General features: G+C 71.2%; 50 protein-coding genes and 3 tRNA genes. 25 read left to right on the top strand and 28 right to left on the bottom strand.

The window, feature by feature from the left end:
• Positions 1-251 precede the first annotated feature (251 nt).
• Together CGQ25_RS00725 and CGQ25_RS00720 are read left to right on the top strand one after the other, a co-directional pair.
• A complete protein-coding gene (locus CGQ25_RS00725) occupies positions 252-2,267 on the top strand; it encodes a CHAT domain-containing protein (protein ID WP_208711357.1) in 2,016 nt (671 codons plus the stop codon).
• Between the two features lie 73 nt (positions 2,268-2,340).
• Complete coding sequence (locus CGQ25_RS00720; RefSeq protein ID WP_208711356.1) at positions 2,341-4,641, top strand: caspase family protein; 2,301 nt, start codon at positions 2,341-2,343, stop codon at positions 4,639-4,641.
• A 23-nt stretch (positions 4,642-4,664) separates the two neighbouring features.
• On the opposite strand, the gene CGQ25_RS00715 is transcribed toward CGQ25_RS00720, so the two are convergent.
• Positions 4,665-6,542, bottom strand: coding sequence for an alpha-amylase family glycosyl hydrolase (locus tag CGQ25_RS00715; protein ID WP_208711355.1), 1,878 nt, complete (start codon positions 6,540-6,542; stop codon positions 4,665-4,667).
• A gap of 99 nt (positions 6,543-6,641) precedes the next feature.
• On the opposite strand from CGQ25_RS00715, the gene CGQ25_RS00710 reads away from it, so the two are divergent.
• The 3 genes from CGQ25_RS00710 to CGQ25_RS00700 all read left to right on the top strand — a co-directional run bounded on the left by CGQ25_RS00710 (position 6,642) and on the right by CGQ25_RS00700 (position 10,073).
• Positions 6,642-7,457 carry a 2-oxo acid dehydrogenase subunit E2 gene (locus tag CGQ25_RS00710; protein ID WP_208711354.1) on the top strand — a complete coding sequence of 272 codons (816 nt, stop codon included), beginning with the start codon at positions 6,642-6,644 and terminating at the stop codon, positions 7,455-7,457.
• Positions 7,458-8,637: 1,180 nt separating this feature from the next.
• Positions 8,638-9,717, top strand: a complete 1,080-nt coding sequence (locus CGQ25_RS00705) for a M4 family metallopeptidase (protein WP_222703685.1) — start codon at positions 8,638-8,640, stop codon at positions 9,715-9,717.
• Positions 9,714-10,073: a protealysin inhibitor emfourin gene (locus CGQ25_RS00700; protein ID WP_208711353.1), complete on the top strand. Its 360-nt coding sequence runs from the start codon at positions 9,714-9,716 to the stop codon at positions 10,071-10,073. The genes CGQ25_RS00705 and CGQ25_RS00700 overlap by 4 nt, the downstream gene beginning before the upstream one ends.
• 71 nt (positions 10,074-10,144) lie before the next feature.
• Here CGQ25_RS00700 and CGQ25_RS00695 read toward each other — a convergent pair.
• The 3 genes from CGQ25_RS00695 to CGQ25_RS00685 form a co-directional block, all read right to left on the bottom strand.
• Positions 10,145-10,220, bottom strand: a tRNA-Phe gene (locus tag CGQ25_RS00695).
• Positions 10,221-10,270: 50 nt separating this feature from the next.
• Positions 10,271-10,344: transfer RNA gene (locus CGQ25_RS00690), tRNA-Asp, on the bottom strand.
• 77 nt (positions 10,345-10,421) lie between these two features.
• Positions 10,422-10,497, bottom strand: a tRNA-Glu gene (locus CGQ25_RS00685).
• 63 nt (positions 10,498-10,560) lie between these two features.
• On the opposite strand from CGQ25_RS00685, the gene CGQ25_RS00680 reads away from it, so the two are divergent.
• Together CGQ25_RS00680 and CGQ25_RS00675 are read left to right on the top strand one after the other, a co-directional pair.
• Positions 10,561-10,935: a metallopeptidase family protein gene (locus tag CGQ25_RS00680; RefSeq protein WP_255405478.1), complete on the top strand. Its 375-nt coding sequence runs from the start codon at positions 10,561-10,563 to the stop codon at positions 10,933-10,935.
• A 1-nt stretch (position 10,936) separates the two neighbouring features.
• The gene (locus CGQ25_RS00675) at positions 10,937-11,860 is read left to right on the top strand and encodes a cation diffusion facilitator family transporter (RefSeq protein WP_208711352.1); all 924 of its coding nucleotides are present in this window, start codon (positions 10,937-10,939) and stop codon (positions 11,858-11,860) included.
• Here CGQ25_RS00675 and CGQ25_RS00670 read toward each other — a convergent pair whose 3' ends face one another.
• The 5 genes from CGQ25_RS00670 to CGQ25_RS00650 all read right to left on the bottom strand — a co-directional run bounded on the left by CGQ25_RS00670 (position 11,861) and on the right by CGQ25_RS00650 (position 15,863).
• Positions 11,861-13,249, bottom strand: coding sequence for an FAD-dependent oxidoreductase (locus CGQ25_RS00670; protein ID WP_255405477.1), 1,389 nt, complete (start codon positions 13,247-13,249; stop codon positions 11,861-11,863).
• Complete coding sequence (locus CGQ25_RS00665; RefSeq protein WP_208711351.1) at positions 13,249-13,659, bottom strand: arsenate reductase ArsC; 411 nt, start codon at positions 13,657-13,659, stop codon at positions 13,249-13,251. The genes CGQ25_RS00670 and CGQ25_RS00665 overlap by 1 nt, the downstream gene beginning before the upstream one ends.
• Positions 13,656-14,357: an MIP/aquaporin family protein gene (locus CGQ25_RS00660; RefSeq protein WP_208711350.1), complete on the bottom strand. Its 702-nt coding sequence runs from the start codon at positions 14,355-14,357 to the stop codon at positions 13,656-13,658. Before CGQ25_RS00660 ends, CGQ25_RS00665 begins: the two co-directional genes overlap by 4 nt.
• The gene (locus CGQ25_RS00655; protein WP_255405474.1) at positions 14,354-14,719 is read right to left on the bottom strand and encodes a metalloregulator ArsR/SmtB family transcription factor; all 366 of its coding nucleotides are present in this window, start codon (positions 14,717-14,719) and stop codon (positions 14,354-14,356) included. Before CGQ25_RS00655 ends, CGQ25_RS00660 begins: the two co-directional genes overlap by 4 nt.
• A 103-nt stretch (positions 14,720-14,822) precedes the next feature.
• Positions 14,823-15,863, bottom strand: coding sequence for a universal stress protein (locus CGQ25_RS00650; RefSeq protein WP_208711349.1), 1,041 nt, complete (start codon positions 15,861-15,863; stop codon positions 14,823-14,825).
• Between the two features lie 300 nt (positions 15,864-16,163).
• Here CGQ25_RS00650 and CGQ25_RS00645 point away from each other — a divergent pair, with 300 nt between their 5' ends.
• Positions 16,164-16,805 carry an FAD-dependent monooxygenase gene (locus tag CGQ25_RS00645; protein WP_255405473.1) on the top strand — a complete coding sequence of 214 codons (642 nt, stop codon included), beginning with the start codon at positions 16,164-16,166 and terminating at the stop codon, positions 16,803-16,805.
• Positions 16,806-16,826: 21 nt separating this feature from the next.
• On the opposite strand, the gene CGQ25_RS00640 is transcribed toward CGQ25_RS00645, so the two are convergent.
• Entirely contained in the window at positions 16,827-17,495 is a 669-nt protein-coding gene (locus CGQ25_RS00640) for a copper resistance CopC family protein (RefSeq protein WP_208711348.1), read from the bottom strand.
• 124 nt (positions 17,496-17,619) lie between these two features.
• Between CGQ25_RS00640 and CGQ25_RS00635 the strand changes: the two genes are divergently transcribed.
• From CGQ25_RS00635 to CGQ25_RS00615, 5 genes are all read left to right on the top strand, one after another.
• Positions 17,620-19,071 carry an NCS2 family permease gene (locus CGQ25_RS00635; protein ID WP_208711347.1) on the top strand — a complete coding sequence of 484 codons (1,452 nt, stop codon included), beginning with the start codon at positions 17,620-17,622 and terminating at the stop codon, positions 19,069-19,071.
• Between the two features lie 132 nt (positions 19,072-19,203).
• Complete coding sequence (locus CGQ25_RS00630; protein WP_208711346.1) at positions 19,204-19,773, top strand: NADPH-dependent FMN reductase; 570 nt, start codon at positions 19,204-19,206, stop codon at positions 19,771-19,773.
• Positions 19,774-20,062: 289 nt separating this feature from the next.
• Complete coding sequence (locus tag CGQ25_RS00625) at positions 20,063-22,186, top strand: elongation factor G-like protein EF-G2 (protein WP_208711345.1); 2,124 nt, start codon at positions 20,063-20,065, stop codon at positions 22,184-22,186.
• 84 nt (positions 22,187-22,270) lie between these two features.
• Positions 22,271-23,284: a formimidoylglutamase gene (hutG, locus tag CGQ25_RS00620; protein WP_208711344.1), complete on the top strand. Its 1,014-nt coding sequence runs from the start codon at positions 22,271-22,273 to the stop codon at positions 23,282-23,284.
• A 29-nt stretch (positions 23,285-23,313) separates the two neighbouring features.
• Positions 23,314-23,703, top strand: a complete 390-nt coding sequence (locus tag CGQ25_RS00615; protein WP_208711343.1) for a DUF4190 domain-containing protein — start codon at positions 23,314-23,316, stop codon at positions 23,701-23,703.
• 72 nt (positions 23,704-23,775) lie between these two features.
• On the opposite strand, the gene CGQ25_RS00610 is transcribed toward CGQ25_RS00615, so the two are convergent.
• From CGQ25_RS00610 to CGQ25_RS00600, 3 genes are all read right to left on the bottom strand, one after another.
• Positions 23,776-24,012, bottom strand: a complete 237-nt coding sequence (locus CGQ25_RS00610) for a hypothetical protein (protein WP_208711342.1) — start codon at positions 24,010-24,012, stop codon at positions 23,776-23,778.
• A 178-nt stretch (positions 24,013-24,190) separates the two neighbouring features.
• Positions 24,191-25,792 (bottom strand): histidine ammonia-lyase, encoded by a 1,602-nt coding sequence (hutH, locus tag CGQ25_RS00605; RefSeq protein WP_208711341.1) that lies wholly within the window; start codon positions 25,790-25,792, stop codon positions 24,191-24,193.
• Positions 25,793-25,804: 12 nt separating this feature from the next.
• On the bottom strand, positions 25,805-27,547 hold the full coding sequence (locus CGQ25_RS00600; RefSeq protein WP_208711340.1) for a urocanate hydratase: 1,743 nt from the start codon (positions 27,545-27,547) through the stop codon (positions 25,805-25,807).
• A 182-nt stretch (positions 27,548-27,729) separates the two neighbouring features.
• On the opposite strand from CGQ25_RS00600, the gene CGQ25_RS00595 reads away from it, so the two are divergent.
• Complete coding sequence (locus tag CGQ25_RS00595) at positions 27,730-28,170, top strand: hypothetical protein (RefSeq protein ID WP_208711339.1); 441 nt, start codon at positions 27,730-27,732, stop codon at positions 28,168-28,170.
• On the opposite strand, the gene CGQ25_RS00590 is transcribed toward CGQ25_RS00595, so the two are convergent.
• Together CGQ25_RS00590 and CGQ25_RS00585 are read right to left on the bottom strand one after the other, a co-directional pair.
• Entirely contained in the window at positions 28,171-29,517 is a 1,347-nt protein-coding gene (locus CGQ25_RS00590) for an LCP family protein (protein ID WP_208711338.1), read from the bottom strand.
• A gap of 110 nt (positions 29,518-29,627) precedes the next feature.
• Positions 29,628-30,413, bottom strand: coding sequence for an IclR family transcriptional regulator (locus CGQ25_RS00585; protein WP_255405472.1), 786 nt, complete (start codon positions 30,411-30,413; stop codon positions 29,628-29,630).
• 210 nt (positions 30,414-30,623) lie between these two features.
• Between CGQ25_RS00585 and CGQ25_RS00580 the strand changes: the two genes are divergently transcribed.
• Positions 30,624-32,090: an amino acid permease gene (locus CGQ25_RS00580; protein ID WP_208711336.1), complete on the top strand. Its 1,467-nt coding sequence runs from the start codon at positions 30,624-30,626 to the stop codon at positions 32,088-32,090.
• Between the two features lie 104 nt (positions 32,091-32,194).
• On the opposite strand, the gene CGQ25_RS00575 is transcribed toward CGQ25_RS00580, so the two are convergent.
• Both CGQ25_RS00575 and CGQ25_RS00570 read right to left on the bottom strand, forming a co-directional pair.
• A complete protein-coding gene (locus CGQ25_RS00575; protein ID WP_208711335.1) occupies positions 32,195-32,938 on the bottom strand; it encodes a 3-hydroxybutyrate dehydrogenase in 744 nt (247 codons plus the stop codon).
• Positions 32,935-34,311: an MFS transporter gene (locus CGQ25_RS00570; protein WP_208711333.1), complete on the bottom strand. Its 1,377-nt coding sequence runs from the start codon at positions 34,309-34,311 to the stop codon at positions 32,935-32,937. Before CGQ25_RS00570 ends, CGQ25_RS00575 begins: the two co-directional genes overlap by 4 nt.
• A 190-nt stretch (positions 34,312-34,501) precedes the next feature.
• On the opposite strand from CGQ25_RS00570, the gene CGQ25_RS00565 reads away from it, so the two are divergent.
• Positions 34,502-35,422: a LysR family transcriptional regulator gene (locus CGQ25_RS00565; protein ID WP_208711331.1), complete on the top strand. Its 921-nt coding sequence runs from the start codon at positions 34,502-34,504 to the stop codon at positions 35,420-35,422.
• Here CGQ25_RS00565 and CGQ25_RS00560 read toward each other — a convergent pair.
• From CGQ25_RS00560 to CGQ25_RS00535, 6 genes are all read right to left on the bottom strand, one after another.
• Positions 35,419-35,985 (bottom strand): hypothetical protein, encoded by a 567-nt coding sequence (locus CGQ25_RS00560; protein ID WP_208711330.1) that lies wholly within the window; start codon positions 35,983-35,985, stop codon positions 35,419-35,421. The genes CGQ25_RS00565 and CGQ25_RS00560 overlap by 4 nt on opposite strands.
• Before the next feature lie 111 nt (positions 35,986-36,096).
• Positions 36,097-37,002, bottom strand: a complete 906-nt coding sequence (locus CGQ25_RS00555; protein WP_208711328.1) for a spermidine synthase — start codon at positions 37,000-37,002, stop codon at positions 36,097-36,099.
• Positions 37,003-37,050: 48 nt separating this feature from the next.
• Positions 37,051-38,109, bottom strand: a complete 1,059-nt coding sequence (locus CGQ25_RS00550; RefSeq protein WP_208712781.1) for a zinc-dependent alcohol dehydrogenase family protein — start codon at positions 38,107-38,109, stop codon at positions 37,051-37,053.
• A gap of 95 nt (positions 38,110-38,204) precedes the next feature.
• The gene (locus CGQ25_RS00545) at positions 38,205-38,738 is read right to left on the bottom strand and encodes a GNAT family N-acetyltransferase (RefSeq protein ID WP_208711327.1); all 534 of its coding nucleotides are present in this window, start codon (positions 38,736-38,738) and stop codon (positions 38,205-38,207) included.
• A complete protein-coding gene (locus CGQ25_RS00540) occupies positions 38,731-39,408 on the bottom strand; it encodes an O-methyltransferase (protein WP_208711326.1) in 678 nt (225 codons plus the stop codon). Before CGQ25_RS00540 ends, CGQ25_RS00545 begins: the two co-directional genes overlap by 8 nt.
• Before the next feature lie 85 nt (positions 39,409-39,493).
• On the bottom strand, positions 39,494-39,862 hold the full coding sequence (locus CGQ25_RS00535) for a thiamine-binding protein (RefSeq protein WP_208711325.1): 369 nt from the start codon (positions 39,860-39,862) through the stop codon (positions 39,494-39,496).
• Between the two features lie 122 nt (positions 39,863-39,984).
• Here CGQ25_RS00535 and CGQ25_RS00530 point away from each other — a divergent pair, with 122 nt between their 5' ends.
• Both CGQ25_RS00530 and CGQ25_RS18620 read left to right on the top strand, forming a co-directional pair.
• Positions 39,985-40,611: a TetR/AcrR family transcriptional regulator gene (locus CGQ25_RS00530; RefSeq protein ID WP_208711324.1), complete on the top strand. Its 627-nt coding sequence runs from the start codon at positions 39,985-39,987 to the stop codon at positions 40,609-40,611.
• An 89-nt stretch (positions 40,612-40,700) separates the two neighbouring features.
• Positions 40,701-41,420, top strand: coding sequence for a DUF5684 domain-containing protein (locus tag CGQ25_RS18620; protein ID WP_208711323.1), 720 nt, complete (start codon positions 40,701-40,703; stop codon positions 41,418-41,420).
• 121 nt (positions 41,421-41,541) lie between these two features.
• Here CGQ25_RS18620 and CGQ25_RS00520 read toward each other — a convergent pair whose 3' ends face one another.
• The 3 genes from CGQ25_RS00520 to CGQ25_RS00510 form a co-directional block, all read right to left on the bottom strand.
• Positions 41,542-41,853 carry an AzlD domain-containing protein gene (locus CGQ25_RS00520; RefSeq protein WP_208711322.1) on the bottom strand — a complete coding sequence of 104 codons (312 nt, stop codon included), beginning with the start codon at positions 41,851-41,853 and terminating at the stop codon, positions 41,542-41,544.
• A complete protein-coding gene (locus CGQ25_RS00515) occupies positions 41,850-42,701 on the bottom strand; it encodes an AzlC family ABC transporter permease (RefSeq protein WP_369802312.1) in 852 nt (283 codons plus the stop codon). The genes CGQ25_RS00520 and CGQ25_RS00515 overlap by 4 nt, the downstream gene beginning before the upstream one ends.
• A 64-nt stretch (positions 42,702-42,765) precedes the next feature.
• The gene (locus CGQ25_RS00510; RefSeq protein WP_208711321.1) at positions 42,766-43,644 is read right to left on the bottom strand and encodes a glycerophosphodiester phosphodiesterase family protein; all 879 of its coding nucleotides are present in this window, start codon (positions 43,642-43,644) and stop codon (positions 42,766-42,768) included.
• Positions 43,645-43,798: 154 nt separating this feature from the next.
• Between CGQ25_RS00510 and CGQ25_RS00505 the strand changes: the two genes are divergently transcribed.
• The 3 genes from CGQ25_RS00505 (at position 43,799) to CGQ25_RS00495 (ending at position 47,266) form a co-directional block, all read left to right on the top strand.
• Complete coding sequence (locus tag CGQ25_RS00505; protein WP_208711320.1) at positions 43,799-45,208, top strand: rhodanese-like domain-containing protein; 1,410 nt, start codon at positions 43,799-43,801, stop codon at positions 45,206-45,208.
• 39 nt (positions 45,209-45,247) lie between these two features.
• On the top strand, positions 45,248-45,838 hold the full coding sequence (locus CGQ25_RS00500; protein WP_208711319.1) for a rhodanese-like domain-containing protein: 591 nt from the start codon (positions 45,248-45,250) through the stop codon (positions 45,836-45,838).
• Positions 45,839-45,964: 126 nt separating this feature from the next.
• Complete coding sequence (locus CGQ25_RS00495) at positions 45,965-47,266, top strand: DUF445 domain-containing protein (RefSeq protein ID WP_208711318.1); 1,302 nt, start codon at positions 45,965-45,967, stop codon at positions 47,264-47,266.
• Between the two features lie 22 nt (positions 47,267-47,288).
• Here CGQ25_RS00495 and CGQ25_RS00490 read toward each other — a convergent pair whose 3' ends face one another.
• Together CGQ25_RS00490 and CGQ25_RS00485 are read right to left on the bottom strand one after the other, a co-directional pair.
• Positions 47,289-48,389 carry a hypothetical protein gene (locus CGQ25_RS00490; RefSeq protein WP_208711317.1) on the bottom strand — a complete coding sequence of 367 codons (1,101 nt, stop codon included), beginning with the start codon at positions 48,387-48,389 and terminating at the stop codon, positions 47,289-47,291.
• Between the two features lie 186 nt (positions 48,390-48,575).
• Positions 48,576-49,472, bottom strand: coding sequence for a hypothetical protein (locus CGQ25_RS00485; RefSeq protein ID WP_255405469.1), 897 nt, complete (start codon positions 49,470-49,472; stop codon positions 48,576-48,578).
• 173 nt (positions 49,473-49,645) lie between these two features.
• Here CGQ25_RS00485 and CGQ25_RS00480 point away from each other — a divergent pair, with 173 nt between their 5' ends.
• The 4 genes from CGQ25_RS00480 (at position 49,646) to CGQ25_RS00465 (ending at position 53,980) form a co-directional block, all read left to right on the top strand.
• Positions 49,646-49,897: a DUF6458 family protein gene (locus CGQ25_RS00480; protein ID WP_208711316.1), complete on the top strand. Its 252-nt coding sequence runs from the start codon at positions 49,646-49,648 to the stop codon at positions 49,895-49,897.
• 224 nt (positions 49,898-50,121) lie between these two features.
• Positions 50,122-50,910 (top strand): DeoR/GlpR family DNA-binding transcription regulator, encoded by a 789-nt coding sequence (locus tag CGQ25_RS00475; protein WP_208711315.1) that lies wholly within the window; start codon positions 50,122-50,124, stop codon positions 50,908-50,910.
• Complete coding sequence (locus tag CGQ25_RS00470) at positions 50,910-51,890, top strand: 1-phosphofructokinase family hexose kinase (RefSeq protein ID WP_208711314.1); 981 nt, start codon at positions 50,910-50,912, stop codon at positions 51,888-51,890. Before CGQ25_RS00475 ends, CGQ25_RS00470 begins: the two co-directional genes overlap by 1 nt.
• A gap of 2 nt (positions 51,891-51,892) precedes the next feature.
• The gene (locus CGQ25_RS00465) at positions 51,893-53,980 is read left to right on the top strand and encodes a fructose-specific PTS transporter subunit EIIC (RefSeq protein ID WP_208711313.1); all 2,088 of its coding nucleotides are present in this window, start codon (positions 51,893-51,895) and stop codon (positions 53,978-53,980) included.
• The last annotated feature ends 202 nt before the right edge of the window (positions 53,981-54,182 follow it).

Raw genomic sequence — 54,182 nt, 5'->3', positions numbered from 1 at the left:
CTCCCTCGCTCGCCGGGCGGCAGCAGCCGTCGCGGCAGTGAATGGCAGCCGTCCCGTGTGAGGACGCTTACGGCTCTACCTTAGTACGGCAGGTGCGCGGAAATCGGCGGCAGCAGGGGCGAGGCGCGCGCATCGTGCACCGCGGGCGTTCCGCCCCTTTCCGGGTGGCCTCCGCCTGTGTCAGCATGGCGCTGCCGATACTTTTCGGCAGCCTGCTGGGGGCTGATCGAGCAGTGCGAGGAGGAACTGCCGTGGTTACCGGCCCAGCTGAGCCTCTGGCGGATGCGTCGGCGTCCGGCGGGTGGCGCGTGGAGCGCATCCCGCCGGAACCCCTCCCGCCCGAGGTGCTCGACCTCTTCCCGGACGTCCCCGTCCGTCTCGCCGAGGCCTTCGTCCTCCTCTCCCCCGCGGCCCCCGGTCCCGGCAGCGCCACGGTTGCCGCGCCGTTCCCCGACAGCTCGCTCGTGCTCGTGGTGCTGCGGCCCGGCGGAACGCCGGAGCTCGTCAGTGCCCAGATCGACCATGGCTTCGGGGAGCCGGCCGTGGGCGTGTTCCGGATCCGCCTCGGGAAGCACGACGGCGGCACGCGGCTCCTGCTGCTGGCCATCCGGCCCGAGGTGCTCGCCGAGGCCCCTGCGCCTGAACGGATGGCCCCTCTCCCCGCCGCCCCCGCGCCGCTCCCCGACGGCGCCGCGGTGATCCCTCCCCCGAACGGCGCCACCCGCCCGTCGCCGGAGGTGGCGACGCTCCCACGCACCCGTTCCGCCTCGCCGCCGCACGTGCCGGCGTGGGTCGCAGCCGACATGCCGTCGGTGCTCCGGCCAGAGGCGCGGGCGACGGTCACGGTGCGGATCTCCCGCACCGAGCTCACGGCGCTTTCGGACAGCGCCCATGCCGTGCGGCCGCTGCTCGCGGCCGTTCCGGGCGAGCCGCTGCGGCTCAAGCTGCACCGGCGGAACCTCCAGGTGGTCCCCGGCACGCCGGACCGGTTCGACGACGTCCCCTTCCCCGAGGAGGCCGAGGTCGTCGAACGCGCCTTCGAGGTCATCGCCGGTGGGCCCGGGCCAGCCGAGGCGACGGTGGTGGTCAAGCAGGGGACCTCGGTGTACTCGCTCGCCGAGGTGACCCTCGTCGTCGAGGTGACCGCTGCGCCTCCCGCCGACCCGCCGCCCGCGGAGGCCGATGCCTGGACCACCGCTCCCGACCCGAGGATGGCGGGAACGCCGGTGCTGCGGATCGACGAGGACGTCTTCGGCGACTCATGGAGGTTCGAGTTCGACCTCGAGCTGGGCGACGGGCTCCCGAGGCACTACGAGAGCGCACCCGCGATGTCCAAGGCCGCCTTCCTCGACGCGCTCTTCGCGCGCATCGACGAGTCCTGGAGGGATGCCGGTAGCGCCGACGGCTTCGCGTCCCGGCTCGCCCAGCTCGGAACCGAGCTCGCCGACGCGCTGCTTCCGGCGGACCTGGTCGCAGACCTGACGGGGGCCTGGGAGCAGATCGACGGGCTGGCGCTGCTGAGCACCGAGGCCTCGGTGCCCTGGGAGCTCGCACAGCTCGGGGAGCCCTCGGCACCGCGCTACCTCGGGGAGACGGGCCTCGGCCGGTGGGCGTACAGCGTGGTCCACCCGCACCGCCTCCGCGCCCGCGCAGGCCGCTGCCGCTACCTGTGCCCCTCCTACACGGGCGAGCTCGCCCTCACCCAGACGGCCAGGGAGGCGGAGTTCCTCTCCACGCTCGGTGCCAGCGCCATCGAGCCCGGCGACGCTGCCTCCCTCTCGTCGCTCCTGCGCGCCGGCGGGTTCGACCTCCTCCACTTCGGCGGGCACGGGGCGTCCGACGCCGAGGGGCAGCGGCTGCTCCTCGCCGCGGTCGCGGAGGCGGGGGCGGCCGCGCTTCCGGCCTATTCCGCGTCCTCGCTCACAGCGGACTTCCCCCGGCGCCGGCCGGACCCGACGGCCGAGCCGGGGCCCGTCGTGGTGCTCAACGCGTGCGGGCTCGCGCAGGGCGCCCGCACGGGTGCGGACGCGTTCGCGTCGGCGTTCCTCGCCGGGGGCGCAGGGGCGTTCGTGGGGTGCATGTGGAGCGTCGGCGACCGGCCCGCCCTCGCGTTCGCCGAGACGTTCTACTCCGCACTGCGCAGCGGGAAGACGGTCTGCGAGGCGGTCAAGGCCGCCCGGCAGAAGGCCCGCGCCGAGGGGGACGCCTCGTGGCTCGCCTACACCGCCTATGCCCACCCCCTCGCCACGGTGGAATTCTCGCCCTAGCCGCCGGGCGCCGTCGTGCGCCCCACCGCCGTCCCACCCCTCCCGAGGCTCCACCCAGCAGAAGGACAACGCGATGACGATCCCAGCCACCCCCAGCGCACCCCGCGGCTCCGGGCTCAGCGACGAGGAGCTCGCCGCGCTCAAGCCGCACGTCATCAACCTCCGGCGGGGCCAGCTGGCCGACCGCCCGGCAGGAGAGGGCGAGTACTTCTCGACGGCGGCGGACGTGGAGGCGATCTTCGCGACCCATCTGCCGGCCTTCCTCGCCGGACGCAGCGGACCGGTGCCGCTCATGGTCAACGCCCACGGCGGACTCGTCACGGAGGCCGCCGGGCTGCGGGCCGCAGCGTCGCGCATCCCGTGGTGGAAGGAGAACGGCGTCTACCCCATCTACTTCGTGTGGGAGACCGGGCTTGTGACGTCCCTCGCCGACGCCCTCGCCGGATGGCTCGGCGGCAGCCGCGGACCCGGCGACTTCAAGGACCGCATCGTCGAGCTCGCCGCACGGTTCGGGCAGGGCGAACGCGTCTGGGGGGAGATGAAGGAGTACGCCGAAGCCGCGAGCGCCGGCGGCGGGGCCTCGGTCTTCGCCGACGCGCTCGGGTCCTTCATGAACGAGCACCGCGGCGCGCTCACGGTCCACGCCGTGGGACACAGCGCGGGCTCGATCTTCCACTCGTACTTCATCCCCGCCGCGGTGAAGGCCGGCGTGGACCGCTTCGAGACGGTGAGCTTCCTGGCGCCCGCCGTCCGGACGGACCTCTTCAAGGAGAAGCTCAAGGACGAGGTGGACCAGTCGATCGGCAGGCTCTCGATGTTCACCATGACCGACGACCGCGAACGCGCCGACAACTGCGTCCGCGTCTATGGCAAGAGCCTCCTGTACCTGGTCCGGGCCGCGTTCGAGCCGAGGATCGGCGACCCGATCCTCGGCCTGCAGGACTCGGTGCGGAGCGACCCGGACCTGCGCGACTGGTTCGGCGAACCGGACTCGCCCTCGTCCGCCCAGGTCGTGTGGTCGGTCGAGGACAGGGGCCCGTTCAGCAGCAGCGACGCCACGAGCCATGGCGCCTTCGACGACGACCCTGCCACCATGGAGAGCGTCCTGCGGCGCATCGTGGACCGCAAGGACGTCACCCCCTTCCCGCTGCCGCGCGCCGTGGAGCCGCTCTGGCCGACCCAGCCTCGCGACGTCCCCGCCCCCACCTGGCCGCACTCGGCGACGCGGAAGGCACTGTGCGTCGGTATCAACGCCTACCCCGACGCGGCCGACCAGCTCTCGGGCTGCGTCGCGGACGCCGGGGCCTGGGCCACCGAACTCGAGAAGGCCGGATTCGCCGTGCACCTCCTCGCCGACGCGCAGGCGACCCGGTCGGAGGTCCTGCTGAGGATGCTCGAGCTCGTGTCGACCAGCGCCCCCGGGGACACCCTCGTGGTCCAGTACGCGGGCCACGGCACGACGGCGCCGGACCTCGACGGCGACGAGGCGGCGAGCGGGCAGGGCGGCAACATGGAGGACGAGGCGCTCTGCCCCGTGGACTTCCGCACCGGCGAACTCATCATCGACGACGACCTCGGGCTCATCTGGGACCAGCTCCCCGACGGGGTGGCCCTGACCCTGTTCTTCGACTCGTGCCATTCGGGCGACGGGCAGCGCCGCATCCTCTCCCAGGCCGAGCTCGAGCAGGAGACGACGCTGCGGCGCCTGCCGCGGAGGGTCGTCCTGTCCGAGGCCGACCGCGAGGCGTTCCGGGCGCGCCGCGGCTATACGTCGGCGACCGGCTCCCGCGACGCAGGCCCCGGGCGGGCTGCGGACGGGCGGGCTGCGGACGCGGCGTCGCCCGGCGCTCCTGTGGACGGGCAGCAGAAGCCGCACCGGGAACTCCTGTTCAGCGCCTGCCAGCCCACCGAGCTCGCGTACGAGACGGCCGGGCACGGTGACTTCACCTCGAAGGCCTCGCCCCTGCTCGCCGACGCGATCGGGAAGCTCACCAACGAGCAGTTCCTGGGGCGGGTCGTCGACGGATTCGGGGACCGGCAGCACCCCAAGATCAACGGCGAGAAGGCACTCTTCGGCCGCACCTTCCTCGCGGCGGAGGAGGGTTCGGCGCCCACCGCACCCATCGGCGTCGCCAGCGCCTCCTCGGGCGCGGCGGCATCGGGCGGCGTGCCCGCGAGCGGCGAGGCGGTCCAGGCGGCTGCGGCGCACAACGGGGGCGGCGCGGGGACGCTGACCGCGGTCGGGAAGCGCGCGGACGACGCCGAGGTGGCGGCCCTCGAGGCGACGCTCGCCGCGGCGGCGGGAGCCGCGGAGCATCGCGCGACCAGGGTGGCACGGCTCCTGCGGGCCATCGCGGATGTCATCGAGGAGTAAGAGGAGTAACCGAGGGGTAGCAGTCAGAGCCGGCGGAACACGAGCCCGTAGTTCGGCGGGATGGTCACGAGGGCTTCGTCGCCGTCGTGCAGCGGGCTCAGGAGCATCGCGCCGTCGATCTGCTCGCGCCAGTCGCCGGCGGCCTGCAGCGGGAGCCAGACCGTGGCGGGCGCGTCGCCGAAGTTGAGGGCGACGGCGAAGTCCTCCGGTGGGGCGGCGCCGTCGGCCGGTGCATGGCGGCGGAAGGCGAGCACCTTCGCGCTGAGGTGGTCCGGGCGCGAGTAGTAGTAGAAGTCCCCGCGGGCGCGGAGGGCGCGGCTCGTGTTCCGCAGCGAGCCCAGGATGCGGTAGAGGCGCACAAGCGCCTTGCCCGGCGGATCGTAGAAGTAGTCCCAGTGCAGTGGGCGCTCGAAGAGGTTCCGCCCGATCCCGTCCTCGGGCAGGCCCCAGTTCTCGCCGAACTCCTGCCCCTGGAAGAGGAAGGGGATGCCTTTCCCCGTGAACAGGGCGATGGCGTAGGGCTGCGTCCTGTAGAACCTGGTGCGGTCGCCGTAGGGCTGCTCGAGGAGATCCGGGGCGATGGCCCTGCCGAACTCGTTCAGGAAACGCTGGTGGTCATGGGTCTCGATGTACTGGAACGGGGCGACCGGGAACGTCTCGCCGGAGGCAGGATTGGTGTAGCGGTCCGGGTAGCCCACAAACCCAGGATCGAGGAGGTGTGCGAAGTCCTCGCTGACGTAGCCGCCGCGGGCCATCCCGCGCGCGGCGTCCATGAGCCGGTTCTGCCAGCACGTGTTCGTGTAGGTCCGCGAGAGCATCCCGATCGGATCGTCGAGGTTCTCGGAGCACTGGATGATCGAGCTGGCGCCGGAGGCGGTCTGGAACCGGGGAAGGGTCCGCGAGTACTCGTAGGTCTCGTACACGAGCGCGGGGTAGCCGGGACCGGCAGGGTTCCCGTCGTAGTAGCCGGGAACGTAGTCGTAGCGGAAGCCGTCCACGTGGTACTCGTCGAGCCAATACCTGTTGAGCGCCGTGAAGTACTGCGCGGTGAATGCCTTCGTGAAGTCGCTGCCGGGGCGGTGCGGGAAGAACTCTCCCGCGAAGGGGCCCATCATCGGGTTGGGCTCCCCTGTGGAGTCGTAGACCGTGTTGTACGCGAAGTCCGGGTGCGAGTGGGCATACACGGCGTCGAGGATGACCGCCATCCCCTTCGCGTGGCACGCGTCCACGAGCCGCTTGAGCCCGGCCGACCCGCCGAAGCGGTCGTCTGGGCAGAAGTAGCCCAAGGGGGTGTAGCCCCATTCGACGTCCTCGCCGACATTCGTCACGGGCATGAGCTCGAGGACGTTCACCCCGAGCCCGCGCAGGTAGTCGAGCTGGGTCACGACGCCGTCGAAGTCCTGGTTGAACTCGCGGACGTTCAGCTCGTAGACCACCATCTCGTCCACGGGCGGCGGGGTGTGGGCGTCGTCGGTCCAGGCGAAGGGCGGAGCCGCCGGCGCCGTGAAGGAGGAGAGCGTGCCGAGGCCTGCGTCCCTGCCGAACGGGTCGGCGAACCGCACGGCGCCCAGTCCCGGAATCCCTCCCGGCTCGCGGAGCAGCTCGTACCTGTAGAGGTACCGCCCGGGCGAACCGAAGTGGGTCCCGGGCTGCTGGTCGGCCGCGGCGGAGAGGGAGAGCCCTCCCGCCCAGAGGTCGTGGTCTGAGCCCTTCAGCCAGCTGAGCCACACGGCCACCGCTTCGATCCCGCGGACGAACTGGTCCGACTCGTGGATCACCTTCACCCGCACCCGGTACCCCTTGTCGAAGGTGATGCCGGGCAGGTACACCCCGAAGTCGGCCCTCCCAGGTGTCCCGGCCTCGGGGGAGATGCGGGCGCCGACCTCGGACAGCGTGATCATCCCGCCATCCTAGGGGTGCTGTGCGTTACGGGGCTGTTATCGCGCAGCTCAATCGGCGTAGCGTGGAAGGGTCCCGAACCGGCGTACCGGAAGGCGGCCATGCCAGACTCCCCCGGCTACCGGATGCAGCGCCTCACACGGGCGCGGAGGGCGCTCGTGGCTGGTCAGGCTCTTGCCCACAGGCGCCACCTGATGTACGGGCTCGTCGAGGCGGACCTGACGGTCCCGCGGTCCCTCCTCCGGGAGCATGCCGCTGCCATGGGCGAGCAGCTCTCGTTCACCGCCTATGTGGTGGCCTGTACGGCTCGCGCCATCGCCGAGGTCCCTGAGGTGAACGCCTTCAGGCGCGGACATTCGATGGTGTTCCTCGATGAGATCATCGTCGAGGTCATCGTGGAGCGCCGGGTCGGGGGCCAGTCTGCGGTGAGTTACCTGCCGATCCGTCGCGCCGATACCAAGACGCTCCGGGAGATGCATGAGGAGATCCGTGCCGCCCAGCGCGGCAGCGCGGAACCGATCGCGGGCCAACGGTGGCTCGAGGCGATCCCGCCAGTGGCTGTCCCGTGGATCATGCGATGGGGCAGCCGGAGCATTCCGTGGGCGAAGCGGTTCGGAGTCGTGGGCGTCAACAATGTGGGCATGGGAACCGACGCCGCGGGGTGGGCGCTGAGCCCCGGAGCAGGGACACTCGCGGTCACGATCGGCGGGATCAGCCTGGAGCCGAAGCTCGACGGCGGCCGCGTCGTCGAGCGCGAGATCGGCCGCATCACGCTCACGCTGGATCATGACGTGATCGACGGCGCGCCAGCCGCCCGCTTCACCTCCCGGCTGCTGAGGCACTTGGCCTCGGGCGAGGCGGTGCGGGAGGCGCTGGGCACAGCGGGGCAGATGGGCACAGCGGGGCATGTGACCTGAGGGGCGGGTCGGTCAGCGTCCCGCGCATGGCGGCGGAGCCGGGACGGGCGGACGGCCCGACGCTGCCCGGTCATCGCAAGGTGGAGCGCTGCAGGCAGGCGGCCGGGCGAAGGCGGGAGGAGCCCAGGGCGACACACCGCCGGCGCAGTTCTGGCCCGGTCCCTTCCCGGGTGAGGCGGCGGGAGAGGGCTGGGGTGGCGGGGATGCGGGAGCCGCGGGACCTGGTGCCGGAGCCGGGGCGGGGACGAGGGCTGGCGCTGCCGGAACAGGGGCTGGAGCTTGAACCCGTGCGGGAGCTGCAGCCGGCGCGGGTGCCAGAGCGGGCGCTGGAGCCCGGAGCGCGAGCGGCGGGGAGGAAACGAGCGGAAGGGGGATGAGCGGAACCTGCGGCGGGGATGCCGCGGGGGCGGCGGCCACAGCGGACGGGAGGGCGGGCGCAGCGGGACCCTCGGCGGGCACCCCGGCAGCTCCAGCGGCCGGGGAGCTCTGTGCTCCGCCCGCCGTCGGGAGGGCGGATGGACTGGGACTTGGGCTCGGGCTGGCCGCTGAGGCCGTGGGCGCAGGTGTCGGACCCGTGGTCGGGCTCCCTGCCGTCCCCGACGGCGAGGACGAGGATTCCCCGCCCTGGCGCGCGCTCGGGCCCGGACCGGTGCCGCTGGAGAGGAAGGACTGGACGGCCAGCGAGCCGACACCGAGCACCACCACGGCGGCAGCACCCCAGACCGCGGCGAGGGGCATCAGGAGGACGCCGTGCGACCGGCGGGCAGGCGACCTCCAGGAGGCGGCCGCGATGAGGACCACGGCCGCGAGGACCAGCGCAGCCAACGGCGCCAGGACGACGAGCGCCAGGGCCGCGACCGCGATGATCACGACCAGTCCGATGAACAGAACCCTGGCAGCCGCCCACCGGGCGCCGGAATGGGGCTCGGCGCGAGCCCGGACGGGGGGCAGGGAGGACGCTCCGCGTCGCACCATGCGCCCCATTTTCTCAGGGATGGGCAGGCTGCGCGACCCCCATCGCCACGCCGGCCGGTCGAAGCACTGTCGGCCCTGCGCTCACGGGCCTACCCTTATGGCGTCGAAGGAGTCCACATCCCGGGTGATAACGCCCCAGTAACGCCACCGGCGCTACGCTTCTCGCCGCCCAACCCACCTCGAGTCGAACCGTCAGAGGCCTACCGTGTTGAAGACAACCAGACGAGCCCTGTGCTCGATCGCGCCGCCAGACCTGCTGGCGTACCTCGCGGTCCATGGCAAGCTTGCCGAGCGCGAGGCTGCGGTCCGCGCGCTGGCAGCCACGGCCGCCATCCATTCCCAGCGCAGCGTCGTGAGCCATCTGACGCGGCAGCTGGACCTCAAGATCGGGCCGATGATCGGATTCGGGGTCACGGCCGGGGGCCGGCTGACGGTCTACGACGCCAAGAACAAGGGCAGGTCCTTCCTGCCCGGGGTGAGGATGCGCGGCACGGGCGAGCCGGCCGTCGCCGACGTCGCCGTCAACCAGGCGTACGACGGCAGCAACAGCACCTATGAGTTCTACCGGAACGTGTACGGGCGCAACTCCGTGGACGACCAAGGACTCGAGCTGGTCTCCAGCGTCCACTTCAGCACCGGCTACGACAACGCCATGTGGGACGGCACCCAGATGGTCTACGGCGACGGGAGCGGGCGGATCTTCCAGACGGGCGCCCTCACCCGCGCGCTCGATGTCATCGGGCACGAGCTCACCCACGGGGTCACCCAGTTCACGGCCGGGCTCGTCTACAGCAAGCAGTCCGGGGCGCTGAACGAGTCGTTCTCGGACGTCTTCGGCTCGCTCGTCAAGCAGTACAGCCTCAAGCAGACAGCGGACAAGGCCGACTGGCTGATCGGCGAGGGGACGCTCGTTGCCACGCTCGGCACGGCACTCCGGTCGATGAGCAAGCCCGGCACCGCCTGGTCCGGCGACCGGCAGCCCGCGCACATGAAGGACTACGTGGACCTCCCGGACGATGAGGACCCGCGCAACGACAGCGGCGGCGTCCATATCAACTCGGGGATCCCCAACCACGCCTTCTACTTGGCGGCGACGACGATCGGCGGGAACGCCTGGGAGGTCACGGGGAAGATCTGGTACGAGACTCTGACCAAGCGTCTGCACCAGACCGCGCAGTTCGAGGACGCCGCAAACGCCACGGTCGAGGTCGCGGGGCAGCTCTTCGGGCAGCCCGAGCAGAGGGCCGTCAGCGATGCATGGAAGGGGGTCGGCGTCCTCACGTGAAGCTCACGGTTCGCCGCGGCGGGGGAATCTCCGGGATCGTCACCCGCACTGAACTGGACACCGCGGCCCTGCCCGATCCCGTGGCCGAAGACCTCGTCGGCGAGGTGCAGCGCGCGGGGCTGCAGGACCTCACCGCGCCGCACCACGAGGTCCTGGCCGCGGAAGGGCAGCACGAGTCCTCTGCCCCGACGGCGGCGCGGCAGCCGGATTCGCAGCTGTACGAGATCTCCGTCGAGGGGCTCGGCGCCGCGCCGTTCAGCGCGCGGTACACCGACGAGTCCCTTCCCGAGCAGGTGCGGCACCTCATGGAACTGATCGACGCCAGGCCCGAGCGGACGGACTCGGTGGAGATGTAGGCGCCGGGTGCGCCATCCGGCCACGCCCCGGATACGCGAAAGGCCCCCGCATTACGCGGGGGCCTTCTTCGTGGTGGCTCCGACCGGCGTCGATCCGGTGACCTTTCGATTTTCAGTCGAACGCTCTACCAACTGAGCTACAGAGCCTCGATGATTGCTCATCGAAAGACAACCTGACAGGAGTCATGTCGCCGAAGCGACCCTGACGGGACTTGAACCCGCGACCTCCGCCGTGACAGGGCGGCGCGCTAACCAACTGCGCTACAGGGCCTTGTTGTTTGCGGTGCGAACCCCGCTCACAAGACTTAGATCCTAGCAGACCCTTTCGGGCCACTCAAAATCCGCTCGTGGTACCCCCAACGGGATTCGAACCCGTGTCGCCGCCGTGAAAGGGCGGTGTCCTAGGCCACTAGACGATGGGGGCCAGCCAGACCATCAAACTATAGGGCCGGGCTGTCATACGGCACAAATCGCTAGAGTGGGCGGCATGGGCACGGCGTGGATGAGCGAGGACGAGTTCGAGGCCGCCGTGGACGCGGCGCTCGACCGCATCCCGCGGCGGATCGCCGAGCACATGGACAACGTCGCCGTCTTCATCGAGGACCGGTACATCCCGCGGGCGCACGACGACCCGGACACCGTCCTGCTGGGCCTCTACGAGGGCACACCCCTGACTGAGCGAGGCGAGTGGTACGCCGCCGGGTCGCTGCCCGACCGCATCACGGTGTTCCGCGAGTCTATCCTGGAGGCGTGCTCCTCCCGCGAGGAGGTCATCGAGGAGATCCTGGTGACGGTCGTCCACGAGCTCGCGCACCACTTCGGGGTCGACGACGACCGCCTCCACGAGCTGGGCTGGGGCTGACATGGGCCACACGCACGCCCACGACCACGGTGGGGCGACAGCGACGGGGAGGCACCGCCGTCGTCTGCTGCTGGTCCTGGCCATCACGCTGTCCGTCGTCGTCGTCCAGCTGTTCGCGGGCTTCCTCTCGGGATCGCTCGCGCTCCTCGCGGACGCCGGCCACATGTTCTCCGACGCCGCCGGGCTGGGCATAGCACTCACGGCCGCCTGGGTCGCGACCCTGCCCCCGACCGACCAGCGGACCTTCGGCTACCAGCGCGCCGAGGTGCTCGCCGCACTGGCCAACGCGCTCGCGCTCATGGTCGTCGCGGTCGTCATCTGCCTCGAGGCCCTCCAGCGGTTCGGCGGCGGCCACGAGGTGCAGACGACGACGATGCTCACCGGCGCGGCCCTCGGCGCCGTCGCGAATCTGGCCGGGCTCCTGATCCTGCACGGCGCCCACCGGGAGAGCCTCAACGTGCGTGGCGCCTATCTGGAGGTGCTCGGGGACCTGCTGGGGTCGCTCGCGGTCATCGCGGCAGCCGTCGTCATCATCACCACGGGCTGGGTCCAGGCCGACGCAGTGGCGTCGCTGCTCATCGCGGTGCTCATCGTGCCGCGGGCCTGGGGGCTCCTGCGGGACGTCGTGGACGTGCTGCTCGAGGCCAGCCCGAAGGGCGTGAGCGTGCAGAGCATCCGCGAGCACATCCTCTCCGCGACGGGGGTAGTCGACGTGCACGACATCCACGCCTGGACGATCACCTCGGGTGTGCCGGTGTTCTCAGCACACGTGGTGGTCGAGGACGAGGTGCTCGACGCCGATGGAGTCGACCGGGTGCTCGACCGCCTCGCCCAATGCCTCGGAGAGCACTTCGACACGGAGCACTGCACGTTCCAACTCGAGCCCGCCTCGCACCGCGAGCACGAGCCGGAGCAGCACGCCTAGCTAGGACGAGCGACCGTGCGCGAGCCCGGTCGGGAAGCCGATCACGACGGGCGTCTTCTCGGGGCCGCTGCAGCAGGAGGCACCGAGCAGCGACTCCTCGGCGGCGCCGTCCGGGCCGACGCCGGAGCACACGCCCGTGGCGGGCAGCTCCAGCTGGACGGCGCCGGCGGCGACATGGTCCCCGGCAAGCGCGGCAGCGATGGAGCGCACCTGCTCGTAGCCCGTCGCCATGAGGAACGTCGGCGCACGCCCGTAGGACTTCATGCCCACGATGTAGAAGTCATCATCCGGGTGGGCGAGAACCCGGGCTCCGTGTGGTTCGACGGTCCCGCAGCTGTGGAAGTCCGGGTCGATCAGCGGACCGAGCTGCCGGGGCGCGTCCACGGCGGGGTCGAGGTCGAGGCGCACCTCGGACAGGATCGACAGGTCGGGCCGGAACCCCGTGGCGGGAATGAGCCGGTCAGCGTCGAGGGTCCGGCCGTCGGCCGCGTGGACGCGCAGTCGTTCCCCCTCGAGGATCTCGATCCGCTCGGTCCGGAAGCCGGTGACAAGGTGCACGACCCCGGACTCGACCATGGTGCGGAGCCGGGCACCGAGCTGGCCACGTGCGGGAAGGCCGTCCCCAGATCCACCGCCGTAGGCCCTGCCGGGGGTCTCGGCGCGGATGGCCCACAGGACCTCGGTGCCCGGATGCGTCTGGGCGAGCCGTGAGAGCGCGAGGACGCTGTTCGCCGCGGAATGGCCACCGCCCACGACGAGCACGCGCCGTCGCGCGAAGCCGCCCGCGGAGACGTCGGGAAGCGGGGCCGTGATGAGCCGGGCCTCGACGGCCTCCTCCTCGCCGAGGGCGGGGAGGCCAGAGGCGCCCAGCGGGGCCGGCGTTTCCCACGTCCCGGACGCGTCGATCACAGCGCGCGCCAGAAGGTCGACGATGGAGCCGTCCGGCCTCTGCACCCGCAGGAGGAAGGGCGCCTGGTCGCGTCCGATGCCCGCACCCTTGTCCCTGTCCTGACGGGTGACCGCGAGGACACGGTGCCGGGTGCGGATCCGGCTGGACAGTTCGGGCGTCGCTGCGAGGGGCTCGAGGTAGTCGGCGACGATCTGGGAGCCATAGGGCAGCGCGGTAGGCCGGGGGGACTGCCAGCCGTGCTTCTCGAGCAGGCGCACCGAGGCCGGGTCGAGGTTGTAGCGCCAGGTGGAGAAGAGCCTCACGTGCCCCCAGGCTCGGATCGAGGAGCCGACGCTGGGACCAGCCTCGAGCACGAGCGCTTCGAGCCCCCGCTCGAGGAGGTGGGCGGCTGCGGCGAGGCCGACAGGACCGGCCCCGATGACGACGACGGGATGGTCGGCGCGGGTCATCCCGGCCTGTCCCTCAACGACGGCGACCATCACGCCCCCGCAGGCAGGAGCTCGGCGATGAGGGCCTCGACGCGCCCCCGGATGTCGTCGCGGATGGGGCGCACGGAGTCGACGCCCTTGCCGGCGGGGTCCTCGAGCTCCCAGTCCTCGTAGCGCTTGCCGGGGAAGATGGGGCAGGTGTCTCCGCAGCCCATGGTGATCACGACGTCCGAGGCCTTGACCGCCTCAGTGGTGAGGACCTTGGGCTGCTCGTCGCGGATGTCGATGCCCTCCTCCAGCATCGCCTCCACCGCGGCGGGGTTGACCTGGTCCGCAGGTTCGGAACCGGCGGAGCGCACCTCGACCCGGCCCGCCGAAAGGCGGTTGAGGTAGGCCGCGGCCATCTGGGAGCGGCCGGCATTGTGGACGCACACGAAGAGGACGGAGGGCTTGTCGCTCATGAGAGGACCTTTCGATTGGCTGAATCGGCGGCACCGGTCAGGGAGGGGTAGAGGAGCCGGACGAGCAGGAACCCGACGACGCCGCCAACCAGCTGCGCGACGACGAAGCCGGGCACCGAGGCAGGAGTGATCCCGGCGAACGTGTCCGTGATGGACCGTGCGATGGTGACGGCAGGGTTGGCGAAGCTGGTCGAACTCGTGAACCAGTACGCCGCTGCGATATAGCCGCCGACGGCGAACGCCACCCGGTCGGCGCGTCCCGAGCGGACAGTGCCGAAGACGATGAGCAGCAGGCCGATGGTTGCCACCGCCTCGCCCAGCCACAGCCCCGGGCCCGAGCGCTCGTGGCCGGACAGGGACACGGCGTCGAGGCCGAACATGAGGTTGGCCAGAACCGTGCCCGCGAGTCCTCCCGCGATCTGGGAGGCGATGAGGACCAGCGTGGTCCGGGTGTCGATCAGGCCGAGAGCGCGTTCGACAAGGCTCACGACGGGGTTGAACGATGCCGACACCGGCTGGAGCGCAATGATCAGGGCCACGAGCGCCGCGCCGGTGGCGATGCTGTTCTCCAGCAGCGCCAGCCCGGTGTCCGCTGGGGACAGCCTCGACGCCATGATCCCCGAACCGACCACAGCAAGTACCAGGAAGGCGGTGCCGACACACTCGGCGGCCGCGCGCCGCACCGTCTCACGGGTCACGCGGCGGAACCCGAGATGAGGGCCGCCAGGCCGCCGAGCGCTTCAGTGCGGGCACGGTAGTAGACCCACACTCCGCGCTTCTCGCGCTCGAGGAGGCCGGCGTCGTGGAGGATCTTCAGGTGGCGGCTGATGGTCGGCTGCGAGAGCTCGAAGGCCTCGTTGAGGTCGCACACGCAGGCTTCGCCGTCCTCGTGGGCGGCGATGAGGGACATGAGCCTGAGCCTGACGGGGTCGCCGAGCGCCTTGAGCGCCGGGGCCGCCTTCTCCGCCTCGGCTTCGGAGAGCGGCTCCCCGGACAGCGGCGAGCAGCAGGCCGCGCCGGGCTGGACGGGGGCCTGGGCCGCACTCAATGATATAGACACATGCACATGTTTGCATGTCTGATCCCGCGCTGCAACCAAGACGGCGGTGGGCAGGCTCCGTGCGCCAGCCCACCGCCGTCGTGGGTCCTGCAGAAGGGTTGCGTCAGGGGGCGAGCATCGGGCCGAAGCTGGCCCGGTCGGCGAGACGCTCGTCGGCATGGTCGGGGACCACCATGACGGGGCCCTTCGCGTGGTGCAGCACACCGTCCGAGGTCGAGCCGAGCAGCATGCCGGTGAAGCCGCCGCGGCCGCGGGTTCCCAGGACGAGCAGCTCGACGGTGCGGGAGACCTCGACCAGGACGTCCACCGGAGCCCCGTCGAGAAGGCTCGTCTGCACCTCGAGGTCGGGGAAGTGGCTCTGGAGCCACGCGACGCCGGCCTTGAGCTGGGCGCGGATGTCCTCGAACAGCTGCTCCCGGTCCACGGGCGCCGGGACCCACGCCAGGCTGCCGCTGAACTGCGGGACGGCGCACACCACCCGCAGGGGCACGCCCATCATCATGGCCTCCTCCGCGGCGACCAGGACGGCGACCCGGGCCTGGTCCGAGCCGTCGACGCCGACAGCGACCACGTGCTCGAGGGACGCGTGGCCCTCCTTGGCCTGCTCGGCCTTGAGGTGCCTGTCCTCGATCTCCTCGCCGATCCTCTCGGCGAAGCGCAGCGGGACGGTCACCGTCGGGCAGGCGGCGTGGGCCGGGAGTGCGCTGGAGACAGACCCGAGGAGCCTGCCCACGAAGCCTCCGCGGCCCCGGGTTCCGAACACGAGGAGCTCGGCGGCCTTGGAGAACTCGAGGAGGACGCCGGACGCGTCGCCGGATTCGACGGAGGAGGTGACCTCGACGCCGTCGACCTCGCCGAGCTTCTCGACGGCCTCCTTCAGGACTGCCTCGGCTCCGTCGCGGATCACGGTGTCGTCGAAGCTCGCGTAGCCTCCGTCGAGGCCCGATGCGGCGAAGAGGGGGACGCTGTAGGCGGTCACGACGTGCAGGGGGCGCCGACGGCGCTTCGCCTCTGCGGCGGCCCACATGAGTGCACAGTGCCCGTGTTCGGAGCCGTCCACGCCCACGACGATCCCGGTGGGGAGATCCGACTCGGCGGAGTCCCTTCCGGCCGCGCCATCCTGCGGGTGGAGCTGGTCTGCCATGGCTTCCTCCTCGACTCGCTGCGAGCCTAACACGCCCCTCTCACACTCAATCTCCGCCGGTTTTCAGGGGTGGTCAACCCTCCACGCCGGCATCCCGGCGGCCCCTCCGAGAGCCCCTCCCGGGGGCCCTCGAACCTGCCTGACATCTGTCTACCCATCGACGCGGATCTTCTGTAAGGTTCAACTCGTTGTCGCCGGCCGGGGCCCTCACGGGTGCCCCGACGGCACGCGTCTGCGAGCAGTCTGGGGGGAGGGGCGCGCAGCTTCCATTCCAGTCTGTCCTGCCCGGGGAGGATGTCCGTGTCGGTTTCGCCGCGTCCAGGTGTTCAGCCGTTCTACCCCGACGGCCAACCGGGCGGAGGGGTCGCTGACGGGCATCCCGAGCACACCAGCGCCGTTGTGATCGGCACGGGCCTGTCGGGCCTCGCGGTCGCCGCCGAGCTCAGCCGCCTCGGGATCGAGACGGTCACCGTGGACGGCCTCGAGTCCTCCTCCCCCAGCACGGCCACCTCGGCCCTGCGCGTCGCAGACCTCTCGAGCGCCGAGTCCGCCGAGTACCTCGAGGTGCTGCGGCACCTCCGCAAGTACGCCGCAAGCCACCGGCTCGACGTGCGCCATCACGTCCCCGCCCGGCACCTCGCGCTGGTCGAGTCCCCCGAGCCGGGCGCACCCGTCCAGTGGGCGGTGCGCACGGACGACGGCGTGCTGCTCGCCGACGCGGTGATCCTCACCCGGTGCGCCCACAACCAGCTGCGCCGGTTCCTCGCCGACCTCGGCTACTCCCTCGGCGAGCACCTCATGGCCGGGCTCGCCGAGATCGGGCTGTACCTCATCGGCGTCACCGACCTCGAGGCGCTCAGCGCCCGCGAGGTGCTGCGCCAGGCCAAGTCGGTCGGCGCGGACGCAGCCGCCCGGCTCGGCGCCGGCCTGCAGCACGCCTGAGGACGCCCGGAGGCGCGGGGCTCAGGCCTCGCGGTCCTCGCTGACCTCGTCGTTCTCCCCGTCGCCCGGGGCGAGGCGGCGCCGGGCCCCGACGCCCAGCGCGGCCAGCAGGCCCACGGCCACGACGGCGAACACGACGATCATCCACGGGAAGTCGTTCTGCGCCGTCGGCACCGCCGCGGGGGTCTCGATGGTGCCCGGCTGCGAGGCCTGGATCCCCGGCCCCGCGGCGGACGGCGAGGAGGACGCCCCGGACGCCCCGGCCGGCGTCGTGCTTCCCTGCGCCACCGTGTAGGCGAACGTTCCCTCGATGGGGTGCGAATCGGAGCTCACGACGCGCCACACCACGGTGTACTGCCCTGCCGGCGCGCCGGCGCGCAGCTTCTGGTGGAGGCTGCGGTCGACGACCTCCGGGGAGCCCTCGGACCAGGACGTGCCGGACGGGTCGGTGACCCTGACCTCGGCGCCGACGCCCAGAGGCCTCTCGGAAAAGTCGAGGCGGATCTCACCCGGGGCGGTGGCCGCAGTGGCACCGGAGGCCGGGGAGGAACCCTCGAGAGCGTCGTGCGCGAGGGCCGGTGCCGGAGTGGCCACGAGGACGAGTGCCGCGAGCGCGAACGCAGCGAGCACGGGCGCGACCGCCGCCCGCGCGGCAGCACGCAGCCGGGGGAAGGAGGGGATGATCTGCATCTCACCAGCCTAGGTTTCGACGTTGTGTAGAACAACCGGGCCGCAACTGACGAGTAGGATTGTCCCCGGCCGGCTGCGTCGCCGCCTCCGAATCACCCCCATCACCGCCCCCACAGGAGTGCCCATGGCAACGGCTACGGCAACGACATCCGCAGTGGACCGTTACTTCAAGATCAGCGAGCGCGGCTCGTCGGTTGCGCGCGAGATCCGCGGCGGCCTCGCCACGTTCTTCGCGATGAGCTACATCGTGGTCCTCAACCCCCTCATCCTCTCCGGCGCGGACTCGGCCGGGAACACGCTGGGCATCCCGCGTGTGGCCGCCGCGACAGCGCTCGTCGCAGGCCTCCTCACGATCGCCATGGGCGTGTGGGCCAAGCACCCGTTCGCGCTCGCGACGGGGCTGGGCGTCAACGCCTTCGTCGCGGTGACCGTCGCGACCAACCCGGGGGTGACCTGGCCGGACGTCATGGGCCTCGTCGTCGTTGCCGGTGTGGTGATGTTCATCCTCGTGCTGACCGGGTTCCGGACCGCCGTGTTCCGCGCCGTCCCGGAGGGCCTCAAGACCGCCATCGTCGTGGGCATCGGCGTCTTCATCGCCCTGATCGGCCTCGTCAACGCGGGCTTCGTCCGCCGCATCCCGGACGCGGCGGGGACCACCGTTCCCCTCGGGCTGGGGGCGGGCGGCAAGCTGCTGGGCTGGCCCACGCTGGTGTTCGTCGTCGGGCTCGTCCTGACCATCGCGCTCATGGTCCGCAAGGTCCGCGGGGCCCTGCTCATCGGCATCCTCGCCGCCACCCTGCTCGCGAACATCCTCGAGCAGGTGTTCCACATCGGCCCATCGGTGGCGCCGGGCAAGGCGCCGAATCCGGCCGGATGGTCCCTCGTCGTGCCGGGCCTCGGCGACGTCTCACCGGTCGACCTGAGCCTCATCGGACAGGCGAATCCCTTCGGCGCCTTCGCGCACCTCGGCACCCTGGGCGCCCTGCTCATGGCCTTCGTGATCCTCCTGAGCATCTTCTTCGACGCGATGGGCACCATGGTCGGGCTGGCCCGTGAGGCCGGGACGATGGGCAAGGACGGACAGATTCCCAACGTCGACCGTGTCCTCCTCGTCGACGCTTTCGGTGCGATCGCCGGTGGCGGCTCCTCGATCTCGTCGAACCAGATCTTCGTCGAGTCCGGCGCGGGCATCGGCGAGGGTGCCCGCACGGGCCTCGCCTCGGTCGTCACGGGCGCGCTCCTGATCCTGGCGATGTTCCTGACCCCGCTCATCAACCTCGTGCCGTTCGAGGCGGTGGCGCCGGCGCTCGTCGTCGTGGGCTTCCTCATGTTCCAGCAGGTCGCCAAGATCGACTGGCACGACATCGGGATCGCGATCCCCGCGTTCCTCACGATCGGCCTCATGCCCTTCACGTACTCCATCGCCAACGGCCTCGGCGCGGGCTTCATCTCCTACGTCCTCGTGCGCGCCTTCCAGGGCCGTGCCAAGGAGATCCACCCGCTCATGTGGGCCGTCGCGGCGGCGTTCCTGCTCTTCTTCGGCATCGGCCCGGTCGAGCAGCTGCTCGGCATGTAGCCGCTCGGCAGGTAGCTGCTCGGCGCAGCCCTTCACCGCGCCGCGCCGTCGTCATAGGCTGACGGCGGCGCCGCGCCGGGTCCGCTGCCCGGCACCCCTGCGGTGCCGCACCGGCAACGGAAGGAAACCCCGATGGCCTACACCGTCGGCTACTTCATCGGCAGCCTGTCCCAGAAGTCCATCAACCGCACGCTCTCCAAGGCGCTCATCCGCCTCGCCCCGGACTCCCTGGAGTTCGAGGAGATCCCGATCAAGGACCTCCCCCTCTACAACCACGACCTCGATGCGGACTTCCCCGCCGAGGGCCGTGCGCTCAAGGAGGCGATCGAGCGAGTCGATGCCGTCCTGTTCGTCACCCCCGAGTACAACCGCGACATTCCCGGATCCCTCAAGAATGCGATCGACTGGGCCTCCCGGCCGTGGGGCACGAACTCGTTCAACCGCAAGCCGAGCGCCGTGATCGGCGCCTCCCCGGGCAAGATCGGGACCGCCGTGGCGCAGCAGAACCTCCGCAGCATCCTTTCGTTCTGCAACTCCCCGCAGATGAACGCCCCTGAGGCGTACATCCAGTACGTCCCTGGCGTGTTCAGCGACGACGGTGAGGTCAGCGACGCGAGCACCGAGGAATTCCTGCGCCACTTCATGGAGGAGTTCGGGCTGTTCGTGGAGCGCGTGCTGACGGTCCTGCCGCGCGAGCGCTGAAGGCCCGCCGCCTCGGACCTGGCCGCTCGGGCACCCGGCCACTCGGGCCCTCGGGCACTCGGCCACCAACCAGCATGATCGGTGCGCGCCCGCACGATCGGCGGCGACCAGCACCGATCATGCGGGTGAGCACCGATCGTCGGACCGGCATCGCTCGCCACCCGGGCGCCCTCGCCGCCTCCTCACGGAATAGCTCGGCGGCAATCCTCGCCCCCGCGGAGGATGGGGGGCAGGATAGGACAACGATTCCATCCGCCCCCTGCGGGCACGTGGCGCTCAGGAGGACCTGATGTCTGGGAAAGGGACCAGCGGACCCGTGAAGGGGCCCGGCTCCGCCGCCGCGGTGAGCCGCCCCGAGCTCATCCGCAACGTGGCCCTCGTGGGCCATTCCGGATCGGGCAAGACCACTCTGCTCGAAGCCGTCCTCGCCTCGACCGGGGCGATCCCGCGCATGGGATCGATCGTGGAGGGGACCACGATCGGCGACTCGGACCCGACCGCTGTCCACCAGCAGCGCTCGGTGGGGCTCTCGGCCGTGCCGGTCATGGTGGGCGACACCAAGGTGAACTTCCTCGACACCCCGGGGTACGCGGACTTCATCGGGGAGCTGCGGGCGGGACTGCGGGCGGCGGACGCGGCGCTGTTCGTCGTCTCCGCGTCCGACGGGATCGACGCCGCGACCCGCGCCCTCTGGGAGGAATGCGAGCGGGTCGGGATGCCGCGCGCCGTCGTCATCAGCCGGCTGGACCACCCGCGCGCGGACTACGACGCTGCCCTGGACCTCTGCCGCGGCGCCTTCGGCGAGTCCGTGCTGCCCCTGTACCTCCCGCTGCGCGGGGGTGACGCCCCGAGCCGGCTCGTGGGCCTCCTCTCCGGAACCCTGTCGGACTACTCGGGCGATGAGCTCGAGCCCGAGACCAGGCCGGCCACGGCCGAGGAGCTCTCCGGGTGGGAGGGCGCGCGCGGGGAGCTCATCGAGGGGATCATCGCCGAGAGCGAGGACGAGACCCTCATGGACCGGTATCTCGGCGGTGAGGAGATCGGCTTCGACGTCCTCGTCGACGACCTCGAGAAGGCCGTGGCGCGAGGCGCCTTCTTCCCTGTGATTCCGGCGTCCGCCACGACCGGGCTCGGCACCGCCGAGCTGCTCGAGATCCTCCGGCGCGGGTTCCCCTCCCCCGCCGAGCGGCCCGTCCCGGCGGTCACGGACCTGGACGGCAAGCCGGTCAAGCACCTCGTCTGCGATCCGGACGGACCGCTCGTGGGCGAGGTCGTGCGCACCACCGTGGACGCGTTCCTGGGGCGCGTCTGCCTCGTCCGCCTGTTCTCGGGGACCCTGCGCGACGACACCGCGGTCCACATTTCCGGCCACGGCCTCGCCGACCGCGGGCATCCCGACCACGACAGCGACGAGCGGCTCGGCCATGTGTACCTGCCGTTCGGGTCCACGCTCCACGCCGTGCCGCAGGCCGTGGCGGGCGACGTTTGCGCCGTCGCACGCATCACCGCCGAGACCGGGGACACGATCTCGGCGCGGGAACTGCCGCTCCTGATGGCGCCGTGGGACATGCCGGAGCCGCTGCTGCCGGTCGCGGTGGAGGCGGCGTCGCACGGGGACGAGGACGCGCTCGCGAAGAGCCTCGCGAAAGTCGCCGCGGGTGATCCGACGCTCCGCGTCGAGCGGAACGCCGAGACCCACCAGCTGGTCCTGTGGTGCATGGGCGAGTCCCACGCGGAGGCCGTCCTCGACCGGCTGCGGGAGCAGGGCGTCAAGCTCTCGACGGTCGACGTCGTGACCCCCCTCCGCGAGACGTTCGCCAGTGCGGCGGCGGGCCACGGGCGGCACGTCAAGCAGTCCGGTGGCCACGGGCAGTACGCGATCTGCGACATCGAGGTCGAGCCACTGCCCCGCGGCGCCGGGTTCGAGTTCCAGGACCGGGTGGTGGGCGGAGCCATCCCCAAGACGTTCATCGAGTCGGTCGAGAAGGGCGTGCGAGCCCAGATGGTCAAGGGCGTCGCCGAGGGGTTCCCGGTGGTGGACATCCGCGTCACCCTCGTGGGCGGGAAGACGCACAGCGTGGACTCCTCCGACGCCGCGTTCCAGGCTGCCGGCGCCCTGGCCCTGCGGGAGGCGGCGGCTGCAGCGAAGATCAAGCTCCTCGAGCCCGTCTCGACGGTGACAATCAGCGTTCCCGAAGAGCACGTCGGCACGGTGATCAGCGACCTCTCCTCGCGACGCGGGCGCGTCACCGGGACCACGGCAACGGGCGACGGCGCCGCCGACGTGAGCGCCGAGGTGCCTGACTCCGAGCTCGTGCGGTATGCCGTGGAGCTTCGCGGCCTCACCGGCGGGACCGGGACCTTCCGGAGGGAGTACCTGCGCCATGAGCCCGTTGCCGACAAGACCCACTGACGACGGCGGGTGCAGTCCGGTTCCCCGGACTGGACCCGAGCTGCGCTCTGGCGCGTCGGGCCCGGCATGCGGTGTGCTGGGGTGATGAGTGACTCGACCCTTTCCACGGTGGCCCCCAGCACGGTTTCCCGCGACACGGCCCGCCAGGTGGCGTTCACACCTTGGTCCGGGCGCCATGACGGCGACGCGCCCGGACACCGCCGCTGGTGGCAGGCCGTGCGCCCATTCACCCCCGAGGCCGCCGCAGCGGCGTACGACGGCGCCCAGCGCCCGGCCGTGCTCCTCGGCTTCGCCTCCGACGAGGGCGTGCGGCGGAACAAGGGCCGCATCGGCGCGGCCCACGGTCCCGCCGCGATCCGGGGCGCCCTGTCCCCGCTCGCGTTCCACCTCGACAGGCACGTGTTCGACGCCGGCGATGTCGCCGTGCCGCTCGGCACCCCGGACGGCCACGGGCCGCTCGAGGAGGGCCAGGAGCGCTTCGGGGCGGTCCTCGCCTCGGCGCTCGACGCCGGTGCCCTCACGGTGGGCCTGGGCGGTGGGCATGAGACGGCGTACGCGAGCTACCTCGGCGTCATCAGCTCCGAGCGCGCCGGTGGCTCGCGCCTCGGTGTGCTCAACCTCGACGCCCACTTCGACCTGCGGGACGAGCCGCGCGCAACATCCGGGACGCCGTTCCTGCAGATGGCCAGGGCCGAGGCTGCGGAGGGCCGGGCGCTCCAGTATGCGGCCCTCGGAATATCCCGTCCCGGGAATACGCGAGCGCTGTTCGACCGCGCGGACGAGCTCGGCGCGCGCTACCTGCTCGACGAGTACACCACCAGGGCGACCGCCGAGTCGTTCGTGGAGGACTTCCTCGCTGACCTCGACGCCGTCTACCTCACGATCGACCTCGACGTCCTGCCGGCGGACACCGCTCCCGGCGTCTCCGCCCCCGCCTCGCTGGGGGTCCCGCTCGAGGTGATCGTCGCCGTCGTCCGCAGGGTGGCGGCGAGCGGGAAGCTGCTCCACGCCGACATCGCCGAACTCAACCCGTCGCTCGACGTGGACGGGCGCACGGCCCGCGTTGCGGCGCGGCTTGTCGACACGATCCTGGGCTAGCGCCAGGGGCCGCACGAGGAAGGGGCATCATGTCACACCAGCCGGAACCGCAGGGCCAGGACGAGCACCGGTGGCAGCCGACTCCCGCACAGGGCCCTGCCGGCCAGACGCCGCCCGGCTACTACTTCCCGCCAGAGCCGCCGGGCAAGACCCTCGGGATCGTGGCCGCGGTCCTGCCGTTCGTCGGCCTAGGCCTCATCGGGCTGGTCCTCGGCATCGTGGCACGCTCCCAGTCCGCGAAGGTCGGGTACCGGAACGTCCCCGCCCTGGTCGGCATCATCGCCGGGGCGGTCACCGTGGTCATCGGCCTCATCGTGGGGATTGCTGTGGCAGTGGTCCTCGCCGGCGTGTTCGGGCAGTGCGCGCAGCTCGGTCCGGGCGTGCACCACGTGAACGGCATCACCATCACGTGCGGGTAGCAGGGCCGGCAGATGGCGAAAGGGCCCGCACCAGTCGGTGCGGGCCCTTTCCCGGTGTGTGGCCGAAGCCGTTCAGCCGCGGCGGACGATCACGCCGTCCGACTTGAGGCACAGGTGGCGGCCGGCAGGGCCTGGCGGAACGATCCACATGACGTTGCCGCTCAGCGAGACCTCCTCCACGGTGCCCCGCGTGACGACCTTCGCGTGCCGCATGACCTCGACCATCTCGCCCACCGCGAGCTCAGTCCAGTTCTCGATCGGCGCCTGGTATGCCCCGCGTCGGTTCAGAACCGCTCCCCGTGCCTTCATCGATCTCTCCCACTCCTTTGTGCAGAAACATCCGTGACTGATTCGGTATCCGTGAGGCCACGGCTGATGGCCCCAGTGTCGCCCCGTGTGGGGGCGCTCACCTCTTTCTATCGGCTTCCCGGGCGCGTCGCCATGTATGGTTCGACGACGTTTCCGCGATTCCTTGTGCAGTCCGCCATCAGCTGAGCGGCCCTGCGGCCTCCTCGACCGCAGCGAGCAGCTCGCCCCCGGCCAGGATCCGGTCCGCTTCCTCCAGTTCGGGCGACATGAACCGGTCCGCGCCTGGTCCGGCCACCGTCCTGCGGAGCACCGCGACGGCCGCCGCCGTCCCCGCCCCGGGGACCAGCGCGCCGTCGGACATCTGCGTCCGGAGGTCGATCGCACGCGCCGCGGTCACCAGTTCGATGGCGAGCACCCGGCGGAGATTCTCGACCGCCTTGCGGAGCTTGCGGGCCGCGTGCCAGCCCATCGAGACGTGGTCCTCCTGCATGGCCGAGCTCGGGATCGAGTCGACCGAGGCCGGGACCGCGAGGCGCTTGCAGTCCGAGACGAGCCCGGCCTGCGTGTACTGGGCGATCATGAGGCCCGAGTCCACGCCGGGATCGTGGGCGAGGAACGCCGGGAGGCCGTGGGAGCGTGCGGGATCGAGCATGCGGTCCGTGCGGCGCTCGGCCATCGAGGCGAGGTCCGCGACGGCAATCGCGAGGAAGTCCAGCACGTAGGCGACGGGAGCGCCGTGGAAGTTCCCGTTGCTGGAGACGCGCCCGTCCGGCAGGACCACGGGGTTGTCGATCGACGCGGCGAGCTCGCGCTCGGCCACCGTGGCCGCGTGCGCGACCGTGTCGCGGAAGGCCCCGGCAACCTGCGGCGCACACCGCAGCGAGTATGCGTCCTGGACGCGGGTGTCCCCCTCGCGGTGGGAGGCGACGATCGGCGAGCCGCGCAGCACCGCGAGCATATTCGCCGCAGAGTCGGCCTGGCCCGGATGCGGCCGCAGCGGGGCGTGGAGCTCGGGCAGGAACACCTGGTCGGTGCCGAGCAGGCCTTCGACGCTCATCGCGGCCGTGACGTCCGCGGTCTTCGCGAGCTGGCGGAGGTCGTGCAAGGCCATGAGGAGCATGCCCAGCATGCCCTCGGTGCCGTTCACGAGGGCCAGGCCCTCCTTCTCGGCCAGCGTGACCGGCTCGATGCCGTGCGCGGCAAGCAGCTCCGCGACAGGAGGCTCCCCCGCGCCGCCGAAGCGCGCGCCGTCGGGCCCCTCCGCCTCGCCCTCGCCCATGAGGACCAGGGCGACGTGGGAGAGCGGGGCCAGATCACCCGAGCAGCCGAGCGAGCCGAATTCGCGGATGACGGGAGTGATGCCCGCGTTGAGGAGCTTCACGAACGTCTCGAGGACCACCGGACGGACGCCGGTGCGGCCCGACGCGAGGGTCTTGGCGCGCAGGAACATGAGCGCCCGCGCGACCTCGCGCTCGACCGCGGGTCCCATGCCGGCCGCGTGGCTGCGGATGAGCGACTTCTGAAGCTGCGTGCGCTTCTCCTGCGGGATGTGCAGGGTGGCCAGGGCGCCGAAGCCGGTCGAGATCCCGTAGGCAGGCGTCTCGGACGCGGCGAGCTCCTCGACATGGGCACGGACGCGGGCGACGGCGTCGAGCGCCTCGTCGGCGATGCTCACGGTCGCGCCATGGCGGGCGACGGCGACGACGTCCTCGGGCGTGAGGCCGGCGGTCGAGAGGGTGACCTCGGTGGGGAGGTGGGTTTCGGGGGCGGTGAGGGTCATGTGGGGGGTCCTTTACTCGGCCGTGCCGCGCTGCTGCATGGGGATCTTCACGCCGCGCTCGGCGGCGACCTCGACGGCGCGCTCATAGCCGGCGTCGACGTGGCGGATGACGCCCATGCCGGGGTCGTTGGTGAGGAGGGCGGTGAGCTTCGCGGCGGCGAGCTCGGTGCCATCCGCCACGGAGACCTGGCCGGCGTGGATCGAGCGGCCGATCCCGACGCCGCCGCCGTGGTGGATCGACACCCAGGTCGCGCCGGAGGAGGCCGCGGTGAGGGCGTTGAGGAGCGGCCAGTCGGCGATGGCGTCCGAGCCGTCCTTCATGCCCTCGGTCTCGCGGTACGGGGATGCCACGGAGCCGGAGTCGAGGTGGTCGCGCCCGATCACGATCGGCGCCTTGACCTTGCCCTCGGCCACGAGCCGGTTGAACAGCAGGCCGGCCTGGTGGCGTTCGCCGTAGCCGAGCCAGCAGATGCGTGCCGGGAGGCCCTCGAACTCGACGAACTCCCCGGCGGCGTCGATCCAGCGGTGCAGGTGCTCGTTCTCCGGGAAGAGCTCCTTGATCGCCTGGTCGGTGACCTTGATGTCCTCCGGGTCCCCGGACAGGGCCACCCAGCGGAACGGGCCCAGGCCCTCGCAGAACAGCGGGCGGATGTAGGCCGGGACGAAGCCGGGGAACTCGAACGCGCGGCTGTAGCCGCCCTTGCGGGCCTCATCGCGGATCGAGTTGCCGTAGTCGAACACCTCCGCGCCCTCGTCCTGGAACTCGACCATGGCCTGGACGTGACGGGCCATCGCGTTCTGTGCCTTCTTGGTGAATCCCTCCGGGTCGGCCCCGGCCTCGTGGTGCCACTGCTCCACGGTGTACTCGGTCGGGAGGTAGCTGAGCGGATCGTGCGCCGAGGTTTGGTCGGTCACGATGTCCACCGTGAGCTCCCCGGCGCGGTGGCGGCGCAGGATCTCGGGGAAGACCTCGGCGGCGTTGCCGACGTAGCCGACTGAGAGGGCACGGCCCTCCTCCTTCGCGGCGACGACCTTCGCCACGGCGGCGTCGAGGTCCGTCTCGACCTCGTCGAGGTAGCGCTTGCCGACGCGGCGGCGCAGGCGCGCCTCGTCGACGTCGACGATCAGCACGGCGCCGCCGTTGAGCGTCACGGCGAGCGGCTGCCCGCCGCCCATCCCGCCGCAGCCGCCGGTGAGGGTCAGGGTTCCCTTGAGGGTCGGCTCGGCGAACCTGCCCTCGGCGTGCAGCTTCCTGCCGATGGCCGCGAACGTCTCGTAGGTGCCCTGCAGGATGCCCTGGGTGCCGATGTAGATCCATGAGCCGGCGGTCATCTGCCCGTACATCGTCAGGCCCTCGGCCTCGAGGCGGCGGAACTCGGGCCAGGTGGCCCAATCCCCCACGAGGTTCGAGTTGGCGATGAGCACCCGCGGGGCCCACGTGTTCGTGCGGAAGACCCCCACGGGCTTGCCGGACTGGACGAGGAGGGTCTCGTCGTCGTCCATATCCTTGAGAGTGGTGATGATGGCGTCGAACGCCTTCCAGGAGCGGGCGGCGCGGCCGGTGCCTCCGTAGACCACGAGCTCGTCGGGACGCTCCGCGACCTCGGGGTCGAGGTTGTTCATGAGCATGCGCATCGGCGCCTCGGTCTGCCAGGACTTGGCGCTGATCTCGGTGCCGCGCGGGGCGCGGACGGGGCGGGCGCCGGTCGTGAAGTCGGCCTTGCGGGCCGGTGCGGGGGTGGTGCTGTCGGTCATCGTGACTCCTGCGTCGTGATGTCGGGATTGCTTCTGTATCAATGACACCGCGCCGGGACCCGCGCCGACAGCGGGTTGCAGGGGGTGCTGTCCGGGATTGCAGACAGGCCCGCGGGCGCCGTTGCCGCGCACGACGGCGGCTGGTTGACTGGGCGCGGAAGTCACCGGAGGGGGACGGCACCATGGGCGAGACGGCCGATCAGCGCAGCAGGACGTACAGCGATCCCGAGGTCTGGCGCGGGCTGCTGTTCAGCGGGGGCTGGGGGCGCGCCGCGCACCGCGGCGATCCCCGCGGGCGGCATGTCCTGGGCATTGCCTCCACGGCCTGCGGTCTCTTCGCCCTGGTCGGCGCCGCGCTGGTTTCCTGGTTCCTCACCTCCGGACTCGGCTGGTACGGCCCGCGCGCCATGGACGAGGTGGGGCGCTGGGCGCTCGTCCAGTCGGGTGCCCTCGTGGCCGCGTGGGTGTGCACGGGCGCAGCCGTTGCCGGCCTGGCATGCGGCGCCGCCTCCCTCATCGCGCGCTGGTCCCTGGGCCTCACAGTCATCGGGCTCACGCTCTCGGCCGCGGCGGGCGCGACCGTCGTGCAGGCGTGGGGGCTCTTCTTCTGGAACCACCTGTAGCTACTTGACGCACGGGACGCTGCCGCCCTGGAGAGGGCTCTTCCAGTCCTCGTAGGTCGGGGGCGGTGAGGCGACCGGCGTTGCGCTGGCCGTCTCGCTCGGTGCGCCGCTCGAAGTGGACTGGTCCGCTCCGTCCGAGGGGGGAGCGCCCTCCGGCGAGGTCGGCGCGGAGGCGGGCGGCGGCGTCGTGGGCTGGACGGGCTTCGGGGCGAGGAGCTCCTTCACGAGCGCCTGGATCGCCGGCACGTCGACGACGTTGATCGCGGCGCCTTCGGGCGACCAGCCGAAGCCGACGATCGGCAGGGTCGTGAAGGTGATGTTCCCGCCGGTCAGCGACCTGGCCTGCTGGGCGAGCAGGAGGAGGTCGAGGTTGCGGTCCACGGCCATGTTCTTGCTGACCGCATCGAGGACCGCCTCCATCTTGGGCAGATTGGTGAACGTGCCCGCTTGGGTCAGCTGGTGCATGACGGAGGCGATGAAGGCCTGCTGGCGGCGCGTGCGGTCGAGGTCGGTGAAGTCGTAGGTCGGGTCGCTCGTGTCACGGCGCTGACGGACGAACGCCATGGCCTGCCGCGCATCGATCTGCTGCACCCCGGCGCGGAAATCCGCTCCGGAGTAGGCGTCCTGGGTGGCCCGGTTGACGCACACGGTGATGGGCTGGATCGCGAGGGCGACCTGGTAGAAGGCGACCATGGTGACCTCGACGAAGTGGTCGATCGGCACTCCGCCGAGGAACTGGGAGACGGTGGCGATCTGGGCGGCGCGGCCGGCGTCGCGCGCGGCCTGGTACGTGGCGTCGTCGTTCGGCTTGCCTTGGGCGAGGAGCGCGGACTGCTCGGCGGCGAACCCGTAGCTGTACGCCTCCTTGATCTTGGTGGAGAACCCCCCGCCTCCGGGGATCCCGGCGATCTCCACGTAGTCGTCGCGGGGGATGGAGATCGCGGTGGCCTGGGAGCCGTCGGCGGGGATGTGCACGAGCATGAGCACGTTCGCGTTGTAGAAGCCACCGCTGTCGTCACCGGCCTGGAGTGCGTCCAGGATGTCCGGCGGGAGGGGCTGGCCGTTCTCGTCGAGCCGGGAGTCGAGGCCCATGACCAGGATGTTGGTGTCCTTGGACAGCGTGGGCGGCGCCGTGGAGGCGGACGGGCTCGCGGTCTCGTCCCCGAAGGCGCGGGTGAGCGCGTCCGAGCGGTGGACGTTGGAGTTGAACCGGGCGGCGAGCTGCACGCCGTAGACGACCGCGGCACCGCCGACCAGCACCACGACGATCCCCAGGGCGAGGCCGATGCGCAGCCACCGCCGGCGCCGCGTGGCTCGTCGGGTCTCGCCGCCCTCCTGCTCCCCCATGCGCCGCCATCCTTCCGCGCGATGCGGACGTGCGGCGACGGACGGCGCCGGCAGGCATCGACGTGATGCACACCATACCGCCGGGGCAGGGGCGTGCCCAGAGGCTGAAGTCAGCCCCGGCCGTAGATCCTGGCCGCGAGCTCCCCCGCCACCTTGTGGACGCGCTTCGCGAGCTCCTCGCGACGCTCGGCGGGCACCCTCTCGTCCTCGAACGTCACGGCGACTGCGGCCGTCGGCCATCCGGCGTGGTCGGTGACCGCTGCCGCGACGGAGGCGAGGCCCGGAGTGACCTCGCCGGCTTCGGTGGCGTAGCCGCGCTGGCGGACCTGGTCGAGCTCAGACTGCAGCGCCGAGTAGGAGCGGATCTGCTCGCCCTCCTCGGTGCGGGACGTGAACGCCGCGGCATTCGGATACAGCGCGCGCACCTGCGACTTCGGCAGCGCCGCCAGGATCGCCCTGCCGCTCGCGGTCAGGTGGCTCGGCAGGCGCACGCCGACGTCGGTCACGAGCGAGGGCCTGCTCTTCGCCCGCTCCTCGACGATGTAGAGCACGTCGCGCCCGTGCAGGACCGCGAGGTGCGCGCTCTCGCCGATCGCGTCCACGAGCGCGGCGAGCACCGGCCGTCCGAGGCGGGAGAGCGGCTCCTGGCGCGAATACGCACTCGAGAGCTCGAACGCGCCGATCCCCAGCCCGTACCGCTGCTCCTCCGCCAGGTGCAGCACGAACCCGTTCTCCTCCATGACGGCGAGCAGGTGGTACACCGTGGAGCGGGGCAGGCCGAGCTGGGTCGCGATCGCCGAGGCGGGCTGCGGGCCCCGACGCGATGCGAGCAGGCGGAGGATGCGCAGCGTGCTCTCGGCAGCGGGGACCTTGGACTTCTGGGCTGGCTCGGGCATGGGGCCTCGGTCTCCTCTGTCTGTCATACCGAACTCCAGTGTGCGCGAGCAGGACGACGGCGCGCACTCGCCGTCATACGCGAGGCGTCCGGGATGCCAGACAGACCACATGTCTGTGATCCGAGACGGCAAGCGCAGGTGACGGCACTCACACGGCCTCCGGAACCGGAACAGTGGAAGGGATCCTTCCCAGAGTCGTGAGGAACCCCTATGCAGACACAGAACCCCGCCGCGCTCAGCCGCGGCCTCAACGTCCGGCACATCCGGTTCATGGCCTTGGGTTCGGCCATCGGGACGGGCCTCTTCTACGGTTCGGCCTCCGCGATCCAGGCCGCCGGGCCCGCCGTGCTCATCGCCTACATGGTGGCCGGCGCGGCCGTCTTCATGGTCATGCGCTCGCTCGGCGAGATGGCGGTAAGGCACCCCGTGTCCGGCTCGTTCGGCCAGTACGCTGGCCGCTACCTCGGCCCGTTCGCAGGGTTCGCGACCGGATGGACCTACGTCTTCGAGATGGCCATCGTGGCACTCGCCGACGTCACCGCCTTCGGGATCTACATGGGGTTCTGGTTCCCGGACGTGGACCGGTGGGTGTGGATCGCCGCCGTCATCCTCGTCCTCACGGCCGTGAACCTGCTCAGCGTCAAGGTGTTCGGCGAGCTCGAGTTCTGGTTCTCGCTCGTGAAGGTGGTGGCGATCATCGCGATGATCACAGGGGGTGCGGCGCTCATCGTGTTCGGGTTCTCGTCCGGGGACGGACAGGCGGGCGTGCACCAACTGGTGGAGCACGGCGGGCTGGTCCCCAACGGCTTCGGCGGTCTGCTCGCGGCGTTCTCCGTGGTGGTGTTCGCGTTCGGCGGCGTCGAGACGATCGGCGTCACGGCCGGTGAGGCCGCGGACCCGAAGAGGGCCATCCCGGGCGCGGTGAACACCGTGCCGGTGCGCATCCTGCTCTTCTACGTGCTCACCCTCGGCGTGCTCATGAGCCTCTTCCCGTGGAACCAGGTCGGGGCGCAGGGCAGCCCGTTCGTGCAGATCTTCGACGGGCTGGGCATCCCAGGCGCCGCGCATGTGCTCAATGCGGTCGTCATCACCGCGGCGCTGTCCGCGATCAACTCGGACATCTTCGGTGCCGGACGCATCCTGTTCGGGCTTGCGCAGCAGGGCCACGCGCCCGCCGCCTTCGGCCGGGTGTCGCGGCGGGGCGTGCCGTGGATGACCGTGGTGGTCATGACCGGGGTGCTGGCCGTCGGCGTGGTGCTCAACGCCGTCATCCCTGAGGACGTGTTCACGGTGATCGCCTCGATCGCCACCTTCGCCACCGTCTTCGTGTGGGGCATGATCCTGGCCAGCCACGTGGCCATGAAGCGCGAGATCCGACGGTACGCGCTCGCACCGTCGGAGTTCCCCTCGCCCCTGTGGCCGGCGGCCTCGGTGGCGGCGATCGGCTTCCTCGCGCTCGTCGTGGTGCTGCTGGGCTGGTTCGAGGAGACCCGGGTGGCGCTCGTAGTGGGCGCGGCGTGGATCGGCCTGCTCGGCGCAGCCTACGCGCTGTGGGTGCGCGGGGACGGCCGGAACAGGTCCGCGCTGCGCGATGAGACGGCCCAGATGCCGGCGGTTGCTCCCCAGGCCCAAGCCGTGCCGGTTCAGGGCAGAGTGGACGCAGGCTTCCTGCCCTGACCACCGTGCAGATCGACACAACTCAGCGCCGTTCCGGCCCCTCAAAGGGCCGGAACGGCGCTGAGTGATGCAGTTATGCACGCTCTCCCGTGACCTGCGGCGCACTACCGGGCCGACCAGCCGCCGTCCATGGTGTAGGAGGCGCCGGTGACCATGCCCGCGTCGTCCGAGGCGAGCCACGCGACGAGCGAGGCGACCTCGGCTGGCTCCACGAGCCGCTTGATCGCCATCTCGGTGAGCATGACCTTCTCGAGGACCTCGGACTCGGGGATGCCGTGCGTCGCGGCCTGGTCCTTGATCTGCTTCTCCACGAGCGCCGTGCGGACGTAGCCGGGGTTGACGCAGTTCGAGGTGACGCCGTGCTCCGCGCCTTCGAGGGCCGTGACCTTGGAGAGGCCCTCGAGCGCATGCTTCGCCGTGACGTACGCGCTCTTGAACGCCGAGGCCCGGATCCCGTGGACGGAGCTGAGGTTGATGACCCGGCCCCAGCCGCGCTCGTACATGTGAGGGAGGGCGGCACGGATCAGGAGGAACGGCGCCTCGACCATGAGCCGCTGGATGCGGCGGAACGCCTCGGGATCGTACTCGTGGATCGGGGCGACCTTCTGGATGCCGGCGTTGTTGACGAGGATGTCGCAGTCGAGCGTCAGGTCCTCGAGCGCCGCCGTGTCGAGCAGGTCCACCGCCCAGGCGGTGCCGCCGATGTCCGCGGCGAGCTTGTCGGCGGCGTCGCCGTCCAAGTCCGCCACCACCACGTGCACGCCCTTGCCGGCGAGGCCATGTGCGACGGCGGCACCGATTCCGGCGGCACCGCCCGTCACGAGCGCCTTGCGGCCTGCAATGCTCATGCGCGCGCCTCCGCCTCTGGCGTCCCGCTCTGCACCCGGGCCGCGTCGGCGGCGTCGAGGGCGTGGAGCGAGGCACCCTTCGTCTCGCGCATCGCGAGCACGGCGACAACAGTGACCACGCCAGCGATGGCCAGGTAGACCGCCGTAGGCCACCAGGAGCCGGTGGCCTTGAGCCACTCGGTGGCGAAGACAGGGGCGAGCGAGCCCGCAACGATCGAGGTGACCTGGTAGGAGATCGAGACGCCCGAGTAGCGCATGCGGGTCGGGAACATCTCAGACATGATCGCGGGCTGGCCCGAGTACATGAGGCCGTGGAAGAAGAGGCCCACGATGATGGTCAGCAGGATGACGGCGACGTTCTGGGTGCCGAAGGCGGGGAAGGCCCAGAAGCCCCACGTGCCGCCGAGGATCGCGCCGGCGAGGTAGACGGGCTTGCGGCCCACCCTGTCGGCCATGCGGCCGATGACCGGGATGACTGCGAAGTGGCAGATGTGGGCGATCGCGATGACGCCGAGGATCGAGCCCGTGTTCATCTTCAGGCCCGTGCCGAGGTAGACGATCGAGAACGTGACCACGAGGTAGTACATGATGTTCTCCGCGAAGCGGAGGCCCATGCCCACGAGGACGCCGCGGGGGTAGCGCTTGAGAACCTCGAGCACGCCGTAGCCGGCGGCCTTCTCCGTCTCCAGCTCGGCCTTGGCCTGCTGGAAGATCGGCGCCTCGTCGATCTTGGTGCGGATGTAGTAGCCCACGATCACGACGACGGCGGAGAGCCAGAACGCCACGCGCCAGCCCCACGCGAGGAAGGCGTCCCCGGACAGGGTGGTGGTCATGAGCCAGAGGACCACGGTCGCCAGGACGTTCCCGAGCGGCACAGCGGCCTGCGGCCAGGAGGCCCAGAAGGCGCGTTCCCTGTCCGGGGCGTGCTCGGCGACGAGCAGCACGGCACCGCCCCATTCGCCGCCGAGGGCGAGGCCCTGGATGAAGCGGAGCAGGACGAGCAGGATCGGGGCCCAGACGCCGATCTGGTCGTAGGTCGGCAGGCAGCCCATGAGGACCGTGGCGACGCCGATCAGCATGATGGTGATCTGGAGCGTCTGCTTGCGGCCGAGCCGGTCGCCGATCTGGCCGAAGACGATCCCGCCGAGAGGACGGGCGACGAACCCGACGGCGTAGGTGAGGAACGCGGCAATGATCGCGTCGTACTCGTTGCCCATCTTGGGCAGGAGGATCTTGTTGAACACGATCGTGGAGGCGGTCGCGTAGAGGAAGAAGTCGTACCACTCGACGACCGTCCCGGCCATCGAGGCGGAGACGATCTTCTTGAGCAAGGACCGGTCGGTGCTGCCGGAGGAGCGTTGATCAACGCTCATAGGTTCCCTCCTGGGTGTCGTCGCTGACACGGCTCACAAATGGTGCCGTGCGGGCGTCTTCTCGGTATGACGCCCATCACGTGTTCCATCGAGTATTTACTGGGCGGTATTGCGCACTCAATGGCCAAATGGGCACGCTGGCTCTGCAGAAGTGCAGATCACGGGCTGCGCACCCGGCTACTGTGGGCGCATGGCGACGCCGGCACCCTCCCCCGATCTGCTCCTCGTCCTGCTCGAGGTCTCCCGTTCCGGGAAGTTCACGACGGCGGGCGAGGGCCTGGGCCTCAACCACACCACCGTGGCACGCAAGATCGCGGCGCTGGAGAAGTCGCTCGGCGGCCGGGTCCTCGCGCGCTCGGCGGGGGGCTGGGAGCTGACCCCGCTCGGCGAACAGGCGGTGGGGGTTGCCGAGCAGGTCGCAGCAGCGGTGTCGAGGCTGGGCGAGGGCGCGGAGGACCCGGTTGCCGGGGTGGTGCGGATGACGGCGACGGACGGCTTCAGCGCGTACATCGCCTCGCCCGCGGTGGCAGGTCTGCGGGCCGAGCACCCGGGCCTGACGGTGGAACTCGTGACAGTGACCCGGAGGGCGATGCAGCAGCGGTCGGGGGTCGACATCGAGGTGGTGGTGGGGGAACCACAGGTCCACCGCGCCCAGGCCGTGCGCCTCGGGGACTACACGCTCGGGATGTACGCTTCGCGGGACTATCTGGCCCGGCACGGGATGCCCGGGACTCCCGAGGAGATGGCGCGCCACGGGCTCGTCTACTTCGTGGACTCGATGCTTCAGGTCGACGACCTCGACGCGCCGCGCCGGCTGGCCCCCGAGATGCGGGACGGGCTCACCTCCACGAACGTGTTCGTGCATGTGGAGGCGACGCGCGCCGGGGCGGGCGTGGGATTCCTCCCCTGCTTCATGGCGGACCGCCACGAGGACCTCGTGCGGCTGCTGCCGGACTACTTCCGCGAGCAGCTGCCCTATTGGATGGTCCTGCGCGCAGACTCGCTGCGGCAGCCGTCCGTGGCGGCCGTCGCGGACGCCCTGAAGCGGCAGACCGAGCTGTCACGGCCAATGCTGTTGGGGGATGGCGAGGAGCGCGGCGAGGATTCCTAGGCCGCGACCGTCAGGGCAGTGGTGACGCGGAGCTCGAGCGATCCCTCAGCCGTCCGGACGAGGGAGATCCGCCGGCCGGCAACGTCGACGGCCCTCCCGGCCAGCAGCTCGGGATAGAGCGCATGGCGCTCAGAGGACGGGAGCGCGCCGATACCCGGGACTCCCCGCTCGACGAGTTCCCGCGTGAAGGCGATGCTCTCGAGCGCCAGCACCCGCCGGCGCTCGAGCCCGGCGGAGACCCTGGCCAGCAGCTCCGGTGCGGCCAGGAGGAAGAGCGCAGTGACCCCGGCGACCACAAGGTCGATCCGCTGCGCGAAGACGAGGTAGCCGAGGGCCAGCCCCATGACAACGACCGCGGCGCGTCCAAGGAGGTTCAGCCCCCGGGCCCGGGCTCGGTGGACGCGTGCTCTGGCGAGGCGAGCCTGATCAGCGGCGAACTCCGCTTCGTGCTCCAGGCCGAGAGGCACAGAGCGGATGAGCCGCGTGCCGTCCGGGAGCAGGGCTCCCTTCACGCCGTATACCGTCGCCTCCGCGAGGCCTTGCGCCGCATGTGCAATCGTCATCGATCCCCATCACTGTCACCGCGCACCCTGATGCTTGACGGCAGGCACCACTGCCTGCCAACGGGTGGGAAGCTTCCAGATTACGCCCCGTCGCGGAGGAGCCAGCCTTCGTTACGCACCATTGCGCCCGCCATACTCCCCGGACGCGGCCTTCGGGTCCGCGGCCTCCCGCTCGGCAGGGTCGGGGGCGGCAGGGTCCCGACGGGGCCTGGTGGGGCCGATCCAGGCCCTGACCTGCGCGTCGTCCCAGAAGTGGGCGGGCATGGCACCGCCGAGCAGGCGGCGGCGCAGCGCGGCCGAGCCTTCGACCGGGTCCGTGCTTCCGGCAATGATGATGTTCCCGTAGCGGCGTCCCTTGAGCATCGCGGGGTCGGCGACGATCGCGACGTGGGGGAACACCTCGGCAATGGCGGCGGCCTCGATCCGGGCGGTCACATGGTCTGGCGCGCTGCCGATGTTCGCGAGGTAGATCCCGCCGGCGTCGAGGAGCCCTGCCGAGGCCTGCGTGAACTCGACCGTCGTGAGCGGGTGCGGGGTGTACGGGCCTGCGAACACGTCACGGATCACGACGTCCCGCGTCGCGGGCGTGAGGGACTCCGTGACCTCACGCGCCTCCCCCACACGGATGCGCAGGAGAGGCGCCTTGGGCAGGTCGAACCACTGGCGCACGTACTCGGCGAGCTGCGCGTCGAGTTCCACGACGACCTGCCGGGCGTCGGGGTACCGGGCGGCGACGTACCTCGGCATCGAGCAGCCCCCGCCGCCTTGGTGGAGGACACGGAGCCGGGACCGGCCGCCGGGGTCGAAGCGGTCCTCGACAAGCGCCATGATCCACCGCATGTACTCGAAGTCGAGCCGCAGCGGGTCCCCGAGGACGACGTGGGAGCTCTGGACTCCGTTGATCTTCAGGAGCCACCCGTCCGAGGAATCGCCGTCGGGGACGAGCTCGGCGCTGCCGGTGCTGATGGGATAGAGGCCCGCGACCGGGCCTCCGCCCCTCTCCCTGTCCCGGGCCATCAGGCCCCGGCCCTCACAGCATGCATGTCACCAACGCTACCCCCGCGGTCAGGCCTCCTGAGTCCCGATGATGACCTTGAGGGCCTTCTCCCCGGCGGCATTGGCGAAGGTCTCGTACGCGTCGAGGATGTTCTCGAAGGTGAAGCGGTGGGTGACGAACTTCGCCGGGTCGATCTCGCCGGCCTTGATCTTCTCCAGGAGGTCAGGCGCGGTCGTGGCGTTCACGAGGCCGGTGGTGATGGTGATGTTGTTGATCCAGTCGCGGTCGATCGGGAACGTTACCGGCTTGCCGTGGACACCGACGTTGGCGACGCGGCCGCCCGGTCGGATCGAGTCGACGGCGAGCGCGAAGGTCTCGGGAATGCCCACTGCCTCGATGGCAACGTCGACACCGAGCCCATCGCGGCTGAGCTTCTTGAGCTCCCCGGCCGGGTCTGCCCCGCCGGCCTTCAGCGTGTCCGTCGCCCCGAACGCGAGGGCCTGCTCGAGCCGGTACTCGTTCCCGTCCACGGCGATGACCTTCGCCGCCCCCAGCGGACCTGCTGTCATGATCGCCGCGAGCCCGACCGGCCCGGCCCCGATGACGGCAACCTCGTCGCCCTCCTTGACCCCGCCGTAGAGGACGCCGATCTCGTACCCGGTGGGGAGGATGTCGCTGAGCATGGCCCCCTGCTCGGCAGTGATGCCCTCGGGCAGGGGAATGAGTCCGTTGTCTGCGAACGGCACGCGCACGTACTCGGCCTGGGTGCCGTCGATGAGGTGGCCGAAGATCCAGCCGATCCCGCCCAGGGTCCGGCAGTGGGAGGTCAGCCCGGACAGGCAGAAGTCGCAGGCCATGCACTTGCTGATGCACGAGATGATCACGCGGTCGCCGACCTTGACCTTCGTGCACTCCGGCCCGACCTCGGTCACGACGCCCACACCCTCATGGCCCAGGATGCGGCCGTCGGTGACCGCGGGGACGTCGCCTTTGAGAATGTGGAGGTCCGTTCCGCAGATCGTGGTGGTCTCCACCTTCACGATCGCATCCGTGGGATCCTGGATGACCGGATCAGGGACGTCCTCCCACGCCTTCTGGCCGGGGCCGTGGTAGACAAGCGCCTTCATCATGAACCTCTCCTCAGGGGGGATCTTCAGCACCAGCCAACCCAAGCCGCGCGACGGCGGATAGGGGCCTTGGGCCCCCGTTCGCTCCGTGTCCCTCATTGGGGCGAAGCAGGCTCGCGGACCATCCTGATCTCCGACAGGAAGAGGCCGCCGAACTCCCCCGGCTGGCGCGCCCCGTCCGGGACGAAGCCGAGCTTCGCGTAGAACGCCCGCGCCCGCGGGTTGTCCTCGAAGACCCAGAGGAGCGCGGGTTGTTCCCCGAGCACCCGCTCGACCACCGCCCGGGCCGCCCCGGTTCCGTACATCTCGGCCAGGACGTAGGCGGTGTAGAGCTGGAGAGGGGCCGGGCGGTCCTCGTCGAGGGCGGGGCCGGCACCCGCGAACCCGACCACGCGCCCACCGCGGCGCACGAGCGCGAACCGCCGCGCGCCGTCCGGCGTCAGGTACCCCCGCCACCTCTCGGTGCGTTCGGGACCGCCGTCCATGGGTCCGGCGAGGTACTCGGCCGGCAGGAGATGCGCGTAGGCCTCGCGCCAGGCCTGGTCCTTCACGGCGAGGACCGCCTCCGCGTCCGCCGGAGTGGCGTCGGCGATCTCGAAGGCCTGGGCTGCCTCCTCGGAGTCAGCCATCGTCCTGGGCGCGGAGGACTCCGAGCGCGAAGCCGTCCCAGCCCTTGGACCCCGCCGTCTGGACGACGGTCGCGTCGAACAGGGACCCGCCCAGGAACTCGAGGGCGGAGACGATCGAGGGGGCGTTGGCCTCGTCCTGCGCCGGGTCGAGGAGCGTCCCCTCCCAGACGGCGTTGTCCAGCACGACGACGGTCCCCGGACGCCCCAGGCGCACCGCCCACTCGAGGTAGGCGACGTTGTTCTGCTTGTCGGCGTCGATGAACACGAGGTCGTACGGGCCGCTGAGCGAGGGAAGCGTGTCGAGGGCGGGCCCCACGTGCACAGTGACACGGTCGGCGAGCCCGGCCGCGGCGAGGTTCTCGCGGGCGACGGCGGCGTGCTCGGGCAGGTACTCCAGTGTGTCGAGGTGACCGCCGTCGGGGAGAGCCTGGCCCATCCAGATGCTGCTGAATCCTGCGAGCGTTCCGATCTCGAGCACGCGCCGTGCCCCCGAGATCCGCACGAGCAGTGCCAGGAGCTTCCCGGAGGTCGGCTGGACCTCGATCGGGGGCATTCCGCGCTCGACGGCGGTGCGGAGCGCCCGCTCGTGCTCGGGGCCGGGCTTGACCACGGTGTCGGTCAGCCAGCGTTCAACGTCGATCCATTCGGGCTTGGCCACGTGCTCCACCATCCGGTCAGTCTGGCACCCCGGCCGGGTCTGCGACAGGCCCTCCGCCACTGGTCTCCGCCGCTGCCCTCCGGCACTGGCCCCCGGGTCAGCCCGCGCGCTCCGGGCCCTGCTGGGCGATCGCCTTCTCGAGCCGCTCGACCTTGCCTTCGATCTCCCCCGTGTGCCCGGGCCGGATGTCCGCCTTGAGCACGAGCGAGACCCGGGACCCGTACCGGCCCACGGCCTCCGTGGCCCGCTTGACCACGTCCATGACCTCGTCCCACTCGCCTTCGATCTCCGTGAACATCGAGCTCGTGCGGTTGGGCAGACCCGATTCGCGGACCACCCTGACGGCGGCGGCCACGGCTTCGTGCACCGAATCGGACGGGACGGACGACGGCGCGCCCCCGCCGGCGGCGGCGCGCGCGGCGTCGGGGGCGGGACCGGAGGGGGCGACGGAGAAGGCGACGATCATGCGCCTCAGTCTGCCATCGCCGTCGTGCGCTGCGGCAGGAGGAGGCGCGCCAGCGTGAGGAGACTCTCGAGAGCGGGCCGTCACATAGGCGACACCACCACTCTCGTAAGTACCCTTGAGGAATGCAGCAGGAACGGGCGTGGCGCAAGCCGATGCGTGCGGACGCGGCGCGCAACATCGAGAAGATCATCAGCGCGGCCCTCGACTGCTTCCGGGACGAGGGGCCCCACGTGTCGCTGAAGACCGTGGCCGACCGCGCGGGCGTGGGCCCGGCGACCCTCTTCCGCAACTTCGCGGACAAGGAGGAACTCGTCCTCGCGGCCATCGAGCGGCAGCTCAAGGTCAAGGTCGATCCGATCACCGAGCTCGCGCTCGAGAACCCGGACGCGGCCGCGGGGCTGGTCGACGTGCTGGGCGCCGTCATGCAGGTCGCCAACGAGGAGCACCACCTGCTCTCGGCCGTCGCCGGCCGGCGCGCGCTCCTCGTGGGGCTCGCCGGGAAGCTCATCGAGTCCATGGGCGTGCTGCTGCAGCGCGGCCAGCAGCAGGGCACGCTCCGCGAGGAGCTCCGCCTCATCGACATGGTCCGCCTCGTCGCAATGCTGATCGGCGCGGGGGACACGGTGGAGCCGGGCTCCTTCGCGTGGCAGCGGTACGTGGCCCTCGTCGAGGATGCGATCCGGACCCACCGGGAGAACCGTCCCCTGCCCCCGCTCGAGCCGATTCCGGATGTCGAACTCCCTCTCTGAGCGCCGCCTGTGTGACGCCTCGATTAATTCTGGGAAAAGGGGAGTCCTGCCCATGGGCGCGCAGATCAAACCCAGCTAGGGTCGCTGCCATGACGACTCTCACCGTCGCCGCGTCGACGACCTATGGGAACTCCGCCGCCGCCACGGGCTTTGCCATCGTGTTCGGCCTCATCTCCGCCGTGATCGGCCTCGCGGTCGCCGGCCTGCTGCTCATGGGCATCTTCACGAAGGCCGGACGGCCAGCGTGGGAAGCCTATGTGCCCTTCTACAACCAGTACGTCCTGATCACCCACATCGTCGGCCGCCCGACCTGGTGGTTCTGGGCCATCCTCGGAGGGTCCCTCCTGAGCGCCATCCCGTTCCTGGGCTTCCTCATCGCCATCGGCGTGTTCGTCCTGTGGATCTTCGTCATGAACGACCTCTCCAAGTCGTTCGCCAAGGACACCGCATGGACGGTGGGCCTCGTGCTGCTGCCGATCGTGTTCCTTCCGCTGCTCGGCTACGGCCAGTACCAGTACTTCGGCAAGGGCGCCCTCATGCGGGCTCCGGCCGGCTATGCGCCGCAGGGCGCTTACGGCCAGCAGCCGTATGGCCAGGGCCAGCCGCAGCCGTACGCCCAGCAGCCCGAGCAGTACGGCCAGCAGCCCTATGGGCAGCAGCCGTACGGCCAGCAGCCCGCGCAGCCCTACGGCCAGCAGCCCGCGCAGCAGAGCAATCCCTCCGGTCAGGACCCGTACGGGCAGCCCCCGCAGCAGAGCAACCCCTATGGGCAGGGGTCGTACGGCCAGGAGCCCCCGCAGAAGCAGTAGGACGCCTTCGCCGCTGGTACGCACCCCGGCTTTCGGACACGACCCCACGCTCTTTCCCGGGGTTTCGTCCGAAAGCCGGGGTGTTCCCGTTCCGGCCGGCTCCGGGAAGGCTCTCGGCCGCCTACCCCCAGCCGAGCAGCCGCAGGAGCGCCGCAGCAGCGGCGCCCGCAATCACGACGACGAGGAACGGCGCCCGCAGCACGAGCGCAAGCGCAGCGGCTCCCAGTGCCCCGAGCCGGGCGTCGAGCACGAGCGACTGCCCCGCCGCCACCGCGTTGACCGCCGTCAGTGACGCGAGCAGCCCGATCGTCACGGTGCCCGCGATCCGCAGCATCCGCTCGTTCTCCATCCACCGCCGCGGCAGCAGGTAGCCGAGAAGCTTCAGCGCGTATGCCGCAGCGCACGCCACGAGGATCCACCCCCAGAGGCTCACGCTCGGCCTCCGTCCGAATCCGGCTCGCCCCCGCCGCCGGAATCCGACGCACGACGCCGCCCCTCGCCGTCCGCGGGCGCCTCACCGTCGCGGCCCGCCGAGCCCCGGAGGGAGAGCGACTGGCCCTCGTACGGGTCGATGTCCGGGCCGAGTCCCTCGACCCCGAGGCCGGCGGCCTGCCGCGCCTCGGCCCGGGCGTGGCTGACCCAACCGAGCACGGCCGCGACCACGGCCGCGACGAGGATCGGAACGCCGGAGGGGACGAACGGCACAGCGAGGACGGTGGCCAGGGCGCAGACCACCGCGATGGCGATCGGCTCGCGGCCCTTGAGCCGGGGCCAGAGCAGCCCGAGGAACGCGGCCACGGCGGCGCCGTCGAGGCCCCACTGCTTCGGGTCGCCGAGGGCGTTGCCCGCGAACGCGCCGACTGCCGTGAAGGCGTTCCACAGCACGAACACACCGACGCCGGCGACCCAGAACCCCCGGCGCTGCTCGACCTGCGAGTCCTGGCCGACGGCGGTGGCTGTCGATTCGTCGATCGTGAACTGCGGCGCCACAAAGCGCCGCCACCCGCTGGGCGAGAACATGGCGTTGAGCTGCATCCCGTACACGGCGTTGCGGATGCCCAGGAGCGTCGCCGCGGCCGCCGCAGCAGCCCCCGAGCCGCCTCCTGCCACGACGCCGATGAACGCGAACTGCGAGCCGCCGGTGAACATGAGCAGGCTCAGCGCCATGGTCTGGAGCACGTCGAGCCCCGAGGTGACACCTAGGGCGCCGAAGGAGATCCCGTAGAGACCGGTCGCGACGGAGATCGAGGCGCCGACCCGCACGGCCGGCGAGCGCAGCAGCGACGGCGGGGCGGCGCCGTCGTGCGCGGGCTGGGGCGAGGCAGGCGTGTCCGGATGGTCCGCGTCAGCCAACAGCCGCCGCCTTCACCTGGGCGAGGACCTCGGCGGGCCTGTTGGTGGTGATCTGCTGGATGCCCACGTCGAGGCAGTGCTGGACGTCCTCAGGCGAGTCGACGGTCCAGACGCGGAAGGTGAGCCCGGCCGCGAGCCATGCCCGGACGCGGTTCGGGTTCTCGCGCACGTAGGAGATCCCGGGGCCAGCCAGGCCGACGCGGCCGGCATCGAGGATCTCCTCGGCATCGCGCTGGGCCGCTTTGAGGACATTGGCGACGGCGCCGCCCGTGAAGGCGCCGAGGGCAGTGGACTCGCGCAGCTCGTCGACCGTCACGTCGTCGACGAGCATGCACACATGCCGGGCGGGGACGCGGTCGAGGAGGTACTCGATCGCCTCGGGGTCGAAGCTCATGAAGCTCACCGCCACGTTTCCCACCACCGAGGACTCAGGCTCCCACCCGCGGGCGGCGAGGAGCTCGAGGACGCGGTCCTCGAGCCGGAACCGGTAGGGGGTGGGGTGCTTGAGCTCGATGGCGAGGCCCACTGGCCGCGCCGCGGCAGCGAGGAGGTCCAGGAGCTCGGGCAGGGTCAGGAGCTGCTGGCTCGCAGCGCCGAACTCGTCCGGGATGCGGATGCCCTTCCACGAGGAGAAGTCGAGCTCCCGCAGCTGGGCGAGCGTCCTCTCGGCCACCGGGCCCGTCCCGGTCGAGGTGCGGTCGAGGTTGGCGTCGTGGAGCAGGACGACGTGCTGGTCCCTCGTGAGGTGGACGTCGCACTCGACCCCGTCCGCTCCCTCGGCGAGGGCCTGGAGGTAGGCGGCGCGGGTGTGCTCGGCGAACCGGGCGCTCGCGCCGCGATGGGCGTAGACGAGGGGACGGGGGCTGGTCATGGCGCCTAGGGTAGCCGACCCACGCGTCGGCCGAGTGCGGGAACGGGACGCAGCGCACTCCGCTCAGGCGGAGTTTGCGCGATACCCCTAGAGGTATTATCGTTGAGGACAGGAGATACCCCTAGGGGTATAACGGATCCGGAAGGAGAAAGCCATGCTGCTCGAGCGCATCTACGACGAGGACCTCGCCCAGGCCGGCTACATGATCGGCTGCCAGGCGAAGGGTGAGGCCATCGTGGTCGACGCCCGCCGCGACATCGCCCCCTACCTTGAGCTCGCCGCGGCGAACGGAATGAAGATCGTCGCCGTGACCGAGACCCACATCCACGCCGACTACCTCTCCGGCACGCGGGAGCTCGCCGCCGCGACGGGCGCCACGATGTACGTCTCCGGCGAGGGCGGCGACGACTGGCAGTACGGCTTCGAGGCCGAGCGCCTCCAGGACGGCAGCCAGATCGCCCTCGGCAACATCACCATCAAGGCGCTGCACACGCCCGGCCACACCCCGGAACACCTCTCGTTCCTCGTCACCGACGGCGCGTTCGCGGACCAGCCCGGCTACCTGCTCTCCGGCGACTTCGTGTTCGCCGGCGACCTCGGCCGCCCGGACCTGCTCGACGAGGCCGCCGGGGGCGTCAACACCCGGTTCGAAGGCGCACGCCTCCTCTTCAAGAGCCTGCAGGAGAAGTTCCTCACGCTCCCCGACCACGTCCAGGTGCACCCGGGCCACGGCTCCGGCAGCGCCTGCGGCAAGGCCCTCGGCTCGATCCCGTCCACCACGGTGGGCTACGAGCGACTCTTCTCGTGGTGGGCCCCGTACCTCGCGGCCAATGACGAGGAGGGCTTCGTGAACGAGCTCCTCGACGGCCAGCCGGACGCGCACGCCTACTTCGGCCGCATGAAGCGCCAGAACCGCCAGGGCCCGGCCGTCATGGGCGAGCGCGGCGAGCTGCCCCAGCTCGACAACGCGGGCATCGCGGAGGACCTCGCCGCGGACCGCATCACGTTCGTGGACACGCGCCACAACGCCGAGGTCCACGAGGGCACTGTCGCGGGCTCGCTCAACGTCCCCGCCGGCGGCAAGATGGCCACCTACGGCGCCTGGGCCTACAACCCCGAGGCCGACTCCCGCCCGCTCGTGCTCCTCGCCCCCGACCAGGCGGCGGCCCGCGAGATGTGGGACCACCTCGTGCGCGTCGGCATCGACGACGTCGCTGGCTTCACCCCGACGCTCGACGGCCTGCCCATGGAGACCCCGAAGGTCCTGGACCCCAAGGGGCTCGAGGGCTTCGGCGCCGCACTCCTGCTGGACGTGCGCAACAAGGGCGAGTTCGCCGCGGGGAACATCCCCGGCTCCGTCCAGCTGAGCGCCAGCCGTGTCCTGTGGCACACCGACCAGCTGCCCTCGGACGGGGTGATCGTGAGCTACTGCCAGTCCGGCGTCCGCAACTCGGTGGCCGCGAGCTCCCTGCGCCGCGCCGGGTACGACGTGGTGGAGCTCGACGGCTCCTACGCCGGCTGGAAGGCCTGGAAGGACTCCCAGGAGACCGTCTCGGCCGGCTGACCCAGGCCCCCTAAGCCCACACCCCTGCGAAAGGAAGACATGACCGACGGCACTCAGACCGCCACCACCCTGAGCCCCCAGACGCTGCGCGCGTGGATAGACACGCACGAGGACCTCATCGTGATCGACGTCCGCTCCGCCGCCGAGTTCGAGACGCAGCACATCCGCGGCTCGTACAACGTCCCGCTCCCCCTGCTCTCCGAGCACACCGAGGACCTCGCCGAGCGCCTCGGCAAGCGGGTCGTGCTGGTATGCCAGTCCGGCGTGCGCGCCGAGCAGGCGCGGCAGAGGCTCGACGGCGCGGGCATCGGTTCGGCCCTGATCCTCGAGGGCGGCGTGCCCGCCTTCGCCGCGGCTGGCGGCGACGTGGTCCGCGGCGCCCAGCGGTGGGCGCTCGAGCGGCAGGTCCGCATGGCCGCGGGCGGGCTCGTGGTGGCCGGCCTCGTGGCGGGGAAGTTCGTCTCCCCCAAGCTGCGCGCGCTCTCCGGCGCCATCGGTGCCGGCCTCGCATTCTCCGCGGCCACCAACACGTGCGCCATGGGCAACGCACTCGCCAAGATGCCGTGGAACAAGACCGCCTCTGAGCCGAGCGCGGCCGACGCGATCGGCCAGATCCCCGCGCAGAACTAGCTGCGCGCCGGAGACGGCCCCTGACCCCGGATGCCCTGTCGGTCCCCCCTCCGGCAGGGCATCCGGCTTCCCCACAGCGGCGGCACGGACAGCCGGCTGTCGGCAGGACGCCGGTAGGGTTGCCCTATGGTGACGCTCAACCGGCTCATGGGCACGTCCTCGGCGACAGGGCCCGGACTCAGCCCCGGCGACGCCGAGAAGGCCGCGGCCCTGAAGCGCATGAAGGCCTTCGCGCTGTCTCTCCTGCTGGTGATGGCCGTCATCTTCGCGGTGTCCTTCGCCCTCCAGGAACGGTTCCCGTGGCTCCAGTACGTCCGTGCGGCCGCCGAGGGCGGCATGGTCGGTGCCCTCGCGGACTGGTTCGCGGTGACGGCCCTGTTCCGCCACCCGATGGGGCTGCCCATCCCCCACACGGCGATCATCCCGACCCGGAAGGACGCGATCGGCGCGTCCCTGAGCGCCTTCGTGCGGGACAACTTCCTCTCCTCGGCCGTGGTCCGCACCAAGCTCGAGACGGTCGATGTCGCCCGGAAGGCCGGCACCTGGCTGGCGAGCCCCGCCGGGGCGGAGCGGGTCGCGAAGGAGGGCGCCGCCGTCGTGCACGGCCTGTTCACCGTGCTCAACGACGACGACGTCCAGGCCGTCATCGAGGGGATGGTGCGGCGGCACCTGCTCGCCCCGCCCTGGGGGCCGCCGGTCGGGCGGCTCGCGGAGCGCGTCTTCGAGGCGGGGCACCACCACCAGCTTGTAGACATGCTCGTGGACCGGGCCGCGGACTGGGTGGCCGGGAACTACGACGCCGTCACGCGGGTCGTGTCCGACCGCTCGCCGTCCTGGGTGCCGAGCTTCGCGAATGACCTCGTGGGGGACAAGGTCTACATCGAGATCTCCAAGTTCGTCGCCGCGGTTCAGTCCGACCCCGACCACCAGGTGCGCCGCTCGATCGACGCCTACCTCAAGGAACTCGCCAAGGACCTCCAGCACGATCCGAAGATGATCGCCCGGGCGGAGGGCATCAAGGCCCAGGTCCTCGGGGACCCGCAGGTGCGCGACCTCGCCGTCCGCACGTGGGCCACGATCAAGAAGGCCCTCCTCGAGGCGGTCGCGAACCCCCACAGCGAGCTCCACCACCGGTTCACCACGGCGGTCCGGGACTTCGGCGCCCGGCTGGTCGAGGACGAGGAGCTTGCCGGCAAGGTCAACGCGTGGGTGGCCGACGCGGCGTCGTATGTCGTCGCCACGTACCGCAGCGACATCGCCGGCGTCATCGAGGACACGGTGGCGCGCTGGGATGCCGAGGAGACGTCCCAGAAGATCGAGCTGCAGGTCGGCAAGGACCTCCAGTTCATCCGGATCAACGGCACCGTGGTCGGCGCCCTGGCGGGGCTGCTCATCTTCGCCGTCGCGCACGCCGTCTTCGGCGGCTGACGCCAGGACGCCGGCCAACCGCTCAGGCGCAGGCGTCCTTCGCCGCCGCGGCGTACTGGCCGGCGCGGAGGAACTCGACCACGACGAGCGGATCGTGGGCCGCAAGCGCGTCCTGCGCGGCGGCCCAGACCGCGGGCGTCGCGGCTGCCAGGAGCGCGTACACCGACTGGCGGTCGTTGGCTGCCTGAGCCTCGAGCATCCCGGTGCGGAGGAACTCCATGAGCGCCTCACGGGTGCCGTCAGCGAGGGCACCCTCGGCGGCGCGGAGCACAGCGCCCCGGGAGGTCTCAGCCGCGCCCTCGACGGCCGCCGCGTACTGTCCCCGGCGCAGGAACTCGGCGACCACCGCCGGGTCTCCGGAGTCGAGCGGGGCCTGCGCGGCCTGCGCGACCGCGGGCACGCCGAGGGCGATGGTCTGATAGGCAGCGATGCGGTCCTGAAGGGTCTTCGTCTTCACGAGGCCATCGGCGAGGAAGCCGACGAGGACGGCGTCGCGCGAGACCTCGTCCGGTGCGGCGGCAGCGTCCGCGAGCGCCCGCTGCGCGGCGGCGGCTACGTGGGTCGGGCCGTTGCCCGCCCACCACTCCACTGCTGCCGCGGCCTCGAGTCCGGCCGGCGTCTGGAGGTCCCATGCCGGAACCACGTCGAGCCGCATCGCAGGGATCCCGGAGCCGTATTCCGGGGGCGGTGCCGCGGCGAACGGCGGCGTCGTGCACCGCGGAGGCTCGGGTGCCGGGGCATCCGCTGGCGAGGGCGCTGGGGCGGCCGGCGCCGGATCCTGCGCGAGGGGAACCACGACGAGCCCCGCAGAGGGCCGCCCGGGCCCCGCCGGAAGGATCGGCTGGGTCTGCCGCCACGGCGTCGGGACGGCGGGGATCTCGGCGACGGGGATCTCTGCTGCCAGCTCGGCCGCCTGCTCGGAGGCCCGGTCCGTCGCGGGCGCCGTCGGGCTGTCGGCCGCGGTTTCGGCAGCTGCGTACGACGGCGGCTGGCCGGCTTCCGGGGCTGCCCGCTCCGACGTCGGAGGCCGGCTCTCGGCGCTCTCCGTGCCGGCCGGATCCGCGGACCGCATGCAGCCGGCGGCCCCGAGCACGAGGCCCAGCACCACCGTCGATGCCGCCACGCTCACAGAAAGCGACGCGCGCTGGCGACGCGACAGACTAATCCCCATTGTTCCCCCCAGACCTCATGACCCCCCGGTCACGGCACGAATGGTGGCAACGTATCAGGTCGTGCGCAGGGCCGCACGCTCGCAGGGCCGCACGCTTGGGGGCGCCTGCGCCGTCGTCTGGGAGCGGGCCGCCCTCGCTCAGGCTTCTCCGCGGCCTTCTCGGCGTAAGCGGGCGCGGCGCTCCTCGATCTCCCGCTCCACGGCCTGCGCGGGGGTTTCCGCGGGCTCGAGGGGCTCGGACGAGGAGAGCAGGGCGCCCCGGAACGCATCAACCTCATTCGGTTTCACGTGGAACTCACCGGGGAGGACATCGGGCGCGGGGCCGAACGCTTCCCGCGCGGCCTTCACGACGGCGCGGCCCATGACGAGGTTGCCCGCGCCGCCGACCACCGCGCCGACCCCGAACGGCAGGGCGCGCCCCAGCATGGCGCTGCCCTGCTTCTTGAGCATCCACTTCAGGAAGCGCTTCTGCACCGTGCTCTGGATGGCCTTCAGCGCAGACGAGGGGACGGAGCGGTTGAGCGCGGTTCCCCATGCGCGGGTGGCGCTCCCGCCCCGGCCCAGGGCCTGGCCGCTGAAGGCGGACAGGAGCGCGGCCCCCTCCTCCCCCAGCATGAGGGCCATGACCGTGGTGCGGGCGCGCTCAGGGTCTTCGAGGTGCACCCCGTGCAGCTCTGCGACCGATGCCGCATAGAAGGCGGTCGCCTCGAGGAAGCCGATCGTCGCGGCAGCCGACAGTCCCAGGGACGCGACGGTGCCCACGCCCGGGACGGCCGCGGTACCGCCGACCGCCGCGCCGCCGCCGGCGACCGCCCGGAGATAGTCCCGCTCGAGGCGGGCGCTCAGCTGGGCAGGGCTGTCCTTCGGATGCTGCCGCCGCATGCGGCGCAGGTTGGCCAGGACCAGCGGTCGCTGGACGTCCACAGCCCTCAGCAGCGCGCGGTGGACGGCGGGCTTCGCCTGGCCCTGGGAGTCGAACATGGCCTGATGGGCTGTGTCCTGCGCGATGCGCAGGGCGACGTTCTTCTTCGCCATCTCCTCAGCGTATCCCCGCGCCGTGCCCCACGTCCGCGCGGCTTCGCCATCGGCTTACCCCCTGTCCAGAACTGTTTCGCCCGGGCGGCGGCGGGGAAGTACACCTGCAAGCCCGCGGTCCAGCGGGCGCAAAGCGCTGCCCCCAGCACCCGCAGCGACGGAAGGAGCTCATTATGGGCATCGGTGCATCCATCTTCCTTATCGCGATCGGCGCGATCCTTGCGTTCGCCATCACCCCTGGCCTGATCCCCTACGTTGACCAGACGCTCATCGGCTACATCCTCATGGGCGTCGGCGTCCTCGGACTCGTCATCTCCCTCGTGATGATGAACTCCGGCCCTCGCCGTCGAGTGCGCGAGTCGCGCCGCACGGTCGACCCCGAGACGGGCGACACCATCACGCGCCACGACACGCGCGAGGTCTAGGAGAGCGGCGGGACGAGCTACCCGCCGCCTTCGCCCTCAACACCCAGATCGGCTCGGTGGAGATATTCTCCGCCGGGCCGATCTGCGTTTGCGTGGGAACTGTTGACAACCCCACACAAACGCAGATACAGTCAATCAATCCCACATGGAATGTGATGGGAGACACAGACTGGAAAGCGCCGCCGGAAGCGGCCGACGGGCGACAAGGGCGTCGAGGAGTAGCAATGTTCGCGGAGGAACGGCAGCGGCTGGTGGCCGAGCGCGTGGCCGAGAACGGGCGCGTGAGCGTCACGGAACTCGCAGAGCGCTTCTCGGTCACCACCGAGACTGTCCGCCGCGATCTTGCCACCCTCGAAACCGCCGGAGTCCTCCGCCGTGTTCACGGGGGCGCCGTGCCCGCCGAGCGTGCGAGCACCGCGGAGCCCAGCCTCCTCGAGCGGCAGGTGCAGAACCTCCTCGAGAAGCGTGCCATGGCGGAGGCGGCGGCCGCCCTCGTCGTCTCGTCCCGCGCCGGCAGCGTGCTCCTGGACGCCGGGAGCTCCACCGAGGCCCTCGCCGAGCGGCTCATGGGGTCCCGGCCGGACGGCAAGGAGCTCGTCGTCGTCACCAACGCCCTCCCCATCGCGGACAAGCTCGCGACGGACGCATCGCTCTCGGTCCAGCTCCTCGGCGGCCGGATCCGCCCGCTCACCCGGGCGGCGGTGGGGCCAGCCACGGTCGACGCCGTCGAGCGCCTCCGCCCCGACCTCGTCTTCATGGGCGCGAACGGGATCCACGCGACGTTCGGGCTCAGCACCCCGGACGTCGAGGAGGCGTCCGTCAAGGCCGCCTTCGTCCGCTGCGCACGGCGCGTCGTCGTGCTGGCGGACCACAGCAAGTTCGGCGTGGAGACGCTCGTGCAGTTCGCGCGCCTCGACCAGCTGGACGTCATCGTGACCGACCGCGCCCCGCGGGGCGAGATGGCCGACGCGCTCGCGGAGGCCGGAGTGGAAGTAGTGGAGGCAGGCATCTGATGATCGTGACCCTGACCGCGAACCCGAGCCTCGACCGCACGGTCGAGCTCGGCGGACCCCTCGAGCGGGGTGAGGTGCAGCGTGCGGTGTCGGTCCGGCAGGAGTCGGGCGGCAAGGGTGTGAACGTCTCCCGCGCGCTCAAGGCCTCCGGCCTCGACACGCTCGCCGTCCTCCCGGGCGACCCGGCCGACCCAGTCCTCGCTGGCCTCGAGGCGACCGGCGTTCCGTTCGCCGCGCTCAAGATCGGCGCGCCCCTGCGCTCCAACGTCGCCCTGACCGAGCCCGACGGCGTCACCACGAAGGTGAACGAGCCGGGCCCGGAGCTCTCGGAGGAGCTCCAGGAGCAGCTCCTGGGACTCCTCGTCGAGCGGGCCCGCGGCGCCTCGTGGGTCGTGCTCGCCGGCTCGGTGCCCCCGGGTGTGCCGGCGGACTTCTACGCCACGGCGGCGGAGCGGATCCGCACCGACCCGTCGCTCGACGGCGCGGCCCCCAAGGTCGCGGTCGACTCCTCGGGGGCTCCCCTCGCGGCGTCGCTGAAGGGGAAGCCGGAGCTGCTCAAGCCCAACGCGGACGAGCTCTCCGAGCTCGCCGCGATGGTGGGGATGCAGGACGCCGGCACCCCCGCCGAGCTGGAAGCCTCGCCGGAGCGCGCGGCGAAGGCAGCGCGTGCCCTCGTGGACGCCGGCGTCGGTGCCGTGCTCGCCACGCTGGGATCGAAGGGGGCCGTCCTCGTGACGGCAGAGGGCGCCTGGCACGCGACCCACTCCCCCATCCGTGCCGTCAGCACCGTGGGTGCCGGCGACTCGTCGTTGGCCGGGTACCTCCTGGCCGACCTGTCCGGGGCGGACGCCGAGGGCCGCCTCCGTCAGGCGGTGGCCCACGGAGCCGCCGCCGCGTCCCTGCCGGGGTCAACCGTCCCCGCAGTGAACCAGACCAATCCCTCTGCCGTGACCGTCACGGCCCTTGTCACGAAGGACTGACCATGACCGAACTCCTCAGCCCCGAGCTCGTCGTGCTCGACGCGTCGCTGGGTTCGTCGCCCGCAGACGTCATCCGGCACCTGGCCGGCCTGGTGGCCGACGCCGGCCGCGCGACGGAGGTGGAGGGACTCTTCGCCGACGCGTACGCGCGCGAGCAGAAGACCGCCACCGGTGTCCCCGGCGGGATCGCCATCCCGCACTGCCGTTCAACCGCCGTCACGGTGCCGTCCCTCGCGATGGCCCGCCTGTCCCAGCCGGTGGACTTCGGCGCCAAGGACGGACCCGCGGACCTCGTGTTCTTCATCGCGGCCCCAGAGGGCGCCGACCAGGAGCACCTCAAGCTCCTCGCGAAGCTGGCCCGCAGCCTCATCAAGAAGGACTTCACCGCCTCCCTGCGGGCGGCCGGGAGCCAGCACGAGGTCGTCTCCCTGGTCAACGACGCCCTCGGCCTCTCCACCACAGCCCCGGCCACCGCAGGTGCCGTGTCCGCAGGCGGTGCCTCGGCGGGCGCCGCATCGTCCGCAGGCGCCGTCTCAGCGGGCGCCGTCTCCGCAGCCGGGGGCTCAGCGCGCCGTATCGTCGCCGTCACCGCCTGCCCGACCGGCATCGCGCACACGTACATGGCCGCCGACTCGCTCGTCGCGGCGGGCAAGGACAAGGGCGTCGACGTGCAGGTCGAGACCCAGGGCTCCGCGGGGGCGACGCCGCTCGCGCAGTCCGTCATCGACGCCGCCGACGCCGTGGTCTTCGCCGTGGACGTGGACGTCCGCGACAAGGAGCGCTTCGCCGGGAAGCCATACGTGCAGTCGCCCGTCAAGCGCGGCATCGACGAGCCCGGCGTCATGATCGACGAGGCCCTGTCCGTGGCGGCCGACCCCAACGGCCGGCGCGTTGTCGCGGCGGCGGGCGCGTCGTCGTCGGCCTCCGGCTCTGGTTCTGCCTCCGGCCTCGCCGAGTCGTTCGGCGGCAAGCTCAAGCGCTCGCTCCTCACGGGCGTGAGCTACATGATCCCGTTCGTCGCCGGCGGCGGCCTGCTCATCGCACTGGGCTTCCTCCTCGGTGGCTTCGACATCACGAAGTACGCGGACACGATCGTGGTCAAGAACAACCTGTTCAGCCTTCCGAGCGAGTTCGGCCCGCAGGCCTGGGGACCGCTCGGCGCGTACATCGGCGCGGTGCTGTTCAAGATCGGCGCCCTGTCGATGGGCTTCCTCGTCCCGGCGCTCGCCGGCTACATCGCCTACGCCCTCGCCGACCGGCCGGGCATCGCCCCCGGCTTCGTCGCAGGCGCTGTCGCAGGGTTCATGGGCGCAGGCTTCCTCGGCGGCATCGTGGGCGGCCTCCTGGCCGGCTACGTCGCGCACTGGCTCGCGTCGCTCCCTGCACCCCGCTGGCTGCGCGGACTCATGCCGGTGGCGATCATCCCGCTCGTCGCCTCGATCATCGCCTCCGGCCTGCTGTTCGTGGTCCTCGGCGGCCCGATCGCCTTCATCACCAAGGCCCTCAACGACTGGCTGACCGGGATGAGCGGTGCGACCGCCGTCATCCTCGGGATCATCCTCGGCCTCATGATGTGCTTCGACCTGGGCGGCCCGGTGAACAAGGTGGCCTACGCCTTCGCGGTGGCCGGCCTGAGCGCTGGCAGCGCCACCAACGCGGCGCCGTACCAGATCATGGCGGCCGTCATGGCCGCGGGCATGGTCCCGCCGCTCGCGATGGCCCTGGCCACCGTGCTCGACCACAAGAACTTCAATGCCACCGAGCACGAGAACGGCAAGGCTGCATGGCTCCTGGGCGCGTCGTTCATCTCCGAGGGTGCGATCCCGTTCGCCGCTGCGGACCCGCTGCGCGTCATCCCGGCCTCGATGCTCGGCGGAGCCCTGACGGGCGCGCTGTCGATGGCGTTCGGCGCCGGATCCAAGGCTCCCCACGGCGGGATCTTCGTCTTCTTCGCAATCGACAACTTCATCATGTGGGTTGTCTCGATCGCCGCGGGCGTCGTGGTGACGGCTCTGGCCACCATCGCCCTCAAGCGCTACGTTGGCAAGAAGGCGCCCGAGACCGCCGAAGCCGTCCCCGTCGCCGTCTGAGGCGGCAGAGAGTCCGAGGTCGAATCATGGAGCAGTTTCACGGTGTCGGTGTGACTCCGGGGCGGGTTGTGGGGCCGGTGCTGCAGATGCCGGCGCCGGTGTCCGAGCCGGGTCCGGGGCCGGTTCCGGGGCAGGACGCGGTGGTGGAGGCGGAGCGGATCCGGTCCGCGTCCAAGGCCGTGCAGGCGGCGCTGAAGGACCG

It is taken from the genome of Sinomonas sp. R1AF57, from assembly GCF_002224485.1.
Classification (GTDB): Bacteria; Actinomycetota; Actinomycetes; order Actinomycetales; family Micrococcaceae; genus Sinomonas; species Sinomonas flava.
The sequence above is the reverse complement of the archived record's forward strand: the minus strand, read 5'-3'. Positions and strand labels throughout refer to the sequence as shown.

Excerpts from the sequence above, each read along its gene's own strand:
- CGQ25_RS00480 (WP_208711316.1), top strand. The coding sequence starts at position 49,646 with ATGGGCATCGGTGCATCCATCTTCCTTATCGCGATCGGCGCGATCCTT.
- hutG (WP_208711344.1), top strand. The coding sequence starts at position 22,271 with ATGAGTGACTCGACCCTTTCCACGGTGGCCCCCAGCACGGTTTCCCGC.
- CGQ25_RS00470 (WP_208711314.1), top strand. The coding sequence starts at position 50,910 with ATGATCGTGACCCTGACCGCGAACCCGAGCCTCGACCGCACGGTCGAG.
- CGQ25_RS00615 (WP_208711343.1), top strand. The coding sequence starts at position 23,314 with ATGTCACACCAGCCGGAACCGCAGGGCCAGGACGAGCACCGGTGGCAG.
- CGQ25_RS00635 (WP_208711347.1), top strand. The coding sequence starts at position 17,620 with ATGGCAACGGCTACGGCAACGACATCCGCAGTGGACCGTTACTTCAAG.
- CGQ25_RS00560 (WP_208711330.1), bottom strand. The coding sequence starts at position 35,985 with ATGACGATTGCACATGCGGCGCAAGGCCTCGCGGAGGCGACGGTATAC.
- CGQ25_RS00535 (WP_208711325.1), bottom strand. The coding sequence starts at position 39,862 with ATGATCGTCGCCTTCTCCGTCGCCCCCTCCGGTCCCGCCCCCGACGCC.
- CGQ25_RS00600 (WP_208711340.1), bottom strand. The coding sequence starts at position 27,547 with ATGACCGACAGCACCACCCCCGCACCGGCCCGCAAGGCCGACTTCACG.
- CGQ25_RS00640 (WP_208711348.1), bottom strand. The coding sequence starts at position 17,495 with ATGCAGATCATCCCCTCCTTCCCCCGGCTGCGTGCTGCCGCGCGGGCG.
- CGQ25_RS00715 (WP_208711355.1), bottom strand. The coding sequence starts at position 6,542 with ATGATCACGCTGTCCGAGGTCGGCGCCCGCATCTCCCCCGAGGCCGGG.
- CGQ25_RS00505 (WP_208711320.1), top strand. The coding sequence starts at position 43,799 with ATGCTGCTCGAGCGCATCTACGACGAGGACCTCGCCCAGGCCGGCTAC.
- CGQ25_RS00555 (WP_208711328.1), bottom strand. The coding sequence starts at position 37,002 with ATGGCCCGGGACAGGGAGAGGGGCGGAGGCCCGGTCGCGGGCCTCTAT.
- CGQ25_RS00575 (WP_208711335.1), bottom strand. The coding sequence starts at position 32,938 with ATGAGCATTGCAGGCCGCAAGGCGCTCGTGACGGGCGGTGCCGCCGGA.
- CGQ25_RS00495 (WP_208711318.1), top strand. The coding sequence starts at position 45,965 with ATGGTGACGCTCAACCGGCTCATGGGCACGTCCTCGGCGACAGGGCCC.
- CGQ25_RS00510 (WP_208711321.1), bottom strand. The coding sequence starts at position 43,644 with ATGACCAGCCCCCGTCCCCTCGTCTACGCCCATCGCGGCGCGAGCGCC.
- CGQ25_RS00570 (WP_208711333.1), bottom strand. The coding sequence starts at position 34,311 with ATGAGCGTTGATCAACGCTCCTCCGGCAGCACCGACCGGTCCTTGCTC.
- CGQ25_RS00465 (WP_208711313.1), top strand. The coding sequence starts at position 51,893 with ATGACCGAACTCCTCAGCCCCGAGCTCGTCGTGCTCGACGCGTCGCTG.
- CGQ25_RS00665 (WP_208711351.1), bottom strand. The coding sequence starts at position 13,659 with ATGAGCGACAAGCCCTCCGTCCTCTTCGTGTGCGTCCACAATGCCGGC.
- CGQ25_RS00545 (WP_208711327.1), bottom strand. The coding sequence starts at position 38,738 with ATGGCTGACTCCGAGGAGGCAGCCCAGGCCTTCGAGATCGCCGACGCC.
- CGQ25_RS00580 (WP_208711336.1), top strand. The coding sequence starts at position 30,624 with ATGCAGACACAGAACCCCGCCGCGCTCAGCCGCGGCCTCAACGTCCGG.
- CGQ25_RS00625 (WP_208711345.1), top strand. The coding sequence starts at position 20,063 with ATGTCTGGGAAAGGGACCAGCGGACCCGTGAAGGGGCCCGGCTCCGCC.
- CGQ25_RS00610 (WP_208711342.1), bottom strand. The coding sequence starts at position 24,012 with ATGAAGGCACGGGGAGCGGTTCTGAACCGACGCGGGGCATACCAGGCG.
- CGQ25_RS00485 (WP_255405469.1), bottom strand. The coding sequence starts at position 49,472 with ATGGCGAAGAAGAACGTCGCCCTGCGCATCGCGCAGGACACAGCCCAT.
- CGQ25_RS00710 (WP_208711354.1), top strand. The coding sequence starts at position 6,642 with ATGCCAGACTCCCCCGGCTACCGGATGCAGCGCCTCACACGGGCGCGG.
- CGQ25_RS00475 (WP_208711315.1), top strand. The coding sequence starts at position 50,122 with ATGTTCGCGGAGGAACGGCAGCGGCTGGTGGCCGAGCGCGTGGCCGAG.
- CGQ25_RS00530 (WP_208711324.1), top strand. The coding sequence starts at position 39,985 with ATGCAGCAGGAACGGGCGTGGCGCAAGCCGATGCGTGCGGACGCGGCG.
- CGQ25_RS00500 (WP_208711319.1), top strand. The coding sequence starts at position 45,248 with ATGACCGACGGCACTCAGACCGCCACCACCCTGAGCCCCCAGACGCTG.
- CGQ25_RS00670 (WP_255405477.1), bottom strand. The coding sequence starts at position 13,249 with ATGGTCGCCGTCGTTGAGGGACAGGCCGGGATGACCCGCGCCGACCAT.
- CGQ25_RS00590 (WP_208711338.1), bottom strand. The coding sequence starts at position 29,517 with ATGGGGGAGCAGGAGGGCGGCGAGACCCGACGAGCCACGCGGCGCCGG.
- CGQ25_RS00720 (WP_208711356.1), top strand. The coding sequence starts at position 2,341 with ATGACGATCCCAGCCACCCCCAGCGCACCCCGCGGCTCCGGGCTCAGC.
- hutH (WP_208711341.1), bottom strand. The coding sequence starts at position 25,792 with ATGACCCTCACCGCCCCCGAAACCCACCTCCCCACCGAGGTCACCCTC.
- CGQ25_RS00675 (WP_208711352.1), top strand. The coding sequence starts at position 10,937 with ATGGGCCACACGCACGCCCACGACCACGGTGGGGCGACAGCGACGGGG.
- CGQ25_RS00565 (WP_208711331.1), top strand. The coding sequence starts at position 34,502 with ATGGCGACGCCGGCACCCTCCCCCGATCTGCTCCTCGTCCTGCTCGAG.
- CGQ25_RS00540 (WP_208711326.1), bottom strand. The coding sequence starts at position 39,408 with ATGGTGGAGCACGTGGCCAAGCCCGAATGGATCGACGTTGAACGCTGG.
- CGQ25_RS00595 (WP_208711339.1), top strand. The coding sequence starts at position 27,730 with ATGGGCGAGACGGCCGATCAGCGCAGCAGGACGTACAGCGATCCCGAG.
- CGQ25_RS00585 (WP_255405472.1), bottom strand. The coding sequence starts at position 30,413 with ATGCCCGAGCCAGCCCAGAAGTCCAAGGTCCCCGCTGCCGAGAGCACG.
- CGQ25_RS00680 (WP_255405478.1), top strand. The coding sequence starts at position 10,561 with ATGGGCACGGCGTGGATGAGCGAGGACGAGTTCGAGGCCGCCGTGGAC.
- CGQ25_RS18620 (WP_208711323.1), top strand. The coding sequence starts at position 40,701 with ATGACGACTCTCACCGTCGCCGCGTCGACGACCTATGGGAACTCCGCC.
- CGQ25_RS00550 (WP_208712781.1), bottom strand. The coding sequence starts at position 38,109 with ATGAAGGCGCTTGTCTACCACGGCCCCGGCCAGAAGGCGTGGGAGGAC.
- CGQ25_RS00630 (WP_208711346.1), top strand. The coding sequence starts at position 19,204 with ATGGCCTACACCGTCGGCTACTTCATCGGCAGCCTGTCCCAGAAGTCC.
- CGQ25_RS00650 (WP_208711349.1), bottom strand. The coding sequence starts at position 15,863 with ATGGCAGACCAGCTCCACCCGCAGGATGGCGCGGCCGGAAGGGACTCC.